Origin of the sequence: Methylorubrum salsuginis (genome assembly GCF_900114375.1) — a bacterium.
Taxonomy (GTDB): domain Bacteria; phylum Pseudomonadota; class Alphaproteobacteria; order Rhizobiales; family Beijerinckiaceae; genus Methylobacterium; species Methylobacterium salsuginis.
The window spans coordinates 23,679-79,952 of the sequence record NZ_FOSV01000006.1 but is presented as its reverse complement, the minus strand read 5'-3'; the positions used below and the strand labels follow the sequence as shown (position 1 = coordinate 79,952).

49 protein-coding genes, 1 tRNA gene and 1 pseudogene (1 of these 51 cut by a window edge) are annotated in these 56,274 nt (G+C 69.7%); 26 read left to right on the top strand and 25 right to left on the bottom strand.

The features are described from left to right. From BM140_RS09635 to BM140_RS09600, 8 genes are all read left to right on the top strand, one after another. A protein-coding gene (locus BM140_RS09635) for an aminotransferase class V-fold PLP-dependent enzyme (RefSeq protein ID WP_091944724.1) crosses the window boundary here: on the top strand, window positions 1-31 show its end. The gene continues 1,178 nt to the left of window position 1, outside the view; the window shows 31 of its 1,209 coding nt (coding positions 1,179-1,209); the start codon falls outside the window, past its left edge; it ends in the stop codon at window positions 29-31. 120 nt (window positions 32-151) lie between these two features. Further along, window positions 152-1,096, top strand: a complete 945-nt coding sequence (locus tag BM140_RS09630) for a D-2-hydroxyacid dehydrogenase (protein ID WP_091944721.1) — start codon at window positions 152-154, stop codon at window positions 1,094-1,096. 143 nt (window positions 1,097-1,239) lie between these two features. Next, entirely contained in the window at window positions 1,240-2,106 is an 867-nt protein-coding gene (locus tag BM140_RS09625) for an NADP-dependent methylenetetrahydromethanopterin/methylenetetrahydrofolate dehydrogenase (protein WP_091944718.1), read from the top strand. A gap of 3 nt (window positions 2,107-2,109) precedes the next feature. After that, entirely contained in the window at window positions 2,110-2,736 is a 627-nt protein-coding gene (gene fchA / locus BM140_RS09620; RefSeq protein ID WP_091944715.1) for a methenyltetrahydrofolate cyclohydrolase, read from the top strand. A 352-nt stretch (window positions 2,737-3,088) separates the two neighbouring features. Next, window positions 3,089-4,261, top strand: a complete 1,173-nt coding sequence (locus BM140_RS09615; protein WP_091944712.1) for a malate--CoA ligase subunit beta — start codon at window positions 3,089-3,091, stop codon at window positions 4,259-4,261. Window positions 4,262-4,281: 20 nt separating this feature from the next. After that, entirely contained in the window at window positions 4,282-5,172 is an 891-nt protein-coding gene (gene sucD / locus BM140_RS09610; RefSeq protein ID WP_091944709.1) for a succinate--CoA ligase subunit alpha, read from the top strand. A 190-nt stretch (window positions 5,173-5,362) separates the two neighbouring features. After that, window positions 5,363-8,134, top strand: coding sequence for a phosphoenolpyruvate carboxylase (locus tag BM140_RS09605; RefSeq protein ID WP_091944705.1), 2,772 nt, complete (start codon window positions 5,363-5,365; stop codon window positions 8,132-8,134). 216 nt (window positions 8,135-8,350) lie between these two features. Next, a complete protein-coding gene (locus BM140_RS09600) occupies window positions 8,351-9,322 on the top strand; it encodes an HpcH/HpaI aldolase/citrate lyase family protein (protein WP_091944702.1) in 972 nt (323 codons plus the stop codon). An 82-nt stretch (window positions 9,323-9,404) separates the two neighbouring features. Here BM140_RS09600 and BM140_RS09595 read toward each other — a convergent pair whose 3' ends face one another. Then, window positions 9,405-10,403, bottom strand: a complete 999-nt coding sequence (locus BM140_RS09595) for an AraC family transcriptional regulator (RefSeq protein ID WP_091944698.1) — start codon at window positions 10,401-10,403, stop codon at window positions 9,405-9,407. A gap of 132 nt (window positions 10,404-10,535) precedes the next feature. On the opposite strand from BM140_RS09595, the gene BM140_RS09590 reads away from it, so the two are divergent. Both BM140_RS09590 and BM140_RS09585 read left to right on the top strand, forming a co-directional pair. Beyond that, window positions 10,536-10,979 carry a cupin domain-containing protein gene (locus tag BM140_RS09590; RefSeq protein WP_091944696.1) on the top strand — a complete coding sequence of 148 codons (444 nt, stop codon included), beginning with the start codon at window positions 10,536-10,538 and terminating at the stop codon, window positions 10,977-10,979. Between the two features lie 137 nt (window positions 10,980-11,116). Continuing rightward, a complete protein-coding gene (locus BM140_RS09585) occupies window positions 11,117-11,551 on the top strand; it encodes a DUF2380 domain-containing protein (RefSeq protein WP_244535368.1) in 435 nt (144 codons plus the stop codon). 90 nt (window positions 11,552-11,641) lie between these two features. Here BM140_RS09585 and BM140_RS09580 read toward each other — a convergent pair whose 3' ends face one another. Both BM140_RS09580 and BM140_RS09575 read right to left on the bottom strand, forming a co-directional pair. Continuing rightward, entirely contained in the window at window positions 11,642-13,798 is a 2,157-nt protein-coding gene (locus BM140_RS09580; protein ID WP_091944690.1) for a methyl-accepting chemotaxis protein, read from the bottom strand. A gap of 525 nt (window positions 13,799-14,323) precedes the next feature. Then, the gene (locus BM140_RS09575; protein ID WP_091944687.1) at window positions 14,324-14,701 is read right to left on the bottom strand and encodes a 4a-hydroxytetrahydrobiopterin dehydratase; all 378 of its coding nucleotides are present in this window, start codon (window positions 14,699-14,701) and stop codon (window positions 14,324-14,326) included. 197 nt (window positions 14,702-14,898) lie between these two features. On the opposite strand from BM140_RS09575, the gene BM140_RS09570 reads away from it, so the two are divergent. From BM140_RS09570 to xoxJ, 7 genes are all read left to right on the top strand, one after another. After that, on the top strand, window positions 14,899-15,879 hold the full coding sequence (locus BM140_RS09570) for an ABC transporter substrate-binding protein (protein ID WP_091945152.1): 981 nt from the start codon (window positions 14,899-14,901) through the stop codon (window positions 15,877-15,879). Between the two features lie 35 nt (window positions 15,880-15,914). Continuing rightward, a complete protein-coding gene (locus BM140_RS09565) occupies window positions 15,915-16,649 on the top strand; it encodes an ABC transporter permease (protein ID WP_091944684.1) in 735 nt (244 codons plus the stop codon). Further along, a complete protein-coding gene (locus BM140_RS09560) occupies window positions 16,630-17,415 on the top strand; it encodes an ABC transporter ATP-binding protein (protein ID WP_091944681.1) in 786 nt (261 codons plus the stop codon). Before BM140_RS09565 ends, BM140_RS09560 begins: the two co-directional genes overlap by 20 nt. Before the next feature lie 188 nt (window positions 17,416-17,603). Further along, on the top strand, window positions 17,604-17,882 hold the full coding sequence (locus tag BM140_RS25365; RefSeq protein ID WP_131803778.1) for a hypothetical protein: 279 nt from the start codon (window positions 17,604-17,606) through the stop codon (window positions 17,880-17,882). Between the two features lie 183 nt (window positions 17,883-18,065). Further along, on the top strand, window positions 18,066-19,871 hold the full coding sequence (xoxF1, locus tag BM140_RS09555; protein ID WP_091944678.1) for a lanthanide-dependent methanol dehydrogenase XoxF1: 1,806 nt from the start codon (window positions 18,066-18,068) through the stop codon (window positions 19,869-19,871). Between the two features lie 231 nt (window positions 19,872-20,102). After that, complete coding sequence (gene xoxG / locus BM140_RS09550) at window positions 20,103-20,693, top strand: methanol metabolism c-type cytochrome XoxG (RefSeq protein WP_091944675.1); 591 nt, start codon at window positions 20,103-20,105, stop codon at window positions 20,691-20,693. Beyond that, on the top strand, window positions 20,693-21,556 hold the full coding sequence (gene xoxJ / locus BM140_RS09545) for a rare earth element methanol dehydrogenase accessory protein XoxJ (protein WP_091944673.1): 864 nt from the start codon (window positions 20,693-20,695) through the stop codon (window positions 21,554-21,556). Before xoxG ends, xoxJ begins: the two co-directional genes overlap by 1 nt. A gap of 61 nt (window positions 21,557-21,617) precedes the next feature. Here the strand turns inward: xoxJ and folK are convergent, their stop codons facing one another. From folK to BM140_RS09480, 13 genes are all read right to left on the bottom strand, one after another. Next, window positions 21,618-22,094, bottom strand: coding sequence for a 2-amino-4-hydroxy-6-hydroxymethyldihydropteridine diphosphokinase (gene folK, locus BM140_RS09540; RefSeq protein WP_091944670.1), 477 nt, complete (start codon window positions 22,092-22,094; stop codon window positions 21,618-21,620). Next, window positions 22,091-22,459 carry a dihydroneopterin aldolase gene (gene folB, locus BM140_RS09535; RefSeq protein ID WP_091944667.1) on the bottom strand — a complete coding sequence of 123 codons (369 nt, stop codon included), beginning with the start codon at window positions 22,457-22,459 and terminating at the stop codon, window positions 22,091-22,093. The genes folK and folB overlap by 4 nt, the downstream gene beginning before the upstream one ends. Further along, complete coding sequence (gene folP, locus BM140_RS09530) at window positions 22,452-23,303, bottom strand: dihydropteroate synthase (protein ID WP_091944665.1); 852 nt, start codon at window positions 23,301-23,303, stop codon at window positions 22,452-22,454. The genes folB and folP overlap by 8 nt, the downstream gene beginning before the upstream one ends. Window positions 23,304-23,389: 86 nt before the next feature. Continuing rightward, complete coding sequence (locus BM140_RS09525) at window positions 23,390-23,752, bottom strand: hypothetical protein (RefSeq protein WP_091944662.1); 363 nt, start codon at window positions 23,750-23,752, stop codon at window positions 23,390-23,392. Beyond that, the gene (locus tag BM140_RS09520; protein ID WP_091944659.1) at window positions 23,733-24,467 is read right to left on the bottom strand and encodes a hypothetical protein; all 735 of its coding nucleotides are present in this window, start codon (window positions 24,465-24,467) and stop codon (window positions 23,733-23,735) included. Before BM140_RS09520 ends, BM140_RS09525 begins: the two co-directional genes overlap by 20 nt. Further along, a complete protein-coding gene (gene pqqE, locus BM140_RS09515; RefSeq protein WP_091944657.1) occupies window positions 24,464-25,618 on the bottom strand; it encodes a pyrroloquinoline quinone biosynthesis protein PqqE in 1,155 nt (384 codons plus the stop codon). Before pqqE ends, BM140_RS09520 begins: the two co-directional genes overlap by 4 nt. Next, entirely contained in the window at window positions 25,615-26,691 is a 1,077-nt protein-coding gene (pqqC, locus tag BM140_RS09510) for a pyrroloquinoline-quinone synthase PqqC (RefSeq protein ID WP_091944654.1), read from the bottom strand. Before pqqC ends, pqqE begins: the two co-directional genes overlap by 4 nt. Window positions 26,692-26,871: 180 nt before the next feature. Then, window positions 26,872-27,771 (bottom strand): pyrroloquinoline quinone biosynthesis protein PqqB, encoded by a 900-nt coding sequence (pqqB, locus tag BM140_RS09505; RefSeq protein WP_091945148.1) that lies wholly within the window; start codon window positions 27,769-27,771, stop codon window positions 26,872-26,874. A 48-nt stretch (window positions 27,772-27,819) separates the two neighbouring features. Beyond that, window positions 27,820-27,909, bottom strand: coding sequence for a pyrroloquinoline quinone precursor peptide PqqA (gene pqqA / locus BM140_RS09500; protein ID WP_012317526.1), 90 nt, complete (start codon window positions 27,907-27,909; stop codon window positions 27,820-27,822). A 603-nt stretch (window positions 27,910-28,512) separates the two neighbouring features. Then, a complete protein-coding gene (locus tag BM140_RS09495; RefSeq protein ID WP_091944651.1) occupies window positions 28,513-30,078 on the bottom strand; it encodes a cation:proton antiporter in 1,566 nt (521 codons plus the stop codon). Window positions 30,079-30,283: 205 nt separating this feature from the next. Beyond that, window positions 30,284-31,036, bottom strand: a complete 753-nt coding sequence (locus BM140_RS09490) for an N-acetylmuramoyl-L-alanine amidase (protein ID WP_091944648.1) — start codon at window positions 31,034-31,036, stop codon at window positions 30,284-30,286. Continuing rightward, on the bottom strand, window positions 31,033-31,758 hold the full coding sequence (locus tag BM140_RS09485) for a J domain-containing protein (RefSeq protein ID WP_091944645.1): 726 nt from the start codon (window positions 31,756-31,758) through the stop codon (window positions 31,033-31,035). The genes BM140_RS09490 and BM140_RS09485 overlap by 4 nt, the downstream gene beginning before the upstream one ends. Before the next feature lie 204 nt (window positions 31,759-31,962). Next, on the bottom strand, window positions 31,963-32,232 hold the full coding sequence (locus BM140_RS09480; protein WP_091944642.1) for a hypothetical protein: 270 nt from the start codon (window positions 32,230-32,232) through the stop codon (window positions 31,963-31,965). A 209-nt stretch (window positions 32,233-32,441) separates the two neighbouring features. Here BM140_RS09480 and BM140_RS09475 point away from each other — a divergent pair, with 209 nt between their 5' ends. Both BM140_RS09475 and dusA read left to right on the top strand, forming a co-directional pair. Next, complete coding sequence (locus tag BM140_RS09475; RefSeq protein ID WP_091944640.1) at window positions 32,442-33,059, top strand: urease accessory protein UreE; 618 nt, start codon at window positions 32,442-32,444, stop codon at window positions 33,057-33,059. Window positions 33,060-33,066: 7 nt separating this feature from the next. Beyond that, window positions 33,067-34,065 (top strand): tRNA dihydrouridine(20/20a) synthase DusA, encoded by a 999-nt coding sequence (gene dusA, locus BM140_RS09470; RefSeq protein WP_091945145.1) that lies wholly within the window; start codon window positions 33,067-33,069, stop codon window positions 34,063-34,065. Window positions 34,066-34,222: 157 nt separating this feature from the next. Here dusA and BM140_RS09465 read toward each other — a convergent pair whose 3' ends face one another. Next, on the bottom strand, window positions 34,223-36,619 hold the full coding sequence (locus tag BM140_RS09465) for a putative bifunctional diguanylate cyclase/phosphodiesterase (RefSeq protein WP_244535367.1): 2,397 nt from the start codon (window positions 36,617-36,619) through the stop codon (window positions 34,223-34,225). A gap of 350 nt (window positions 36,620-36,969) precedes the next feature. On the opposite strand from BM140_RS09465, the gene BM140_RS09460 reads away from it, so the two are divergent. Further along, window positions 36,970-37,239: a DUF1127 domain-containing protein gene (locus tag BM140_RS09460; protein WP_091944635.1), complete on the top strand. Its 270-nt coding sequence runs from the start codon at window positions 36,970-36,972 to the stop codon at window positions 37,237-37,239. Between the two features lie 111 nt (window positions 37,240-37,350). On the opposite strand, the gene BM140_RS09455 is transcribed toward BM140_RS09460, so the two are convergent. From BM140_RS09455 to BM140_RS09425, 7 genes are all read right to left on the bottom strand, one after another. Then, a complete protein-coding gene (locus BM140_RS09455; protein ID WP_091944632.1) occupies window positions 37,351-37,875 on the bottom strand; it encodes a prolyl-tRNA synthetase associated domain-containing protein in 525 nt (174 codons plus the stop codon). An 11-nt stretch (window positions 37,876-37,886) separates the two neighbouring features. Then, a complete protein-coding gene (locus BM140_RS09450; protein ID WP_091944629.1) occupies window positions 37,887-38,669 on the bottom strand; it encodes an adenine nucleotide alpha hydrolase family protein in 783 nt (260 codons plus the stop codon). Continuing rightward, window positions 38,666-39,889, bottom strand: a complete 1,224-nt coding sequence (locus BM140_RS09445) for an electron transfer flavoprotein subunit alpha/FixB family protein (protein WP_091944626.1) — start codon at window positions 39,887-39,889, stop codon at window positions 38,666-38,668. Before BM140_RS09445 ends, BM140_RS09450 begins: the two co-directional genes overlap by 4 nt. Continuing rightward, the gene (locus BM140_RS09440) at window positions 39,886-41,784 is read right to left on the bottom strand and encodes a (Fe-S)-binding protein (protein ID WP_091944622.1); all 1,899 of its coding nucleotides are present in this window, start codon (window positions 41,782-41,784) and stop codon (window positions 39,886-39,888) included. Before BM140_RS09440 ends, BM140_RS09445 begins: the two co-directional genes overlap by 4 nt. Before the next feature lie 276 nt (window positions 41,785-42,060). Beyond that, window positions 42,061-44,103: an NADH:flavin oxidoreductase gene (locus tag BM140_RS09435; RefSeq protein WP_091944620.1), complete on the bottom strand. Its 2,043-nt coding sequence runs from the start codon at window positions 44,101-44,103 to the stop codon at window positions 42,061-42,063. Between the two features lie 61 nt (window positions 44,104-44,164). Next, window positions 44,165-45,289, bottom strand: a complete 1,125-nt coding sequence (locus BM140_RS09430) for an FAD-binding oxidoreductase (RefSeq protein ID WP_091944617.1) — start codon at window positions 45,287-45,289, stop codon at window positions 44,165-44,167. A 3-nt stretch (window positions 45,290-45,292) separates the two neighbouring features. Beyond that, window positions 45,293-46,552: an aromatic ring-hydroxylating oxygenase subunit alpha gene (locus BM140_RS09425; RefSeq protein ID WP_091944614.1), complete on the bottom strand. Its 1,260-nt coding sequence runs from the start codon at window positions 46,550-46,552 to the stop codon at window positions 45,293-45,295. Window positions 46,553-47,001: 449 nt separating this feature from the next. Between BM140_RS09425 and BM140_RS09420 the strand changes: the two genes are divergently transcribed. Continuing rightward, a complete protein-coding gene (locus BM140_RS09420) occupies window positions 47,002-48,423 on the top strand; it encodes a methyl-accepting chemotaxis protein (RefSeq protein ID WP_425287055.1) in 1,422 nt (473 codons plus the stop codon). A gap of 154 nt (window positions 48,424-48,577) precedes the next feature. On the opposite strand, the gene tsaD is transcribed toward BM140_RS09420, so the two are convergent. Further along, entirely contained in the window at window positions 48,578-49,612 is a 1,035-nt protein-coding gene (tsaD, locus tag BM140_RS09415; RefSeq protein ID WP_091944607.1) for a tRNA (adenosine(37)-N6)-threonylcarbamoyltransferase complex transferase subunit TsaD, read from the bottom strand. A 157-nt stretch (window positions 49,613-49,769) separates the two neighbouring features. On the opposite strand from tsaD, the gene BM140_RS09410 reads away from it, so the two are divergent. The 5 genes and pseudogenes from BM140_RS09410 to BM140_RS09385 form a co-directional block, all read left to right on the top strand. Next, complete coding sequence (locus BM140_RS09410; protein ID WP_091944604.1) at window positions 49,770-50,495, top strand: uroporphyrinogen-III synthase; 726 nt, start codon at window positions 49,770-49,772, stop codon at window positions 50,493-50,495. 120 nt (window positions 50,496-50,615) lie between these two features. Then, window positions 50,616-52,907 carry a COG4223 family protein gene (locus tag BM140_RS09400; protein ID WP_342030027.1) on the top strand — a complete coding sequence of 764 codons (2,292 nt, stop codon included), beginning with the start codon at window positions 50,616-50,618 and terminating at the stop codon, window positions 52,905-52,907. A 122-nt stretch (window positions 52,908-53,029) separates the two neighbouring features. Further along, window positions 53,030-54,580: a heme biosynthesis protein HemY gene (locus BM140_RS09395; protein ID WP_091944597.1), complete on the top strand. Its 1,551-nt coding sequence runs from the start codon at window positions 53,030-53,032 to the stop codon at window positions 54,578-54,580. A 166-nt stretch (window positions 54,581-54,746) separates the two neighbouring features. Continuing rightward, window positions 54,747-54,836, top strand: a tRNA-Ser gene (locus BM140_RS09390). Between the two features lie 643 nt (window positions 54,837-55,479). Continuing rightward, a pseudogene (locus tag BM140_RS09385) lies at window positions 55,480-56,274 on the top strand (IS3 family transposase); the annotation flags it as partial.

The following is a 56,274-nucleotide window of genomic DNA, read 5'->3' as shown; positions in this document are numbered from 1 at the left end:
CCTGCGCGAGAACCCGCTCAACAAGGGCTGATCGTCGGCCTCGAAGGAAGAAGCGGCGCCGGTTCCGACGGCGCCGCTTCCACGATTGAAAAACAGGTGAGGAATCGCAGGTCGGCGGACGCCAGCGCCGGTCGGCCGGAAGGGGTCCAGAATGACGAAGAAAGTCGTGTTCCTTGATCGCGAGTCGCTCGATGCGACGGTTCGCGAATTCAACTTCCCGCACGAGTACAAGGAATACGAGTCGACCTGGACGCCGGAGGAGATCGTCGAGCGGCTCCAGGGCGCCGAGATCGCCCTCATCAACAAGGTGCCGATGCGCGCCGACACGCTGAAGCAGCTTCCCGACCTGAAGCTGATCGCGGTGGCCGCCACCGGTACGGACGTGGTCGACAAGGCCGCGGCGAAGGCGCAAGGCATCACCGTCGTCAACATCCGCAACTACGCCTTCAACACCGTCCCCGAGCACGTGGTCGGCCTGATGTTCGCGCTGCGCCGCGCCATCGTGCCCTATGCCAATTCCGTGCGCCGCGGCGACTGGAACAAGTCGAAGCAGTTCTGCTACTTCGATTACCCGATCTACGACATCGCCGGCTCGACGCTGGGCATCATCGGCTACGGGGCGCTCGGCAAGTCAATCGCCAAGCGCGCCGAGGCGCTCGGCATGAAGGTGCTGGCCTTCGACGTGTTCCCGCAGGACGGGCTCGTCGATCTCGAGACGATCCTGACCCAGTCGGACGTCATCACGCTCCACGTGCCGCTCACCCCCGACACCCGCAACATGATCGGGGCCGAGCAGCTCAAGAAGATGAAGAAGTCGGCGATCCTCATCAACACCGCCCGCGGCGGGCTGGTGGACGAGGCGGCCCTGCTTCAGGCGCTCAAGGACGGCACCATCGGCGGCGCCGGCTTCGACGTGGTGGCCCAGGAGCCGCCCAAGGACGGCAACATCCTGTGCGATGCCGACCTGCCGAACCTGATCGTCACCCCGCACGTCGCCTGGGCGAGCAAGGAGGCGATGCAGATCCTCGCCGATCAGCTCGTGGACAACGTCGAGGCCTTCGTCGCGGGCAAGCCGCAGAACGTCGTCGAAGCGTGATGTGCAGGCCCCAAAGGGGCGGCGCTGCGAAAAGAATCTCAGGGGCGAGGACGACCGGGGCCGGACGGCCCCGGGCTCATCCTCAACGCAGACGCGCCGCGTGATCCGTCATCGCGGCCCATGACCAACCGGCCAGAGGAATCATGTCCAAGAAGCTGCTCTTCCAGTTCGACACCGATGCCACGCCGAGCGTGTTCGACGTCGTCGTCGGCTATGACGGCGGTGCCGACCACATCACCGGCTACGGCAACGTCACCCCCGACAATGTCGGCGCCTATGTCGACGGCACGATCTACACCCGCGGCGGCAAGGAGAAGCAGTCGACGGCGATCTTCGTCGGCGGCGGCGACATGGCCGCCGGCGAGCGCGTGTTCGAGGCGGTGAAGAAGCGCTTCTTCGGCCCGTTCCGCGTCTCCTGCATGCTGGATTCGAACGGCTCCAACACCACCGCCGCGGCGGGCGTGGCTCTCGTCGTCAAGGCGGCGGGCGGCTCGGTGAAGGGCAAGAAGGCCGTGGTGCTCGCCGGCACCGGCCCGGTCGGCATGCGCTCCGCGGCGCTGCTCGCGGGCGAGGGCGCCGAGGTCGTGCTGTGCGGGCGCAAGCTCGACAAGGCGCAGGCCGCCGCCGACTCGGTCAACAAGCGTTTCAAGGTGAACGTCACCGCCGCCGAGACCCCGGACGACGCCTCGCGCTCCGAGGTTGTGAAGGGCGCCCATCTGGTCTTCGCCGCCGGCGCGATCGGCCTCGAGCTGCTGCCGCAGGCTTCCTGGCAGAACGAGTCGTCGATCGAGATCGTGGCCGACTACAACGCCCAGCCGCCGCTCGGCATCGGCGGGATCGACGCCACCGACAAGGGCAAGGAATACGGCGGCAAGCGCGCCTTCGGTGCGTTGGGCATCGGCGGCCTGAAGCTCAAGCTGCACCGCGCCTGCATCGCCAAGCTGTTCGAGTCAAGCGAGGGCGTGTTCGACGCCGAGGAGATCTACAAGCTCGCCAAGGAAATGGCCTGAGCCATGGCTGCGACCGAGAGCATCGAAACATTCCTCGACGGGCTGGCGAGTTCGGCCCCGACCCCCGGCGGCGGCGGTGCCGCCGCCATCTCCGGCGCCATGGGCGCGGCCCTGGTGTCGATGGTGTGTAACCTCACCATCGGCAAGAAGAAGTACGTCGAGGTCGAGGCCGAGCTGAAGGCGGTTCTCGAAAAGTCCGAGGCCCTGCGCAAGACGCTCACCGGCATGATCGCCGACGACGTCGCGGCCTTCGACGCGGTGATGGGCGCCTACGGGCTCCCGAAGACCACCGACGAGGAGAAGGCCGCGCGTGCGGCCAAGATCCAGGAGGCGCTGAAGACCGCGACCGACGTGCCGCTGGCCTGCTGCCGCGCCTGCCGCGAGGTCATCGACCTTGCCGAGATCACCGCCGACAAGGGCAACCTCAACGTCATCTCGGATGCCGGCGTCGCGGTGCTGTCCGCCTTCGCCGGCCTGCGTTCGGCGGCCCTCAACGTCTACGTCAACGCCAAGGGCCTGGACGACCGTGCCTTCGCCGAGGCGCGGCTCAAGGAACTCGAGACGATCCTGGGCGAGGCCGCCGCACTCAACGAGCGGGTCTACGAGGTCGTCAAGGGCAAGGTGAACTGAGGAACGAGAGAGGGCCACGGCCCTCTCTCTCCTCTCTCGACCGTCGTCCCGAGGGGCCGGGCTTCTCTCGGTCTCGAAGCGGGGTTCGCGGTCCAGGGATCGAGCGAGACGTCCCGAGCCCTCCCTCGAGGTGCCGGTCCGCTCCGCACCGCAAGATCAGAGCGTGCGTGGGATGCGTGTTCCGACCGCTCCACGGCTCGGCCGATACTTTAGAAGCCTGCTAAGTCTCTGTCGGACAGGCAAACTAAAGCACAACAAAAGAAAAAATTGAGAGCAGACCCGCTTCCCGAAAAGTAATTTTTCCGCGAAGGTCGCTCCAACGAAACGCGAAGGAAACGCGAAGGAGGTCTCGATGGACGTTCACGAGTACCAAGCAAAAGAGCTGCTCGCGAGCTTCGGGGTCGCCGTCCCCAAGGGCGCCGTGGCCTTCAGCCCCGATCAGGCGGTCTACGCCGCGACCGAACTCGGCGGCTCGTTCTGGGCGGTCAAGGCCCAGATCCATGCCGGCGCCCGCGGCAAGGCCGGCGGCATCAAGCTCTGCCGCACCTACAACGAGGTGCGCGACGCCGCCCGCGACCTGCTCGGCAAGCGTCTCGTCACGCTTCAGACCGGCCCCGACGGCAAGCCGGTGCAGCGCGTCTACGTCGAGACCGCCGACCCGTTCGAGCGTGAGCTCTATCTCGGCTACGTGCTGGACCGGAAGGCCGAGCGCGTGCGCGTCATCGCCTCCCAGCGCGGCGGCATGGACATCGAGGAGATCGCCGCCAAGGAGCCCGAGGCCCTGATCCAGGTGGTCGTGGAGCCCGCGGTCGGCCTGCAGCAGTTCCAGGCCCGCGAGATCGCGTTCCAGCTCGGCCTCAACATCAAGCAGGTCTCGGCCGCGGTGAAGACCATCATGAACGCCTACCGGGCGTTCCGTGATTGCGACGGCACCATGCTGGAGATCAACCCGCTCGTCGTCACCAAGGACGACCGCGTGCTGGCGCTCGACGCCAAGATGTCCTTCGACGACAACGCCCTGTTCCGCCGCCGCAACATCGCGGACATGCACGACCCGTCCCAGGGCGATCCGCGCGAGGCCCAGGCCGCCGAGCACAACCTCAGCTATATCGGCCTCGACGGCGAGATCGGCTGCATCGTCAACGGCGCGGGTCTGGCCATGGCCACCATGGACATGATCAAGCACGCGGGCGGTGAGCCGGCAAACTTCCTCGATGTCGGCGGCGGTGCCTCGCCTGAGCGCGTCGCGACCGCCTTCCGGCTCGTCCTGTCGGACCGCAACGTGAAGGCGATCCTCGTCAACATCTTCGCCGGCATCAACCGCTGCGACTGGGTCGCTGAGGGCGTGGTGAAGGCGGCCAAGGAAGTGAAGATCGACGTGCCGCTGGTGGTGCGTCTGGCCGGCACCAACGTGGAAGCCGGCAAGAAGATCATCGCGGAGAGCGGGCTCGACCTCATCACCGCCGACACTCTGACGGATGCCGCCAAGAAGGCCGTCGAGGCCTGCAACGGCGCCAAGCGCTAAAGAACGGGGAGGATCACGCCATGAGCATTCTCATCGACGAGAAGACCCCGATCATCGTCCAGGGCATCACGGGCGACAAGGGCACCTTCCACGCCAAGGAAATGATCGCCTACGGCTCGAACGTCGTCGGCGGCGTCACCCCGGGCAAGGGCGGCAAGACCCATTGCGGCGTGCCGGTGTTCAACACCGTCAAGGAGGCGGTGGAGGCCACCGGTGCCACGACTTCGATCACCTTCGTCGCCCCGCCGTTCGCCGCGGACGCGATCATGGAGGCGGCCGATGCCGGCCTGCAGCTCGTCTGCTCGATCACCGACGGCATCCCGGCCCAGGACATGATGCGGGTGAAGCGCTACCTGCGCCGCTACCCCAAGGACAAGCGCACCATGGTGGTGGGCCCGAACTGTGCCGGCATCATCTCGCCCGGCAAGTCGATGCTCGGCATCATGCCCGGCCACATCTACCTGCCGGGCAAGGTCGGCGTCATCTCGCGCTCCGGCACCCTCGGCTACGAGGCCGCCGCGCAGATGAAGGAGCTCGGCATCGGCATCTCGACCTCGGTCGGCATCGGCGGCGACCCGATCAACGGCTCGTCCTTCCTCGATCACCTCGCCCTGTTCGAGCAGGACCCGGAGACCGAGGCCGTGCTGATGATCGGCGAGATCGGCGGCCCGCAGGAGGCCGAGGCCTCGGCCTGGATCAAGGAGAACTTCTCCAAGCCGGTCATCGGCTTCGTCGCGGGTCTCACCGCCCCGAAGGGCCGCCGCATGGGCCATGCCGGCGCGATCATCTCGGCGACCGGCGACAGCGCCGCCGAGAAGGCCGAGATCATGAAGTCGTACGGGCTGACGGTGGCGCCCGATCCGGGCTCCTTCGGCCAGACCGTGGCCGACGTCCTCGCCCGCGCGGCGTAAACCGCGCTCGCCCCTCCCCGACCCGGGAGGGGCGGGGGCACACGGCGGCGGCGACCGTCATCCGGCACGACCCCACCGCCTGCCTCCTCCCTGAAACAGGGAGGAGCGTGCCCCGTGGACGGAGGCGACCCGCCCTCCCGCAGATTGCGGCCTGATGACTTCCGAAAAAACCTCGCCAGGGGGGATTCCCATGACCAAGACGCTGCACGCCCGGCCGTCAGCCGCGACCGACACGACCTTCGCGCCGCCGGTCATCACCGGCACGGCCACCGAGGACGCCCTCGACATCCTGTTCCACGCCCTCCTCGACGTGGCCCGCCGCCACGATCCCGAACTGGAGGACGTGCTGCACGGGCGCGCCGACATCTCATCCTACACCCCCGAGATGCTGGCCCGCGCGCTCCAGGTGCAGGGCATCTGGTTCCAGCTCGTCTCCATCGCCGAGCAGAACGCGGCCATGCGCCGCCGCCGCCACGTCGAGCGCGACCAAGGCCGCGAGGCCCTGAGCGGCTCCTTCGCCAAGGTGCTGGCGGATGCCTCCGCCAAGGGCATCGGCGCGCCGCAGATCCACGCGCTGCTGAAGGATCTGCGCATCCGCCCGACCATCACGGCGCACCCGACCGAGGGCAAGCGCGTCACCGTGCTGGAGAAGCTGCGCCGCATCTACCTCGTCCTGCGCGAGCTGGAGCTGCCGCGCTGGACCGAGCGCGAGCGCAACGGCCTGATGAACGAGTTGCGCGACCAGATCGAGCTGATCTGGATGACGGGCGAATTGCATCTGGAGAAGGCGACCGTCGAGCGCGAGGTCGCCTGGGGCCTGCACTTCTTCGACGAGACCCTGTTCGAGATGCTGCCCGAGATGCTGCTCTCCCTGGAGGAGAGCCTCGCGCAGTACTACCCGGACGAGACCTTCGAGGTGCCGCCGTTCTTCCAGTTCGGCAGCTGGATCGGCGGCGACCGCGACGGCAACCCCTACGTCACCGCGAGCGTCACCCGCGAGACGCTGCAGCGCAACGCGCTCGCCTCGTTGCGGCGCTACCGCGACGGCATCACCCATCTCGGCCGCGTCCTGTCGATCACCGAGCGCTCCCTGCCGGTGCCGGAGACGTTCCGGGCGGAACTCGCGAGCCTGCTCGCCGAATCGGGCGATGCCCGCGCCATCGCCAACCGCAATCCCGGCGAGGCGTATCGCCAGTTCCTGTCCTGCGTGCTGCGCAAGCTCGAAGCGACGATCGCCCGCAACAAGGGCGTCCGCTCGGTCGGGCCCGATTACCCGAGCGCCGACGGGCTGATCAACGATCTGCGGACCCTGGAGAAGGGGCTCGCCGACGCCAAATGCGGCTCGCTCGCCACCGACATCGTCCGCCCCGTGCGCCGGATGGTCGAGATCTTCCGCTTCTCGACCGTCCGGTTGGATCTGCGTGAGAATTCCACGCGCACCACCAAGACGCTCCATGCCCTGTGGGGCTTGCGAAACGGCGACCGCGAGCCGCCGGCCCTCGATGCGCCGGCCTGGAAGGATTGGCTGCTCGCCGAACTCGCCCGGCCGCGCACCCCGGAGACCTCGTTCGAGGATTATGCCGACCGGCTGCCCGACGACGCCCGCGAGACGCTGGCGACCTTCGCGCTGGTGGGCGAGATGCGCGAGCAGCTCGATCGCGAGGCCTTCGGCGCCTTCATCCTGTCGATGACGCGCTCCACCGTGGACGTGCTCGGCGCCTACCTGCTGGCCAAGGAGGCCGGCCTCTTCCTCGACGCCGCCGGCACCGAGATCTGCCCGCTGCCGATCGTGCCGCTGTTCGAGACCATCGACGACCTGCGCGCCGCGCCCGCGATCATGAAGGAGCTGCTCGGCATCCCCGTGGTGCGCCGCGCCACCCGCTGGCAGGGCGGCGTGCAGGAGGTGATGATCGGCTACTCGGATTCGAACAAGGACGGCGGTTTCGTCGCCTCGAACTGGGAGCTGTACAAGGCGCAGACCAAGCTGACCGATCTCGGCAAGCAGGCCGGCGTGCCGATCGCCTTCTTTCACGGGCGCGGCGGCTCGGTCAGCCGCGGCGGCGTGCCGACCCATCGCGGCATCGCGGCCCAGCCGCCGGGCTCGATCAACGGGCGCTTCCGCATCACCGAGCAGGGCGAGGTCGTCTCGTTCAAATACGCCAACCGCGGCACTGCCGCCTACCAGATGGAGCTGCTGGCGGCCTCGGTCCTCGAGCACGCGCTGCATTCGGAGAAGAACGGCCTCAACGGCTCGCGCTCCGAGTTCGACGACGCGCTGGAGGCGCTCTCCGGTGCTTCGCGGGCGGCATACGTCAACTTCATCCAGGCCGAGGGGCTGGTGGATTACTTCCAGGCGGCGAGCCCGCTGGACGAGATCGCGCTGCTCAACATCGGCTCGCGGCCGGCCCGCCGCTTCGGCGCCAAGTCGCTGTCGGATCTGCGCGCGATCCCGTGGGTGTTCGCGTGGTCGCAGAACCGCCATGTCATCACCGGCTGGTACGGCGTCGGCTCGGGGCTGAAGAGCTTCATCGATGTGCGCGGCGCGCAGGGCGAGGCCCAGCTGAAGCGCCTGTTCGAGCATTCGCGCCCCTTCCGCCTCGTCCTCGACGAGGTCGAGAAGACGCTGCTGATGGTCGATCTGGAGATCGCCCGCGATTACGCTGGCCTCGTCGAGAACGCGGGGGTTCGCGAGCGCATCTTCGGTATGATCGAGCGGGAATACGCGCTGACCAAGGAGATGGTGCTGCGCATCAGCGGCGACACCGAGCTGGCCCAGCGCTTCCCACAATTCCGCGAGCGTCTGCACGGGCGCCTGCCGACCATCAACCAGGTCAGCCGCGAGCAGGTCGAATTGCTGCGCCGCTTCCGCAGCGAGACCGACGAGGACAAGCGCGAGGCGGTGAAGTCCGCCCTGCTCCTGTCGATCAACTGCATCGCGGTCGGCTTCGGCGCGACGGGCTGAGCATCGGCCCGAAAGGTGGGAACCGGCTTTCGGACAAGCCGATGCGGCACGAGAACCCAGAGCATCGGCCCGAGGGGACGATGCGCTGAGGCGAACGATCAGGCTCACGTGTCGCTGGGCTCGGCTGGACGGCCGGGCCCCGCGCGCGAGATAGACGGCACGACGCGCGAGAACGCGGGTGCCGAGGCAAACGGTCTCAAGAACGGAGGAATCACGATGAGCTTCACCCTGATCCAGCAGGCGACCCCCCGCCTGCACCGCTCGGAACTCGCGGTTCCCGGCTCCAACCCGACCTTCATGGAGAAGTCGGCCTCGTCGGCGGCCGACGTGATCTTCCTCGACCTCGAGGACGCGGTGGCGCCCGACGACAAGGAGCAGGCCCGCAAGAACATCATCCAGGCCCTGAACGAGATCGATTGGGGCAACAAGACCATGATGATCCGCATCAACGGTCTCGACACCCACTACATGTACCGTGACGTCGTCGACATCGTGGAGGCCTGCCCGCGCCTCGACATGATCCTGATCCCCAAGGTCGGCGTGCCGCAGGACGTCTACGCCATCGACGTGCTGGTGACCCAGATCGAGCAGGCCAAGAAGCGCGAGAAGAAGCTCGGCTTCGAGGTGCTGATCGAGACCGCGCTGGGCATGGCCAATGTCGAGGCGATCGCGACCTCCTCCAAGCGCCTCGAGGCGATGTCCTTCGGCGTGGCCGACTACGCCGCCTCCTGCCGCACCCGCTCGACCGTGATCGGCGGCGTCAACGAGGATTACTCGGTGCTCACCGACAAGGACGAGGCCGGCAACCGCCAGACGCATTGGCAGGATCCGTGGCTGTTCGCCCAGCAGCGCATGCTGGTCGCCTGCCGCGCCTACGGCCTGCGCCCGATCGACGGCCCGTTCGGCGACTTCTCGGACCAGGACGGCTACATCTCGGCCGCCCGCCGCTGCGCCGCCGCCGGCTACGAGGGCAAGTGGGCGATCCACCCCTCGCAGATCGAGCTCGCCAACGACGTGTTCACGCCCTCCGAGAAGGAGGTCGAGAAGGCCCGCCGCATCCTCCAGGCCATGGAAGAGGCCGCCAAGGCCGGCCGCGGCGCCGTGGCTCTCGACGGCCGCCTCATCGACATCGCCTCGATCCGCATGGCCGAGGCGCTGATCCAGAAGGCCGACGCGATGAAGAAGTGATGTCTTCACGATCGCATCGTCCTGCGGGAACGATGTCGGGTCGGTGACGGAGAAGGCCGGGCATGCCCGGCCTTTTTCGTTGTCAGGCCTCCGGCCCGCCGCGCCGGCTGTCACGCCACCGGCGTGGCGTCAGGCCGGTCCATGCGAGGAAGGCGCGGCTGAAATGGGCCGCGTCCGCATAGCCGAGTTCGAGCCCGATGCGGCCGATGGGAAGCCGGTCGGCCGCGAGCAGCGTTTCGGCACGGCGGATCAGCACACGGCGCTGGATCTCGGCATAGCCCATCCCCTCGGCTTCCAGCCGTCGCTGGAGCGTCCGCCGCGACAGCCCGAGACGGCCGGCGATCCCGTCGATGGACGGGCGCGCCTCGTCGAGAGCGAGTTCGATCAGGTGCGCGACGCAAGTCCCGAGACCGCTGCCGATCGGCGCGTCCGCGCTCGCGCCGCACGCTCCGGTGCGGCTCGGGTTCGCGGCATCGAGGCGATGCGCGGGAAAGACGAGGCCGGCCCGCGGCCCGAGCACGACGGTGCAGCCCAACAGCGTCTCGATCTCGCTGCGGGCCGCCAAGTGCGCGCCCGTCACCACGGCCCGCTCCGGCTGCCACGCGGCGCCGAGGAAGTGGCGGACGGTGCCGAGCAGGTATCCGAGCGCCAGCACCTCGTTCGCCTGCCGCCCCGCCTCGATCCGCTCGGTGACGGCGTACCCGTAGAAGGCCTCCGTGCCGCGTCGGCGCAGGCCGGTCCAAGTCGCCGTCTGGAGAAGCTGCGGCGTCACGGTTTCGACCCGCCGCAACGCTGCACCCAGACTGTCCGACGAGCGGACCTGCGTGCCGATGGGCCCGAGCCCGGCGATGCCGGTGGCTGTCGAGAGGCGGGCCGGCAGGGCCGGATCGCCGATCTCGCGGATCGCGGCCTCGACCAGCGCGAGCTGATCGCGCAGCAGGATCAGCCGGTCGGGCGTGTCGAGGAGGCTCAGCGGCATCCCGGCCCGGCCGAACACCCGCGCGAGCGATCCGCCCGCCATCCGGACGGCCTCGGCGATGGGGCCCATCGTCCGGGCTCGGGTCAGGCCGTGATCCGGCATGTGCGCCTCCCGCGCCCAGCGTTGGCCGGCTGGCACCGAATGGCAAGAGCGACGAGCGAAACCGGTCTTCCATCCGGCTCGGCCGAGGCAGCGCGGGCCTCCCGCCCGCGCGCGGCCTATCGGGAGGACACCATGCCGACGCTTCCCTTCGACGACCGCGCCATCGCGTGGCAGACCATCGAGGGCTTCGACCACGCCGCCTATCATATCCTGAGCGTCGATGAGGAGGCGCGGATCGTCGACCTGCTCTTCAAGTTCACGGCCAACCAGCGGATCGCCCTGCATCGGCATGGGGCCGATTACCGAACGCTCGTTCTCCAGGGCGAGTTGCGCCTCTACCGGCCGGACGGCAGCCTGAAGGAGATCAGACCCGTCGGCAGCTACGTCGCCGGCCGGGCCGGGGGCGAGCCCCACACGGAGGGCGGCGGCGATCAGGACGTGATCGTCTACTTCACGAACCGCGGCATCGATGGCCCGGTCTACGAAATCCTCGATGAGGGCCACGCCGTCGTCGCGGCCTTCGGCATCCCGGAATTCAAGGCGCTCCACGCCGCGCAGGCCGCGAGGTCGGCCTGATGTCCACCTCTCCCTCCGCCCGGCGACAATCCGGCGAGCGACCCGTCAGGAGGGCGAGGCACAAACGCTTCGCGCGGATCCAGCACGTTGCTCTCGTCATGGGTGCGCTCGCCGCCACACCCGCGAGGGCGGACGACTTGCGTCCGCCCTCGCTCGCGGTGCTGCCGATCAAGCTCCTCGACACCTCCGGCGAACCGACCGATCAGTCCGCCCAGCATGCCGAGCGGCTGGCGCGCCTCGGCGAACACCTCGCCGCCGACCTCACGCGTCTCGGTCTCGCCCGTGCGACGCTCCTTCCGATCGATGGTCCCCTGCGGACCTGTCCCTCCGGGGATGCCGCCTGCCTCCTGCGCGTCGCCCGGGACGAAGGGGCCGAATGGGTCTTCGTCGGCGTCGTCCACAAGAGCAGCACGCTGATCCTTCAGCTTTGGGCGCGGCTGGTAGAGGTCCGCACGGGGCGGGACATCCTCTCCCGCGACCTCAACTTCCGGGGCGACACGGACGAGGCGTGGCAACGCGCGGAACGGTTCCTCGCCGAACAGATCCGCGACGGGCTCCCGCCGCGCCGCTGACGCGCCGCGACACACGCTTTGCCCGGATGCCCGGCGGGGTCAGCCGCCGGGTCCCGCGTCTTCGCGGCGGGGATCCCGCCGCGCCGAGCCTCAGGCGGCCCGGATATCGGTGAGGAACTGCTCGACCTCGGTGCGCAGAAGCTGGGATTGATGCGCCAGATCGTCCGAGGCCTGGAGGACGGAGCCGGCGGCGAGGCCGGCCTCGTCGGCGACACGGGCCACCTCGCCGATGTCGCTCGTCACGGCGCCGGTTCCGGCCGAAGCCTGGTTCATGCTCCGAACGATCTCCTGCGTGGTGACGCCCTGCTCCTCCACGGAGGCGGCGATGTTCGTCGTGACGGCATTCATCGTCCGGATCCGTGCGGTGATGCCCTGGATCGCCTGCATCGCCCCGTTCGTCGCCGCCTGGATCGCGGCGACCTGCTGGCCGATCTCCGCGGTGGCCCGCGTGGTCTGGCCGGCCAGCTCCTTCACCTCGACGGCCACGACCGCGAAGCCGCGACCGGCCTCGCCCGCCCGGGCCGCCTCGATCGTCGCGTTGAGCGCCAGGAGGTTGGTCTGGCCGGCGATGCTCGAGACCAGGTTGACCACGTCGTCGATGCGGGAGGCCGCGGCGGCCAGGGTCACCATCATCTCCTCGGTGCGGATCGCCTCCTGGACGGCGTCCGAGGACACGCCCGTCGCCTGCTCGACCAGCCGGCCGATCTCCTCGACCGTGGCGCCGAGTTCTTCCGCGGCGGCAGCCACGGCATTGACGCTGGCCGCGGTCTGCTCGGCCGCGGCGGCGACGCTGCCGGAGCGCTGCGACGTATCCTCCACCGCCCGCTTCATGCTGTCCGAGGAGCCGTGAAGCGCATCGACCGCCGTCGAGACGCGGGTGACGATGCCGCCGACGGAGTTCTCGAACCGGCCGGCGAGGTCACGCAGGAGCGAGCGGCGCGCCTGCTCCTCGCGCAGGCGGGCCGCCTCGGTCGTCTCGAGCTGCTGGGCGGCCTCCTCCAGCGAGATGTCGCGGATCGTCACGACGGCCTGTGCGATGTCGCCGATCTCGTCCCGGCGGGCGCTCCCCGGAACTTCGGTCAGCGGCTCGCGGGCGGCGAGCGCATTCAGGGCGCGGGTCAGGGCATCGAGGGGGCGGACGATCGACCGCGCCATGCCGAGGCCGAGCAGGGCGGTCATGGCCAGCACGCCGAGCCCGATCAGGGCGAGCGTGCGCGAGAGGCTCTGCACCGCGCCGATGGCCTCGGCCTCGCTCTGGACGGCGACGACCTTCCAGGGGGTGCCGAGCACCTCCACTCCGGCGACGGCACCCATCTGACGACCCCGGTCGTCGGTGAACGCGAAGGTCTCGCGATCGGTGAGCGATTTCGGATCGAGTTCGGCAGACGTGACGGAATGACCTGCCTTCACCTGGGTCGTCAGGGCCGGGTTGCTGCGCAGCAGCCCGTCCCCACCGAGGGCGAAGGCCTGGCCCGTCTCTCCCAGGCCGTTGCGCTTCGACAGGGTCCGGTCGAACAGCTTCGAATCGACGCGCAGCACCACGAAGCCGGCCCGCTCCTCGACGTTGTCGGTGCCCATCGCGATGCTCGCGGGCTTGGTCAGGACGCGGCCGATGAAGGCCGAGGGCCCTTCGCCGACCGGGTAGGGCGCGAAATCCTCGAACAGGACGGTCTGGTCGTCGCCGAAGCGCAGGCGGTCGTAGAGCCGCGCGATGCCGGTCCGGTTCAGCGAGGGGTCCATCACGGACTTGGCGAAGTCCTCACCCTTCGTCGTCGTGTAGACGACGCGGCCCGCCTCATCGATCACCATCAGGTCGGCATAGCCCGGCTGTCCGACGAGCTTGCGGGCGACGTCCTGCACCTTGGCATGGCGGCGCCCGTACAGCGTGTTGGTGGACAGGCCGTCGAAGGCGATGCGGGCCTCGACCGTGGCGGGCGCCCTGAACGCCTTCACCATCGCGGCCGTATCCTCCCTGGACGTGTCGAGCATCTCGATCAGGTCCGGCGCGTTCGCCGCGAGCAGGGGATGGGAGGCGACGGCCAGGAAGTCCGCCTGGAGGCGCTCGGCGATCAGGACGATGCTGTTGCGCTCGGCCGCAGCCGTAAGCTGGAGGCGGTGACGGGCTTCCTCGATCAGGCTGGTGCGGGCGGAGTTCCAGCTGAACCCTCCCATCGCCGCGGCACTGATGAGGGCAAGCCCGATCGTCATGGCGGGCAACCGTATCGTCAACCGACCGAAGTTCAACATTGTCGTCACTGTCCACGCCGTCATCTGGAGCATGTCGTTGTTGGCATGGATTCATTAATAAAACAGTCGAGTGTCGGCACGAATGATATTTCGAATTATAAGATCATAAGAACAAAGAGATGTCGGGATTGGCGTGTTGATTTGTCCCGATGCTTGCGCAATGCTCCTGGTGTCTGATGTCATAGGTCCTTGTATGCTCCGGCTCGCAGGGCCGAAGGCCGGCTGCAGCCGCGCCGGTGCAGGCATCCAGGCGATTGTCCGGCAAAAGAATGCCACTCGGCGCCCGTCTGACCCCGACAGCGCGACCCCGGGGCATGAGGCTCGCGCGGCGGTCCTAGGGAGCAGGAGGGAGGAGCCGCCGCCCGATCGTCCGGCACGTGTGCCGAAGGATCGAGGCGGCGGCACGGCTCATACCGAGCGGCACGGAACCGGACCGGTGGTCCTGTTCCGTGCGTCCGGTGGACGCCCGCCGCCCCGCCATCGCGAGGGCCATCGGCGATGAGGCAGGATCATCGCCGATGGGTCTTACTTCTCGTACTTGATGTAGGCGAAGCGCGGGTCGCCCGGCGTGCCCTCCAGCGCGCCGCCCTCCGCGCCCGGCTGCCAAGCCACCACCTCCTCGATCTTCTTCGCCAGCAAAAAGTCCTTCTCGGTGATGCCCTTGGCGGCATGGTTCATCAGCCGCACCTCGACCCAGGCATAGGACGCGGTGAGGTCGGGATGGTGCCACGCGGCTTCCGCCAGATGGCCGACCGTGTTGATCACCATCAGCGTGCCCTTCCACGAGGCGGTCTTGTAGGTGCGGCGGATCCAGCCGTCCTCCAGCCGCCAGTGCGGCAGCTCTTCCTTGAGCCGCCGCTCGACCGTGGCCTCGTCGAACACCGCTTCGCGCGCCTGTGACATCGTTCGCCTCCCGTTTTCGTCGCCCGGGAAGGTGCGATGGGGCGGACGGGCGCGCAAGCCGGGCGAGCCGATCACGGCTGCGTGTCGCACGGGAAAGGCCGGGGGTGGCGGTGGACGCCGCCGGGGGCAGCGCTTATGAGATTCTTCAACAGGATGGCGGCCCGAGGCGGTCGCCGGAACAGCGGGAGGTGACGCCGATGCTGTCACGGCGCGGAGTGCTCGCGGCCGGAGCGGCGGCGCTGGCCGGATTCGGCTCGGCGCGTGCGGCGGCGGACACGTTCCGTCTCGGCGTCCTGCCGTTCGGCACGGCCTCCTGGGAGGCCGCCGTAATCAAGGAGCGGCGCCTCGACGAGGCGAACGGCTTCACCCTCGAAACCGTCAAGCTCGCGGGCAACGATGCCGCCCGCATCGCCTTCCTGGGCGACCAGGTCGATGCCATCGTCGGCGATCTGATCTGGGCGGCGCGTCTCGGCAACGAGGGCCGCGGCGTGCGCTTTGCGCCCTATTCCACCACCGAGGGCGCCCTGATGGTGCCCGAGGGCAGCCCGATCACCGATCTCAAGGGCCTCGCGGGCAAGCGCCTCGGCGTCGCGGGCGGCGCGCTGGACAAGAACTGGATCCTTCTGAAGGCGCAGGGACGCGAGACCGCCGGGCTCGATCTCGATTCCGCCGCGCAGATCGCCTACGGCGCCCCCCCGCTGCTGGCGCAGAAGCTGGAGAGCGGCGAACTCGATGCCGCGCTTCTCTACTGGCAGTATTGCGCCCGGCTCCAGGCCAAGGGCTTCAAGCGCCTGATTTCCGCCGACGACGTGATGCGTGCTTTCGGCGCGCAAGGCCCGGTGGCGCTGATCGGCTACCTGTTCGAGGGGCGCACCGTCACGGAGCGTCCCGAGGTCGTGAAGGGCTTCGCCCGCGCTTCCACCGCGGCCAAGGACGCGCTGGCGAGCGACCCCGCCCTGTGGGCGACCGTGCGCCCGCTGATGGCGGCGGACGACGACGCCACTTTCGAGGCGCTCAAGCGCGAATTCCTCTCCGGCATCCCCCGCCGCACCGTCGGGGCCGAGCGGGCGGACGGCGAGCGCATCTACGCGACGCTGGCACGGCTGGCGGGCCCGCAGCTCCTCGGCTCCGGCAAGACCCTGCCCCCGGACCTCTACCTCGACGCGTCCAAAGCGTGAGGTCGATGCCCGCTCCGGCCGCCTGACCCGACCGCATGGCTCTCGTCGCGCGCCTCGTCTCCCTCGCCGTCCTGCTCGCCCTGTGGCAGGGCGTCTCGGTCTATGCCGACGTCAGGACGCTTCCCGCGCCGAGCGCGGTCTTCGCCTTCATCCTGCGCGAGGCGCAGAGCGGCAACCTGCTGTTCAATGTCGGGGTCACGCTCGCCCGCGTCGGCGTGTCCTTCGTCATCGCCATGAGCCTGGGCGTGCTGCTCGGCATCGCGCTCGGGCGCTCGAAGCTCGCCGACCGCCTCCTCGACACGCCGCTCCTCGTGGTGCTGAACACGCCGGCCCTCGTCGTGACGGTGCTGGCCTATGTCTGGCTCGGGCTGACCGAGACCGCGGCGATCGTGGCGGTGGCCATCAACAAGCTGCCCAACGTCGCCGTCATCATGCGCGAGGGTGCGCGCGGCCTCGATCCCGGCCTGGAGGAGATGGCCCGCACCTACCGGTTCGACCGCCGCACCTGGATCGCCCACGTGCTGCTGCCGCAGCTCCAGCCCTTCATGGTGGCGGCGGCCCGCTCGGGCATCTCGCTCGCCTGGAAGATCGTGCTCGTCGTCGAGCTGCTCGGGCGCCCGAACGGGGTGGGCTTTGCCATCAACTACTACTTCACCCTCTTCGACGTGACCGCCGTGATCGGCTACAGCGTCGTCTTCATGAGCGTGATGCTCGCCATCGACGCCCTGATCCTCCAGCCCCTCGACGCCCATGTCCGCCGCTGGCGCTGAGTTCGAACCCGCCGCAGGCGCTGAACTGAATGCGGCCGCCGCGCCGCTGCTGACCGTCCGGATCGACCGCAAGGTCTATCGCCGCGCCCGCACCGAGCCGGTCGAGGCGGTGCGGGACCTCGCTTTCTCGCTGCGACCGGCCGAGATCACCTGCCTCATCGGCCCCTCGGGGGCGGGCAAGACCACGACCCTGCGCATCCTCCTCGGGCTCGACCCGGATTTCGAGGGCGCGGTGACGCCGGACCCGAACGCGGTCGGCATCGCGATGGTGTTCCAGGATCCGCGCCTGCTGCCGTGGCGGACCATCGAGCAGAACGTGCGCCTCGGCCTGCCGCGGGAGCGGCGCGGGCGCGATCTCGACGGGGTGTTCGAAACCCTCGGGTTGACCCCCTGGCGCGGGCGCTTTCCCGGCGCCCTGTCGCTCGGGATGCAGCGGCGGGTGGCGCTCGCCCGGGCGCTCGCGCTGGAGCCGCGCGTCCTCGTCCTCGACGAGCCGTTCGTCTCCCTCGACGACAACGCCGCCGCGGGCCTGCGCGCCCTCGTGGTCGAGACCGTGGCCCAGCGGAGAACCAGCATCCTCATGGTCACCCACAATGTGGGGGAGGCCCTGGAGATCGCCGACCGGCTGCTGCTGGTCTCGGCCCGGCCCGCGCACCTGCTCGCCGCCGTGCCCCTCGACCGTCCCAGGGGGCAGCGCGACCGCAGCTTCCTCGAGGCGACCCGCGCCGACCTCGCCGGGCGCTTCCCCGGCGTCATCGCGCAGTAATTCTCGAATCGCCGATTCGCGGTTCGCGCACACCCGGTGCCGTTTGCGACCGGGAGGATGCGGCAAGGCAACGCACGAAACGCCGCCTTTCCACTGCGGCGTCGCCGACCAGACGGCCTAAGCCCGATCCACGAACGATCCGAAGCGCTTGGACTCCGCCGTGCGCGGACGACGGTCTCGCGCGAGCGATGCCTCGGGCGGCGCTGCAATCCACGCATGGCGTCGGATCAATTGCCGAATTTGCCCGAAACCGCATTCCGAAGATGCATGGTGAAGAGCGCGATGTCCCGATTCTTTCCAAGTTGAACCATGGACTTTTGCGCCGCGTACAATTTGTTGCAGCGCAAAAAGGCGGCGGCGACAAGAAAATTTATCCGACTGTGCCTGCCCACCTGCGACATTCGACCAGAGAAAGCGTGTTGACGCCGCCCGAAATTTTCTTAGAGTTCGTTCAAGCTTCGGACTGAGGGGGCCGCTAGGGATGCGGCTCCGACCGGGTAAGCCGTTGATGGATCGGGATAATCCCGTGCCGTCGGCGTCTTTTCGCGAGTTGCCGGAGCTCAACTGATCCCTGTCGCAAACAACAGGTCAGTCTTCAGCGGCAAGACTTTGTGCTGTCTGCTGAAGATCAAGATCTGTCGGAGGAATCCATGAGAGCGGTACACCTTCTCGCCCTCGGCGCTGGCATCGCTGCGGCGACCCCGGCCCTGGCCAACGAGAGCGTTCTGAAGTCCATCGCCAACCCGGCGGAGCAGGCGCTTCAGACGGTCGATTACGCCAACACCCGCTATTCCAAGCTCGACCAGATCAACGCCAGCAACGTCAAGAACCTCCAGGTCGCCTGGACCTTCTCGACCGGCGTGCTGCGCGGCCACGAGGGCGCCCCGCTCGTCGTCGGCAACATGATGTACGTCCACACCCCCTTCCCGAACATCGTCTACGCCCTCGACCTCGACCAGGGCGCCAAGATCGTGTGGAAGTACGAGCCGAAGCAGGACCCGTCGGTCATCCCGGTGATGTGCTGCGACACCGTCAACCGCGGTCTGGCCTACGCTGACGGCACGATCATCCTGCACCAGGCCGACACCACCGTCGTCTCCCTCGACGCCAAGACCGGCAAGGTGAACTGGTCGGTCAAGAACGGCGACCCGTCCAAGGGTGAGACCAACACCGCCACCGTACTCCCGGTGAAGGACAAGGTCATCGTCGGCATCTCCGGCGGCGAGTTCGGCGTGCAGTGCCACGTCACCGCCTACTCGCTCAAGGACGGCAAGAAGATCTGGCGCGGCTACTCGATGGGCCCGGACGATCAGACCCTGATCGAAGCCGGCAAGACCACCGAGCTCGGCAAGCCGGTCGAGAAGGACGCTTCGCTGAAGACCTGGGAAGGCGATCAGTGGAAGCAGGGCGGCGGCTGCACCTGGGGCTGGTTCTCCTACGATCCCAAGCTCGACCTTTTCTACTACGGCTCGGGCAACCCCTCGACCTGGAACCCGAAGCAGCGTCCGGGCGACAACAAGTGGTCGATGACGGTGTGGGCGCGTAACCCCGATACCGGCAAGGCCAAGTGGGTCTACCAGATGACCCCCCACGACGAGTGGGATTACGACGGCATCAACGAGATGATCCTCACGGATCAGAAGATCGACGGCAAGGAGCAGCCGCTCCTGACCCACTTCGACCGTAACGGCTTCGGCTACACGCTGAACCGCGACACCGGCGCCCTGCTGGTCGCCGAGAAGTACGATCCGGTGGTGAACTGGGCCACCAAGGTCGACATGGACAAGGGTTCGAAGACCTACGGCCGTCCGCTGGTCGTGTCGAAGTACTCGACCGAGCAGAACGGTGAGGACGTGAACTCCAAGGGCATCTGCCCGGCGGCGCTCGGTTCGAAGGACCAGCAGCCGGCGGCCTACTCGCCCAAGACCCAGCTGTTCTACGTTCCGACCAACCACGTCTGCATGGACTACGAGCCCTTCAAGGTGACCTACACCCCGGGCCAGCCCTATGTCGGCGCGACCCTGTCGATGTACCCGGCCCCCGGCTCGCACGGCGGCATGGGCAACTTCATCGCCTGGGACGGCGTGAACGGGAAGATCAAGTGGTCGAACCCCGAGCAGTTCTCGGTTTGGTGCGGTGCGCTGGCGACGGCGGGCGACGTGGTGTTCTACGGCACCCTCGAGGGCTACCTGAAGGCGGTCGACTCGAAGACGGGTAAGGAGCTGTACAAGTTCAAGACCCCGTCGGGCATCATCGGCAACGTGATGACCTACGAGCACAAGGGCAAGCAGTACGTGGGCGTCCTGTCGGGCGTCGGCGGCTGGGCCGGCATCGGCCTCGCGGCCGGTCTGACCGACCCGAACGCCGGCCTCGGCGCGGTGGGTGGCTACGCCGCCCTGTCGAGCTACACCAACCTCGGCGGTCAGCTCACCGTCTTCTCCCTGCCGAACAACTAAGTCTCCCGACCATCTCCCGCCGGCTTCCGGGCCGGCGGGGGAGCCCCCGGTCCGCCCAGGGGCACGTCAGAGACGCTCGGTCGCATGGTCCAGCCATGCAAAGAGATGCCGGCGCGGTTTCCGTGCCGGCATCTTTATGTTTTTATAATGAGCATGTAAGAAAGCCGCCGTAACCGCACGCCTATGTTGCGGTGCAACATCACGGTCTCGGGAGAAACGTCGTTGTCCTCAATGAAAACCCTTGCTCTGCTTGGTCTCGTCGGCGCCGCCGTTCTCGGCACGGTCCCCACGGCCACCCTCGTCTTCGCGCAGGACGCCAAGACCGACTTTGCCAACAAGCTCGATCCCAATGCCAAGGAGATCGACGAGCCGGTCCTGAAGGCTGCGACCGCCGTGAAGGATGAGGACGGCAAGTATCTCGACAAGGACGGTCACCCGACCTTCCGCATCACCAATGACGGCAAGAAGGTCGACTGGTACACCTACGCGGGCTACCGCCGCTATCACGCGGAGTGCCACGTCTGCCACGGTCCGGACGGCATGGGCTCCACCTACGCGCCCGCTCTCAAGGATTCGCTGAAGCGCCTCTCCTACGAAGAGTTCTACGGCATCCTCGCCGGCGGCAAGCAGGACGTGAACAACACCGCCAATCAGGTGATGCCCGCCTTCGGCGACAACAAGAACGTGATGTGCTACGCCAACGACCTCTACGTGTACCTGCGCGCCCGCGCCGCCGGTGCCTGGGGCCGTGCCCGTCCGGCCGAGAAGGAAGACAAGCCCGAGACCTACAAGAAGGCGGAGACGGAGTGCCTGGGCGGCTGATGCCCCGGAGCCATTCCTTCGTCGTCGTCGTCGCGCTCCTGCTGGTTTCGGCAGGGGCGCGCGACGCTCGGGCCCAGCACCTGCCCGATCTCGTCACGACCGATGTCCTGCGGGTCTGCTCGGACCCCGGCAACATGCCGTTCTCCCAGCGCAAGGGAGACGGTTTCGAGAACAAGATCGCGGCCATCGTCGCCGACGAGCTGAAGGTCAAACTGCGCTATTACTGGTTGACCCAGGGGCCGGGCTTCGTCCGCAACACCCTCGGCAGCGGGTTGTGCGACCTGATCATCGGCACCTCCGGCGGTGAGGTGGTTCAGCCGACGAACCCCTATTACCGGTCCTCCTACGCCGTCGTGACCCGTAAGGGCGAGATCGAGGGGCTCAAGGGGCTCGACGATCCGCGGCTCAAGGACAAGAAGATCGGCATCATCGCCGGTACGCCCCCGGTCGCCCGCCTCGGCGAACTCGGACTCGCGGGCGAGCGGATGACGCCCTACGCGCCCTATGCCTTCGGGGACGACCGCAAGCACCAGACGGTCGCCGCCGCGGTCATCGCCGACCTCGCCGAGAAGAAGATCGACGCGGCGATCCTGTGGGGCGCCGCCGCCGGCTGGCTGGCCAAGCAGAGCGGCGTGCCGATGGAGGTCGTGCCCCTGCTCAACGAGCCGGGCCGCCCCGCGCTGACCTTCCGCGTCTCGATGGGCGTGCGGCAGGGCGAGGACGACTGGAAGCGCAAGATCAACACCGTCCTGCGCAAGCGCAAGGACGACATCGAGAAGGTGCTGCGGGACTACGACGTGCCGTTGCTCGCCGAGGAAGAGAACAAACTCCTCGAACCGGGCCCGGATACGAAGACGCCCTGAAGCGGATTTTCGGTCTTCGATAGGACAAAGAGCCCGGATGCGCGAAGCATCCGGGCTCTTTTCAGGCGTGGCGCTCGATTCCGGTCGCGTCGAGCTTTGCGAGGGCATCCCGCACCGTTTCGCCGCCGATGACGAGATCGGGGGCGATCTCGGCCAGCGGCACCAGCACGAAGGCGCGCTCGCGGACGTAGCGGTGCGGCAGCACCAGCCGTTCGTCCGAAACCTCGGCGCCCTCGTAGGAGAGGACGTCGATGTCGATCACCCGTGGGCCCCAGCGGCGCTCGCGCACGCGGCCGAGGGCCGCCTCGATCGCGAGGCAGGCCTCCAGCAGAGCGTGCGGCGTCAGTTCGGTCTCGACCGCGACCGCCGCGTTGAGGAACCAGTCCTGATCGGTGTCGCCCCAGGGGGGCGTGCGGTAATCGGCCGAGCGGGCGACGAGGCGGATGCCGGGCCAAGCGGCCAGCCGCTCGACGGCTTGCGCGAGCATCGCGGCCTTGTCGCCGATATTGCTGCCGAGGCCGAGAGTGGCGCGGGTCATGGCCGGCGCTCCCGCTCGATCTCGATGGCCGCGTAATCGAGCACGGTCGGGATCGGCGCGCTCGGCTTGTCGATCCGGACCCGAATGCGCTCGATCCGGGAAAACCGAGAGAGGCAGGTCTGCGCGATCGCTTCGGCCAGGGCCTCGATCAGAGCGAAGCGACGCTCGGTGGCGGTCGCGACGGCGATCTGCGCGAGGTCGGCGTAGCTCACGGTGTGGGCCACGTCGTCGCTGCGGCCCGCCTCCGCGAGGTCGAGCCGGCAATCCAGCGAGATGTAGAAGCGCTGACCGAGCCGCTCCTCTTCGGGCAGCACGCCGTGGCGGGCGAAGACCGCGATGCGGTGGACGAGGATGCGGTCAGCCACGGGCGGTTTCCGGTCTCATCACGGCGTCGAGCACGCGCAGGGCCTCGATATGCTGGGCGACGTCGTGCACGCGGACGATGTCGGCGCCCAGCGTCCCGGCCAGCACATGGGCGGCAATCGAGCCGACGAGGCGGTCGCGTGGCGCGGTCTCGCGGTCGTGCAGCCGCCCGAGCAGGCTCTTGCGCGAGACGCCGACGAGGAGGGGGAAGCCGAGCGCGCGGATCTCGGGCAGGCGCCGCAGGGCTTCGAGATGCTGGTCCCAGCTCTTGCCGAAGCCGATGCCCGGATCGAGGACGATGTCGGCATCCCGGATGCCGGCCTTGCGGGCGATGGTCAGCGAGCGCTCGAAGAAGCACTGCATGTCGGCGACGATGTCGAGGTCCGGATCGATCGTCTCGCGGTTATGCATGACGATGACCGGCGCGCCGTGGTCGGCGGCGACGCGGGCGATGTCGGGCTCGCGCTGCAGGCCCCAGACGTCGTTGACGAGGGTCGCGCCGGCCTTAAGGGCCACGGCGGCGGTTGAGGCCTTGTAGGTGTCGATGGAGATCGGGACGGACAGGCCGGGGGTAAGCGCCTCGATCACCGGCAGGACGCGGGCCTGTTCCTCCGCGGCCGGGACCGGCGCGTGGCCCGGCCGGGTCGATTCCCCGCCGATATCGAGGATATGCGCGCCCTCCGTGATGAGGGCGGCGGCTTGCGCGCGGGCGGCCTCGACGCCCTCGAACCGGCCTCCGTCCGAGAACGAATCCGGCGTGACGTTGAGGATGCCCATCACCAGCGTGCGCCGCCCGAGATCGGGCAGCAGCGCCTGGAGGCGGCTCGGGGGAGGAGAGGCAGCCATCGGATCTTTTTTTCGCGCGTGAAAAGCCGAATCCGCCTAGCCGCTCAGGCGCCGGGAGGCCAGCCCCCCGGCATCCGTCAAAAAAATCAGCTGGCGCCGCGGTAGCAGCGGATTTCCGCTTCGGCCTGGGCGCGGCGGAGGTCGGCGACGCGGTCGTCGAACATCTTGGTCGCCTTGAACGCCGTGGTGCGCTGGCCGATGCCCTGGCGCATCGACAGGATGGTCGAGGCCTGCACGTACTTGTCGTAGGGCAGGATCGCGGCCATCGCGTCGAGCGAGCAGGAGCACTTCTCCAGCGCCTCGCGGGTCTGTCCGTTGGCGGCCATGCAGCCGAACACGTAATCGGCGCGGGCATCCGTCGGGTAGTCGTTTTCTTCCGCTTGGGCGGGAGACATCAGGATCGCGGCGACGAGCCCCGCGGCCGCAATCTCAAGAGTCCTTCTGATCATAGTCGAGCCTCTCTTCGAGGAGTTCGCCGCCATCCGGCTTGGTCGCGCTGGCGCGGATCGAGACGATCTCGCCCGGGACCTCCGGCGAGGTGACGAACGTGTAGGTGAGATTGTCGAAGCCGCGCATGCGGTCGGTCAGCGGGTCGCCGAGGAAGGGCTGCATCTCGACGCGCCAGCCCTCGACCTTGCGGCCCTTGTACTCGACCTCCGTCGGGGTGACCTTGGCCTTCTCGCGCATGCCCTTGCGGATCGCGTTCTTGAGGTAGCGCGGATTGGCCTCCAGCAGGCCGGCCAGACCCTTGAGATGGTTCTCGAGGAACAGGCTCAGGACGGGGTTGCCCGGCATGTCGATGAAGGGGCCGGCCGGGACGCGGTTGGCGCCGGAGAACATCTGCACCCGCACATCGCGGCTCTCGGCGCTCTTGCCCGGCTCGATCGTGAACTTGATCTCGTCGTTGAGCGGCGGGCCGTAGGGACCGCGGACGATGCCGCTGCGGCGCAGGTAATCGTAGGTGATCGTGCTGCCCGGCGCGGTGTTCTTGAGTTGCGGACGCTCGAACAGCAGGTCGCCGGCATCCGGTGCGCCCTTGCCGGCGTCGGTCGCGACCGGCGTCGGAGCGGGCGTGTCGGGGGCCGCCTGCACGGCGGTCACGGCCAGGGAGACGGTGGTGAGAGAGGCCGCGGCGAGCGCGGCCAACAGAAGCTTGCGGTTCAAAGGGGTGCCTTCTCGGTCAAAGGACTTTGCACATTCGTCCCGATGGTGCGGTATATATAGTCCGGCGGGTTCTCGGCAGCCTCTTCCGCGGCGAGATCGCGCATCTTCCCGTGCAGCGGCGAGAGCGAGCAGGCCGGATCGGTGTTGGCGGCGTCGCCCGTGAGCGCCAGCGCCTGGCAGCGGCAGCCGCCCCAATCCTTCTCCCGGCGGTCGCAGGAGCGGCAGGGCTCCTTCATCCACGACGTGCCGCGATAGGCCGCGAACGCCGGGGACTTCGCCCAGATGTCGCCGAGCGAGTGATCGTTCACGTACCAGAATTCGAGGCCGGGGATGGTCTCGGCGGCGTGGCAGGGCAGCACCTTGCCCTGGGGCGTCACGTTCATGAGCTTGCGGCCCCAGCCGCCCGCGCAGGCCTTCGGGTACTTGGCGTAGTAGTCCGGCACCACGAGGTCGATGACGAGCTGACCTTTCAGCCGCTCGCGCGCCGCCTCGACGATGCGGATCGACTCGTCGACTTGGCGTTTGTCCGGCATCAGCGCCGCGCGGTTGACGTAGGCCCAGCCGTAATACTGCGTATGGGCCACTTCCAGCCGCTTGGCCCCGAGCTTGACCGCCAGATCGATGAAGCCCGGCACCTCATGGATGTTGCCGCGGTGGATCACCGAGTTGAGCGTCAGCGGCAGGCCGAGTTCGGTGACGCGGGCCGCGAACTGCATCTTCTGCGGCTGCGCGTTCTTCAGGCCGCCGATCTTCTCGGCGTTGGCGGCATCGACGCCCTGCACCGAGAGCTGCACGTGGTCGAGGCCGGCGTCGTAGAGGGCGTCGAGCTTGGCGAGCGCCCCGCCGACCCCGGAGGTGATCAGGTTCGAGTAGAGACCGAGTTCGGCGCATTTGGCCGTGATCTCGACGATGTCGGGCCGCGCCGTCGGCTCGCCGCCCGAAAGGTGGACGTGAAGCACCCCCAGCGCCGACGCCTCGCTCAGCACCCGCAGCCACGTCGCCGTGTCGAGCTCGGCCGAGCGCCGGTCGAGTTCGAGCGGGTTCGAGCAATAGGGGCAGCGCAGGGGGCAGCGGTGGGTCAGCTCGGCGAGCAGACCCACGGGGGCCGGGATCACCTCGGTGGGGGAGGGGGCGGGCGCGGGTGCGTTCATCGCTCCAAGACCCTTTTCTGCGCGAGGTCGGCCAGCATCACGACGATGTCGGCCTCGATGACGGCGGGGTCGGCGTCGTAGGTCTCGCCCAGGGTGCGGGCGATCTGCGACACGCTGCTGTTCCCGTCGACGAGCTTGAGGACTGCGACGGCGTTGTCGTCGAGATCGAAGGTGCGCTCGGGGGCGAGCAGCACGTGCTTGCCCCGCACATCGTCGAAACGCAGGCGCACGCCACGGGGCAGGCGCGGCACGTCGCCGCCCGAGAACGCGCCGGACTTCGCGGCCGGCGAACCCTCGGCGACGAGGCCCTCGCCCGGCTGCCACGCATCCGGCGGGATCATGCCCGGCGCGACGTAGGAGAAGTACAGCGCGTCGAGCTGGGTCCAGAGCACGTTGCACTTGAAGGTCAGCGCGGCCATGGCGGCGCGCTGCTGCTCCGGCGTCTTGGCGTGCTGCTTGACGTAGTCGAGGGCGAAGTCGGCGTCGCGCGGGGCCTGGGTCAGGCGCTTGTCGAAATAGGCCAGCGTGTCCTTGGTGATGAAGTCGTAGTTCTTCAGCATCCCGGCGACGCGCTCGGAGATGATGGTCGGCGAGAACATCTCGGTCAGCGAGGAGGCGATGGCCTCGAGCAGGCTGCGCTCGGAGACGAAGTGGACATAGGCATCGACCGAGAAGCGGGTCGCCGAGAGGATGCCCTTGGTGGAGAGGATGTAGTCGCGCTCAAACCCGACGCCTTCGGCGAGCTTCAGCCAGCGCTCGATGCCGCCGTCACCCTCGTGGTCGCCGTCGTGATCGACGATGCGCTGGCGCCAGATCCGGCGCAGCTGCGCGTCCGGCAGGCGGGCGAGCACGGCGGCATCCTTCACCGGGATCATCGCCTGATAATAGTAGCGGTTGAGCGCCCAGGCCCGGACCTGATCCTTCGAGAGCTTGCCGTCATGCAGCAGGCGGTGGAACGGGTGCAGGTTGTGGTAGCGGCGGGCGCCGATGTCGCGGAGCGCCGCCTCCAACTCCTCGTGGCTCAGGAGCCGGTCGCCGGCATCGGGGACGGGGGGCGGAAATTGGGCGGTCATGGCGTTGGGCTCTCCCCGTCTCTCTGGCGTTTTTTGGGACTCTCGGGGGCGCGTCCTGAGAGCGACTCTAAGATGGGCCGCCGTCGCCGTGAAGGACAGGGCGCCCATCGCGCGATTGTATCGCGCAAAATATATTCGGTCGGGCCGGAGGTTTCCAGGCCGCGCATTCTTAGTTCGAGCTTAGAGGTCGAGCGTCAGCCCGTCATGGGCCACGGTCCAGCCCCGCTGCTCGACGCCGGCGCGTTCGGGGGACCCCTCGACCAGCACCGGATTGGTGTTGTTGATATGGACGAACACGCGCCGGCCGATCTCGACATCGGCGAAGGACGCGACCGAACCGGTCTCGCCGTTCATCTGGATATGGCCCATGCGCCAGCCGGTCTTGGTGCCGACGCCCGCGCGGATCATGTCGTCGTCCTCCAGCACCGTGCCGTCGAACAGCAGGGCATCGACCCCCGAGACGCGGGCCTTGAGGTCGTCGGTGACGCGGGCGCAGCCGGGGATGTAGGCGAGGCGCTTGCCCCCGGCCTCGATCATGGTGCCGACCGTGGTCTCGGTCTCGGCGCCGATCTGCATGGAGGAATCCTCCAGCCAGAGCGGCACCTTGCCGGGCACGGAGAACAGGGTGACCTGCAAGCCGGGCACCGGCTCGAAGGTCTCGTTCAAGGCGATCGTCTGCCGCTTCACCACGTCGGCCGCCATCACGTCGAAGACGCGGTTGTCGGTGACCGAACCGAGGATGCCGGGCGTGGCGTAGAGGGTGAAGGGCTGGCCCTCGCGCAGGGTGAGAAGGCCCGCGACGTGATCGACGTCGCCGTTCGTCAGCAGCACCGCGTGGATCGGCGAGTGACGCAGGCCCTCCCGCGGATGCATCTGCGGATTGGCCTGGATCTGCTGGCGGATGTCGGGGGAGGCGTTCAGCAGGAGCCAGCGTTCTCCATCGGGAGAGACCGCGATGCTCGACTGCGTGCGGGGCTTGACCCTGGCGTCACCCGCCCAGGCCAGGGAGCAGATGGAGCAGCGGCAGTTCCACTGAGGAACGCCGCCGCCCGCCGCCGAGCCCAGGATCACGACATGCATGGTGTGTACCCGCTCGTCCGCGATCGCCCAGGCCCGGCTCAAACCTTCTTAGTTGAAGGTGTCGATCTCGGCCGACTCGTAGCTCGTGACTTCCATGCCGACGCAGATCTCGGAAACGATGGGGGCGGCCCACTTCATGGTGTTTCTCCTGCAACATTATCGGACGCCAGAACCGCGCGATCGTCACTCTAAGAAGATCGTAAGATACTGACGGCGCACTGATTTTTCAGCGCCCGAGGTGTATCGCCCAGACCGGCCCGGCCCGCAAGACCCAAATTGCCGCTTTTTCCCAGTTCACCGTGCGGGATGTTGCCGAATCCGTTAACGGGTAAGGGAGCGCGTTCACCGTGATCGGGGCGCAGGCGACTGCAGGGCCCTGGCAAGCATCGCGTTTTTCGGGGCGCCCGCGACCGCCCGCCGCAGGGTCGGCGCAAGGCACTCGGATTCGGGAGTGCACCGCTTTATAGAATGTCGCAGTCCGGGGTCGGCCGCACATTCGTTGCGGAACGAAACCGGCACCGGGGGGGCAGCCTCTCCGGGCTCCGTGAGCGTTGGGCTCCTTCGGCTCGACTTGGCAAGGAGCGTGTGGACCGGCCGCTGCGTCGGTGAGCCGTCGGACTTCAGAGTTCGGATGCGCAAGTCTCGATGGATCGAGAAAGATCCTTTCGAGTTAAGCCTCCCGCTCCTCGCGCATTGTAGCAGGGAGGAAGCACCCGAGCCGGCGGCCCCGGCAAAAACCCCTCACGCCTCGGCCCGCGGCGTGGCGTTGAGTTCGGCCCAATCCAGCTCCTCCTCCAGCACGAAGAAGGCATCGTCACCGATGCGGCCGGTGCGGCGCAGCGCCAGGATGCGGTCGCGGGCGGCGCGCACGGCGCGGCGGCGGGGCTCGTCGGTGGGCAGGCCCTCGGGGGCGAGGCCCTCCTCGTGGGCCTCGGCCTCGGCAAGGACGGCGTGGAACTCCCGGCGCAGGGCGTCTGCGGCTTCGGAGGTGTCACCCTTCAGGGTCTCCATCGCGGCGCCGTAGGCCTCGGCCCGGGCGCGGCCGACCTCGCGCCCGACCGGGTCGGCGTCCTCCAGGCCGAGCCGCGCCAGCAGCGGGCGCAAGCTCAGCCCCTGGATCACCAGAGTGCCGATGACGACGCAGAAGGCGGTCAGCACGATCAGGTCGCGATAGGGGAAGCCGCCGCCGCCGGGCCCGCCCTCCGGCAGGGCGAGGGCGGCCGCGACCGTGACGAGACCGCGCATCCCGGCCCAGGACACGGCGAAGCCCGCGCCGAGCCCGAGATCGGCCCGTGGTCCGCTCTCGCCGCGCTCGCCGAAGCGCATCCGGCGGAGGCCGCTGGCCGGCAGCACCCAGGCGATGCGCACCGCGATGACGGTGGCGACGATCGCCCCGGCCACGAAGGCGTAGGAGAGTTCCTGCGCCGCGGTGAGCCGCGCCAGGATCGGCCCGATCTGGTTGCCGATCAGCACGAAGGCCAGAACGTTGAGGACGAAGATCACCGTCTCCCACACCGCGTTCGAGATCACCCGCTGGCGTGGCGCGGTCTGGCCCGGTGCGTAGCGGGCCACGGTGATGGCGAAGCTGACGACGGTCAGCACGCCCGACAGCTCGACCGCCTCGGCGGCGATCCACAGGCCGAAGGTGACGACGAACTGGAGCACGATGGCGATCGACACGTCGGTGAAGCGGCGCAGCACCCGCAGGTAGACGAAGGCCGCCAGCGGCCCGGCGATCAGGGCGCCGACGACGCCGAACAGGAAGGCCGGCGCCACTTCCAGGGGTGAGAAGTGCCCCGTCACCGCCGCCGCGACGCCCAGGCGGTAGATCAGCAGCGAGGCGGCATCGTTGAGCAGGCTCTCGCCGCGCAGGATCGTGGCCAAGCGATGCGGCAGCGGCACGTGGGCGAGCACGGTGAGCGCCGCGACCGCATCCGGCGGGGCGACGATGGCGCCGAGCACGATGGCGGCCGAGAGCGGCATGTCGGGCACGAGCCAGATCGCCACCGCCGCGACCGCTGCGGTGGTGGCCAGAACCGCGCCGATGGCGAGCCCGGCGATGGGGCGCCAGTTGCGGGCCATGTCGCGCAGCGAGATGTCGTAGCCCGCATCCATCAGCACGGGGGCGAGGAACAGGGCGAGCGCGAGCTCGGGATCGAGGCTCAGGTTCGGCACGCCGGGCAGGAAGGCGAGCCCGGCCCCGCCGAGCGCGAGCAGCGCCGGATAGGGCGCGCCGATCCGCCGGGCCAGCGCCGCGAGCAACACCGCCCCGAACAGGACGCCGACGATCCAGTAGAACACGAACATGGGGGCGGGCAGATAGGGCAGGCGCGGGCCGGCCCGCGCGGTGGCGACGAAACGCCGCCCGACGCCGGTTCTTTCCAGAACGTGTCACGCGACGCTGCCCGGAACGATGGTGCGGTCGCGTGCATCAGGGGACGGCCGCCGCCCCACCGTCGCGCGGGCCATCGGCGATGCGTCGCGAGCATCGCCGATAGGTATCCGCTGAGTATCAGCCGGGCAGGGCGGCGATGAGGTCGCGCAGGGTCGTAATCGTCGAGGAATCGGCCACGCCATCGACGCGGGCTTGGCGGAAATGGCGCTGGAAGGCGGTGACGACGGCCTGCATGTCCTCGTCGAACCGGCCCGTCACCGGCTGGTCGTAGCCGTAGAGGGCGAACATGGCTTGCAGCGCGGCGATCGGCTCGCCCGCCTCGCCCCTGGCGAAGAAGCGCCCGTCGCGGATCGGCGCGGGCGCGACCCAGTGGCCGATGCCCGCCGCCGCGAGACGGTCCCACGGAAAGTTCTCGCCGGGATCCTCCTTGCGGGCGGGCGCCACGTCGGAATGGGCGAGCACCCGCGCAGCCGGAATCCGCGTGCGGGCGAGGATGTCGGCGCACAGCAGGATGACCGACTCGATCTGCGCCGTCGGATAGGGCGGCAGGCCGCCGTCATGGCCCGGATGGACGATCTCGATGCCGATCGAGCGGGAATTGATGTCGGTGAGGCCGGCCCAGAAGCCGCGCCCGGCATGCCACGCCCGCTCGGCCTCCGGCACGAGCTGCGCCACGCGCCCGTCCTCGAACACGAGGTAATGGGCCGAGACTTCCGCCGCCGGGTCGCGCAGGCGTGCCAGCGCGCCGTCCGCCGTCGGCATGCCGGTGTAGTGCAGGATGAGCATATCGGCCGGCCCGCTGATCCGTTCGCCGCGATTCTCCGAGGGCAGCACCGCGGTCGCGACCGGGCTGTCGGGGGAAAACGTCACCGCAGGCCCCGCTCGGCGGCGATCCGGTCCCAGGCGGCGTTGATCGCGGCCAACCGGTGCGTGGCGATCGCGACGGCTTCCGGCGGCAGACCGCGGGCCAGCGCCCGGTCCGGATGGGTCTCGGCCACGAGGCGCCGGTAGGCCGCCTTCAGCGCGGCGTCGTCGGTGGAGCGCTCCAGCCCGAGCACGAGGTAGGGATCGTCGGCAAGCCGGACGTGGCGGGCGGCGATGCGGCGGAATCCGTCCTCGTCGAAGCCGAAGATGCCGGCGACCGCGCGCAGGTAGCGCTCTTCCTTCTCGTGGATCGCCCCGTCGGCCTTGGCGATGTGGAACAGGCCGTCGAGCACGTCCTCCAGGAGCGCGGGTTCCTCTCCGAAGGTCGAGGCGAGCTGGCCGGCATAGGCCTCGAACCCGTCGGTCGTCGCCTTGGCGAGATCGAACAGGCGCTGGACCCCGGCCCGTGCCTCGGGCGCGACCTGCACCACCTGCCCGAAGGCCTGAACCTCGGAATCGGTCACGACACCGTCGGACTTGGCCATCTTGGCCGCGAGCGCGACGAGGCCCGTCGTGAACACCACGTCCCGCGGCGTCGGCCCGAACGGCGCGCCCTCGCGATCGACGAGGAAGTGGCCGGCCACGCCCCCGACCAGCGCACCGAGCGGCCCGCCGATCAGCCCACCGAGCCCGGCCCCGCCGATCTTGCCCCAGAGGCCGCCGCTCACAGGCCGGCTCCGTTCAGGGCGACGTGAAACAGATCGGGACGGGGCACGGGCGCTCGGGGCTTCTTTCGGGGAATCGGTCGCCTGAGTGTAACGCCGCAAAGCGGGGCGCGGTGCAAGTCCGTCGTCAACCGAGGCCGAGCCGAACGAGAAAGGGCCGGGGCTCGTTCGTGAGCTCCGGCCCTTCCCGACGTGCCGTCGTCGCGATCAGCGGCAGTAGACGTTGCCGAATTCGTCGCGATACGTGCCGTAGGGGCAGCGCGGAGCCGTGGCGGCGCCCGCGATGGCACCGCCCGCGCCGCCGATCGCGGCACCGGCGAGCGCGCCGCCGGCCCGGCCGGTGGCGAGGCCGCCTACCGCGGCGCCGAGGCCCGCGCCGAGCGCGGCGCCGCCGAGGGCGCGGTCCTGAGGCGTGTTGCAGGCGCCGAGCGAGAGCGCGAGGCTGCCGGCGAGCGCGGCGGCGATCAGGGTCTTCATGGTCGTGCAACTCCCTTGTGCAACGGCGCTCCGGCCTCGTCGCGAGAGGATCCCGCCGGGCGCCGCTGGTCTTTGAGCACCGGCACACGAAACGGCCAAGATTGCGACGGGTTCGCGCCGGGGCATGACTTTTGGGCCCGCGCCTGCCATCTGATGCGCACCTGTTGCAAAAACGTCGGCCTTTCGGCCCCGCCCTGTCCGAGGATGCCATGCCCATAGCCCGTCAGATCGTCCGCAAGGCCGCCGTCCGGCCCGATCAGGTCGTCGACACGGTGACCCTCGACCACGCGGCCCGCGCGAAGGCGCATGCCCACTTCCACACGGCGGGTGGATTGTGCCTCGATCTCGCCCTGGAGCGGGCCTCCGGTCTGGAGGACGGCGACGCCCTGCGCCTGGAGGACGGTCGCCTCGTCGGCGTCAAGGCGGCCGAGGAGGCTCTGCTCGAAGTGCGCGCCGGCAGCCCGGCCCGGCTCCTGCGCCTCGCCTGGCAGCTCGGCGGCAGCCATGTTCCGGCCGAGGTCGGGGCCGACGTGCTCTACGTGCCGGCGAGCGCGGCGGAGCTGGTGCGCGGCTCGGGCTGCGCCGCCGAGCCGGTCTCCCGCGCCTTCCGCCCGGAAAAGGCCGCCCACGACCACAGCACCTGCGGCCACGATCATTCGCACGATCATCACGGTCACGACCACGGGCACGATCACGACCACCATCATCACGCCGAAAAGCACGATCACGGGCATTCGCACGGGCATTCGCACGACCACGCCCACACGCACGAACATTCCCACGAACACGACCACAAGCACGGCCATGACCACGACCACCGGCACTGAGCCGCGGATGATCGCCCGCGACCTGCGCTTCTCCGTCGCCCCGATGATGGACTGGACCGACCGGCATTGCCGGGCGTTCCACCGCGTCCTGTCGCGCCGGGCCCGCCTCTACACCGAGATGGTGACCACGGGGGCGGTGCTGCACGGCGACCGGCAGCGCCTGCTCGGGTTCGATGCGGCGGAGCAGCCGGTGGCGGTGCAGCTCGGCGGCTCCGATCCGGGCGATCTGGCGCGCGCGGCGCGGATCGCGGAGGCGTTCGGCTATGCCGAGATCAACCTCAATGTCGGCTGCCCGTCCGACCGGGTGCAGGAGGGCCGGTTCGGCGCCTGCCTGATGCGCGAGCCGACGCTGGTGGCCGAGTGCGTGGCGGCGATGAAGGCCGCCGTCTCCGTGCCGGTGACGGTGAAGTGCCGCCTCGGCGTCGATGACCAGGACACGGAAGAAGCCCTCGACGCCATGGCCCAGGCGGTGGCGGCGGCGGGTGTCGACGGGTTGATCGTGCATGCCCGCAAGGCGTGGCTGAAGGGCCTGTCGCCGCGGGAGAACCGCGACGTGCCGCCCCTCGATTACGGCCGCGTCGCCCGCCTCAAGGCGGCCCGGCCCGATCTGCCGATCGCGATCAACGGCGGCATCGCCACGATCGAGGCCGCCAAGGAACGGCTGGCGGAGGTCGATGGCGTGATGGTGGGGCGTGCCGCCTATACCGAGCCGGCGATCCTGCTCGGCGTCGATCCCGAACTCTTCGGCGAGCCCGCCCCGGTCGCGGATGCCTTCGCGGCGGTCGAGGCGCTGGCGCCGACGATCCACGACGCGTTGGCCGCCGGCACGCGGCTCCATTCCTTCACCCGGCACATGCTCGGCCTGTTCAATGGGCGGCCCGGGGCGCGGGCGTTCCGACGCCATCTCGCCACCGCCGGCATGGCGCCGGACGCCGACCTCGCCACCCTGCGCGCGGCGGTGGCGAAGGTGTCGCGGGAGCGCCCGCCGGCGCGGGAGGCCGCGTAAGACCAATCGGCGAGGATGCCGCCTCATCGCCGATGGCCCCCGCGACGGCGGGGCGGCGGGCGTCTGCCGGACGCACGGAACGGGACCATCGGTCCGGTTCCGTGCCGCTTCGCATGAGACCGAACGGCGATAGGCCGTTCGGGACATCGAGAAGGGCTCAAGCCGCCCGGCGGCCGCCGTCGTTCCAGGCCTTCAGGAGGGCGGGCAGTTCGGAGGCCGGCACCGGCGGGCTGAACAGATAGCCCTGGACCTCGTTGCAGCCCTCCTCGCGCAGGCGCCGGAGTTGCTCGGGTGTCTCGACCCCTTCCGCCGTCGTGGTCATGCCGAGGCTGGAGGCGAGGCTGATCACCGCCCGCACGATGAAGCCCGAGCCCTGCTCGACGGTGAGGTCGCGGATGAAGCAGCGATCGATCTTCATCTTGTCGAAGGGGAAGCTGCGCAGGTAGCTGAGGCTGGAATATCCCGTGCCGAAATCGTCCATGGCGATGCGGCTGCCCAGGCCCCGCAGGCCGTGCAGGATCGCGACCGTGGCGTTGCCGTTGACCAGCAGCACGCTCTCGGTGATCTCCAGTTCGAGCCGGCGGGCGGGCAGGTGACTCTCGGCCAGCGCGTCGCGCACCGTGGCGATGAGGCCGGACGACGTGAACTGCGCCGCCGAGACGTTGACCGCGACCTTGAGGTCGTCGGGCCAGCCCGCCGCCTCGCGGCAGGCCGCGCGCAGCACCCATTCGCCGAGCGGCACGATCAGGCCGATTTCCTCCGCCAGCGGCACGAACTCGGCGGGCGAGACAGGGCCGCGCTCCGGATGGGTCCAGCGCAGCAGCGCCTCGAAGCCGCAGATGCGCTCGGCCGCGATGTCGTAGATCGGCTGGTAATAGAGTTCGAACGCCTTCGCCTCGAAGGCGGCGCGAAGATCCAGCTCGAGGGCGCGCCGGGCCTGGAGGCGGGCATCCATCTCGGCCTCGAAGAAGCAATAGGCGCCGCGTCCGTCCGCCTTGGCGCGGTAGAGCGCGACATCGGCGCATTGCATCAGGCGGTCCGGCTCCAGCCCGTCGGCGGGCGCGAGCGCGATGCCGATGCTGACGCCGACCGTCACCGAATGGTGCGTCAGGGTGTAGGGCGCGCTCACGACTTCGCGGATGCGGCGCGCCAGCGTGCCGGCATCCTCCGGCCCCTCGACGCCGGCCTGGATCACCGCGAACTCGTCGCCGCCGAGCCGCGCCACGGTATCGACCTCGCGCAGGCAGGCCCGCAGGCGGTGGGCCACCGCCCGCAGCAATTCGTCGCCGACGCCGTGGCCGAGGGTGTCGTTGACCTGCTTGAAGTTGTCGAGGTCGAGGCAGAGCACGGCGAAGCCGGTCTCCCGGCGCGCCAGCGTCACCGCGCCCTCGATGCGCTCGCGCAGGAGCAGGCGGTTGGGCAGGTCGGTCAGGGCGTCGTGCCGCGCCATGTGGGCGATGCGGGCCTCTGCCTGCCAGCGCTCGGTCACGTCCTCGTAGATCGCCGCGAAGCCGCCGCGCGCGCGCGGATGGATCGCCACCGAGACGACGCGCCCGTCGGCGAGCCGCTGGATCTGCATGGTGGAATCGGAGCGGAGCAGGGCATCGACCTCGAGCAGCGCGTCCGCGAGGCTGGCCTCCGGATGGCTCCCCGCATCCACGTTGAGGTGCAGCACCTCGGCGGCGGTCATGCCGACGGCGATGCGGCCGGGCGGCAGACGGAAGATCTCGTGATAGCGCCGGTTGACCGCCAGCAGCCGATGGTCGGCGTCGTAGAGCAGAAAGCCCTGGGCCATGGTGTCCAGCGCCGTCTCGAGCCGGGACAGGCGCTCGCCGAGCGCGTCCTCCCGCGCCCGAAACGCGGTGACGTCGAACAGCAGCGTCAGGTCGGACCCGTCGGGCAGGGCGGCCCGGGCGGACCGGAACCGGCGCCCGTCGGCCAGGACGGCTTCGTCGCCGTCCGCCCGGCTCGTCTCGCGTCCGGTCGCCTCCGCGGCGGGGCTGGCCAGCGCCACGCGTCCGTCGGCGTCCGTCAGCCGGACGGCGACCGCCTCGCCGGCGAGGCCCGCGGCGAGCGCCGTGCCGATCCGGGTCTCGGGCGAGAGGCGGGCGGCGGCGAGTTGCCCGGCCAGATCGTCCCGCGCGGCGCGCAAGGTTCCCAGGCGCCCGAGCAGGCGGTCGAACTCCAGAAGGCCGGTCCGTCGCGACGCCTCGGCGGGATGGCCCGCCGCGATGGCCTCGGCGATCTGCCCCGCCCGCTCCGCGCCGCCGACGAGGTCGCGGGCGAGCCGCGCCAGGGTCAGGGCGACGAGCAGCAACGCCGTGCCCACCGCGCCCGCGACGACCCCGCCGCCCGCTCCGGGATCGAGGCCGAGCTGTGCGCAGAGCGCGGTCATCCCGAGGGCGAGGACGATCAGGCCGAGCCACAGGCCGGCTTGCAGGACGCGCTCGCGGATCGTCTCGGATGAGCCCCCGGCGTCGAGCGGCGTACCGTCCCGCTCGTCCGAGCGGAGCGGTGCGCGCGTCTCGGCGCGATGTTCGGCGGGCGATCGCATGGTGTCCGGGGCGGCTCCTTCGTTCGGTGAAGATACACGGAACGAGGTTAAGAGCGCCTCACGAAATGCCCGCTACGGTCGTTTTGGAGCCCGGATCCGCCGCGCGGTTCCGGTCTCGGGCACGCCATGCCTGCCGAGGCGCGCCCGAGAGCGCCCTCAGGCCTGTGTCGCACCGCACCATGAGGCTCCGAGGCAGGGCTCCACAGCCTTCCACCGCTCGCGGCGCCCTGCATAAAAGGGCGGCATGGTGCTCCGATCGGTTACTTTCTGCACAATGCATGCGCGCAGGGCGGGGCTGATCTTCAGAACCGGCGCTCCTCCCGCACCGCAACAAACGCCATATTCGCAACATGCCGGCCGCCGAAATCAAGTGCAGCGGCCAGGAGTTCGAGGTTAAGGCAATGTTCATCAAGCTGACGGAAGGTCTTCTCTCCTATCTCCGCGCCAAGGAAGTAGAGGTCGCGCTCGCCGACCTGAGCGATGCCGCCCTTGATGATATCGGTCTGACCCGCGCCGAACTCGGCCGTCGGCCGGTGCAGCCGGAGGTCGCCTTCCCGGCCATCAGCCTGACCGGATCGCTGTTCGCGCTGCCGTGCCCGCCGATGGCGCAGGCCGCGTAAACAAAACCGGCGATGATCGGGGATCATCGCCGGCTGCCCTTCCGGGAAGGGCACTGACAGTTTTCGAAGGCCCGGAGCAGGACCAGCGGTCGTGTTCCGGGCCTTTTTCGTTCAGGCTGCGGACGACGCCTCGGCGCCCGGGTCCGGAAGGGCGAAGGCGGTGACCTCGTGGCCCTCGGCGCGCAGCGCCTGCACCAGGTCGGCCGGCACGAGGTTGAGCGTGCGGGTGCTGACCAACGGATGGACGTTGACCCGCGTCTCCTCCAGCAGGCTGTCTTGAACGAAGACCTTCACGCTGCCCGGCGCCGCGTTGAGGGCGGCAAGTGGCGAGACGGCGCCGCTCTCGACGCCGAGCTGTTCGCGCAGCGCATCGGCACTGGCGAACGACAGCCCACCGCGGGCGCCGAGCACCGCCCGGAACGCCTTGAGATCGACCGCGGCGTCGTGATGGAGCGTGACGAGGAAGTAGGTCTTCTTCCCGTCGCGCAGGAACAGGTTCTTGGTGTGGGCGCCCGCGATGTCGCCGCACACCGCCATCATCGCCTCGACGGTCAGCACCGGCGGATGCTCGAACAGCTTGTAGGCGATGCCCTGCTCGCGCAGGCGGGTCAGGAGGTCGTCGGGGCTCAGGGCCATGGCTGAAACTCTCAACTGTTCGATTTTGTCGGTCCGGCGAGCACGCCGATCTGGCGCAGATGGGCCAGGATTTCGCGTGCGGCCTCTTCGGGGTCGGGCTCGACGAGGAGCCGGCCCTTCGCGGCCGAACCGCCTTCGCCGGTCGCGGCCTTCAGGCGCTCGGCGGCCGAGCCACCGGTCGGCGCGCCCTTCACCAGCTTCGGCCGACGGCGATAGGGCCGCTCCTCGACGATGGCCTGGGGCACGTCCACGCCGGTGGCGGCGGCACCCACGAGTTCGACCGCGCCGCGCCTCGCCTTGCCGAAGGCGTACGCGTGCGGAGCGGCAGCGTCGGGATGCACCGTGGCGAGGACCGGCCCGCGCACGGACACCCGCCGCAGGGCGCCGCGGCCGAGGCTCTGGTCGAGGGTGAGCGTATCGGCGCCGCCCGAGACCGCGACGACGTCGGGGATCAGCAGCAGATCGAGGGCCTCCGCCAGCGCGTAGGGGACGACGCCGCTCTCGGCGCCGCCCTGACTGCGCCGCCCGGCCAGCACGAGATCGGGCGCCAGGGCGGCGAGCCGGGCGCTGAGCGCCGGCACCGGATCGAGCCCCTCCGGCAGGGCGATGTGTTCGATCCGTGTGAGGCCGAGGCCGAGCGCTTCCCGCACCGCCTCCGCGTCCGGGCCGGCATGGAGGCCGACCGCCTCGCCGAGGGACGCCGCGATGCGGATCGCCTGCGCCTCCATTCGCGGCAGGACCGGCGCGCCCGAGACCGGATGGCGCCCGGCCGAGAGGAGGACCACGATGGTCATGCGGTCTCGTCTCCTGTCCCTTGCGCTTCCTGTACCAGCAGCTTGAGCAGGGCCGGCATCACGGCTTGCGCGTCCTGCACGATGGCGAGGCCCGCGCGCTCGATCATCGCGGCGTGCAGGTCGGTGTTGACCGCGACCACGTGCTCGCAGCCGGCCACGCCCTGAAGGTGTTGCGGCGCGCCGGAGATGCCCAGCGCGAAATAGCAGGTGGCGGCCAGCACCGTGCCGGAGGCGCCGACCTGGGTGTGACGCGGCATCAAGCCGGCATCGCACAGGACGCGGCTGGCACCGGGCGTCGCCCGCAGGGCCGCGACCACTTGGCGAAACGTGTCGAGATCGGTGATGCCGTTGCCGGCGGACGCCACGAACTCGGCGAGCGCCAGCGGCACGGTGGCCGGGTCGGCCGGGACGCGGGCGGCCGACACGATTCTTTTGGAACCTTGCGTCGGCGCCTCGGCCTCGACCGGAAGGGGGCGGGCCTCGCGGGGTGGGCCGCCATACTCGGCGACGGCGTCCGGCGCGACGGTGGAGAGCAGCCCCGGCGCGATCCGTTGCTCGACGCGGCGCCCCTTGGCCGGGCGCACGAGGCCGTTGGCGGCGACCACCTCGGCATTGGTGAAGAGCGGTTCGCCCATCCGCACCGCGACCCGGCGGGCGAGGTCGCCGCCGTCGAGGGATTCCGGGAACAGGATGTGGCGTGGCGCCAAAGCCGTCAGCGCCGCCGCGACGCGGGCGGCCTGGGTCGCGGGGTCGTAGCCCTCCACCGCATCGAGCGGGAGCCAGCGGTCGGCCCCGGCCGGGCCGACGCCCTCGCATGCTCCGAGGGTGAGGATCGCCACGCCGCCCTCGCGGCCGGCGAGCGCGCGCGCGGCGCCGAGCACCTGCCGGTCGTGCGACGAGAGCCGCCCGCCGGGGGCGTCCGGTACCACCGCGACGAGGAAGGCGGGATCGTCGAGGACGAGGATCTTTGGGGAGGCGGCTGCCGCGGCCTTGGGCTGGGCCTCGGTGATCACGGCTGCGTCGAAGCGGACCGTCTGGCTGAGGTCGTAGCGCGGGCGCGCCTCCGCAGCGACGCGCTGGCCGGCACGCTCCGCCCGCGGATCGCGGCGGGGACGGCCGCTGCCCGTGCGGCGGGCGGTGCGGTCGAAGCGTGGGCGCGCCTCACCCGCGACCTGGATGGAGGCCCGCTCGGCGCGGGGATCGCGGCGGGGGCGGGTCATCGGCCGGCCTCCACCGCCTGGAGCAGCAATTCGGCGATGTCGCGGATTTCCGACGTCCGGCCGGTCACGCCCTCCAGCATCGCCGTGCAGGACGGGCAGGCCACCGCGACGATGCCGGCACCGGTCTCGGCCGCCTGGGCCATGCGGATGTCGGGGATGCGCCGCTCGCCGGGGATGTCGCTGACCGGCGCGCCGCCGCCGCCGCCGCAGCACATGGCGCGCTTGCCCGAGCGGGCCATCTCGGAGCGCGAGACCCCGATGGCGTCGAGCACGGCGCGCGGCGCCTCGGTCTCCCCGTTGTAGCGGGCGAGGTAGCAGGGGTCGTGATAGGTGACCGACAGGTCCGGCAGTCGGACCGGGTTCAGCTTGCCGGCGCGGATCAGCTCCAGCAGGAAGGCGGTGTGGTGGATGACCGTGTAGCGGCCGCCCATCGCCGGGTACTCGTTGCGCAGGGCATGGAGCGCGTGCGGGTCGGCCGTGACGATCCGCTCGAAGCGGTAGTTCTGAAGCGTCGCGATGTTCTCCCGCGCCAGCGCCTGGAAGGTCGCCTCGTCGCCGAGGCGGCGGGCGAGGTCGCCGGTGTCGCGCTCTTCCGCGCCGAGTACCGCGAAATCGACGCCCGCCTCGCGCAGCAGGCGGATCAGGGCGCGTAAGCTCCGGCCGTAGCGCAGGTCGTAGGCGCCTTCGCCGAGCCAGAGCAGGACCTCGGCCTGCTGGCGATCCGCCATCACCGGCAGATCGACGCCGGCGGCGAAGTCGGTGCGGGCCGAGAGCGGGCGCCCGCCGGGATCGCCGGACTGGCGCAACTCCGTCACCGGGCCGACGGCCTTCTCAGGGAGAGCGCCGCGCTCGAGCGTCTGGTGGCGGCGCAAGGACACCACGGCATCGACGTGCTCGATCATCATCGGGCATTCCTCGACGCAGGCGCGGCAGGTGGTGCAGGACCACAGCGTGTCCGGATGAATGCGCGCGTCCGGCCCGATCAGCCCGGCCAGCGCCCCGCGCTCGCCCTGGGCCGGGCGTCCGCCCGGATAGGGATTGCCGGCATAAGCGGGCTCGGCCGGGGAGAGACCGGCGACGAGATCCTGGATCAGTCGCTTCGGATTCAGCGGCTGGCCGGCGGCGAAGGCCGGGCAGGCGATCTCGCAGCGCCCGCAGCTGACGCAGGCGTCGTAGGAGAGCAGCCGGTTCCACGTGAAGTCGGCGGGCATCTCCGAACCGAGCCGGGGCGCGTCGAGATCGAGCGGCTGAAGCGCGGTGTCGGGCCGCCCTTCGAACCGGCCGGGCCGGGGATGGGCGACGAGATGGAGCGCGCCGGCCGCCGCGTGGCGCATCGGCCCGTGCCGCACCTCGAAGGCGAGGCCGAGCCCCCCGGCCGCCGCGAGCGCCAGCGCCAGCGGGGCGAACACGCCGCCGATTCCGAAAGCGAGCAGCAGGGCGGTCGCCGTTCCGCCGACCGCGTAGGCGACGAGCAGGAAGGGCAGGATCTGGAAGCGGCCGGCTGAGAGGCGCTTCTGCTTGGCCGGATAGCGCCGGGCGCCCACCAGCAGCGAGCCGACCGCCGTCACGCCGAAGGCGAGCGCCACGACGAACCAGTAGGGGCGAAACCCCGCGATCGGCGGCAGGATCGCGAGCGCGGTGAGGATCGAGGCCGCGAGCAGGCCGCCGGCCACGACCGCGTGCATGCGGGAGGCGTAAGGATCACGCGCGACGACGTGGTGGACATCGACGAGGTAGCGCTTGGGCAGCTTCACGAGCCCGTCGAGCCACGCCACGGGCGCCGCCGCCCCGACCCGCCAGAGCGCGGCGCGGCGCAGGCCCTGGACGAGGGCGAGCGCCGCCATCAGCCAGACGAGGCCGGGAAACACCGTGGTCAGGGGCATGAGGCTGGTCATGACGGTGGGCCTGGTTCATCGCCACGAAAGACCCTCCCCCCTCTGCGGGGGAGGGTGCCTGCGGAGCAGGCGGGAGAGGGGAGCGACGGTTCCGGAGTGTTCGCGTCGAATGCGGCCAAGCGGCAGCGTCGCTCCCCTCACCCGACCCCCTTCGGGGGCCACCCTCCCCCACCCAAGTCAGGCCTGCCTGACTTGGGCTTCCATCTGCGAATCTCGGGCAAGCCCGAGATTCGTTGGGGGGAGGGACGATGCGGCGCGCTTAGCGCCCCACCCGGATCAGATGTCCTTGCACAGCCGCAGCGCGTCGTAGATCGCCGCGTGGATGTTGCGGCCGGCCACCGCGTCGCCGATGCGGTAGAGGGCGTAGCCCTTCGACAGGTCGTAGGGCTGCGGCTCGCCGCGGATCATCGCCTCGGCGTCGGTCTGGCCGCGGTTGATCGAGGCATCCTTCAGCGCCTGGTAGAGGCCCTCGACCGGCAGGGTGCCGTGATCGACCACGAGGCGGTCGATGACGCGTTCTTCTTCCGCATCCGTCATGGTGTTGCGCAGAGCCGCCACCAGCCGGTTGCCCTCGGGGTAGACCTCGATCAGCTCCAGGTTCGGGCTCATCACCACGCCGAGCTTGTAGAGTTCGCGCAGGTGGATCGGCTGGTTCGTGGTGCCGACTTCCTCCGCGATCATGCGGTCGTGGGTGGCGATCTCGACGAGGCAGCCGCGCTTGGCCAGAAGCTCGGCGACGGACGACGCGTTGTGCTGGCCCATCTCGTCGTAGAGCAGCACCGAGCCGGTCGGCTCGACCGTGCCGGCCAGCACCTCGGCGGTGGTCACCGCGTGCTCGGCAGCGCCCTTGGCATGGCCGCGGAACGGCGTGCCGCCGGTGGCGACGATCACCACGTCGGGCTTTTCGGCGAGGACGGCTTCCTGCGTCGCCTCGGTGTTGAGCCGGAGATCGACGCCGAGCTTCTGCACCTGGGCGACGAGCCAGCGGGTGATGCCCGACATCGCCTCGCGCCAGCCGGCCCTCGAAGCCAGGCCGATCTGGCCGCCGGCCTGGCCGCTCTTCTCGAACAGCACGACCGCATGGCCGCGCTCGGCGCAGACGCGGGCGGCTTCCAGGCCGCCGGGGCCGGCGCCGATCACCACGACCCGGCGGCGGACATCCGCCTTGCGGATCTCGTGCGGCATGGTGGCTTCGCGGCCGGTGGCGGCGTTCTGGATGCAGAGCGCGTCGCCGCCGACATAGATCCGGTCGATGCAGTAGCCCGCGCCGACGCATTGGCGGATGTCGTCGGCCCGGCCCTCGGAGAGTTTCTTCACCAGATGCGGGTCGGCGATGTGGGCGCGGGTCATCGCCACCATGTCGACATGGCCTTCCGCGACGGCACGCGCCGCGGTGGCGAGGTCGGTGACGCGCTGCGCGTGGAACACCGGCACGTCGACCTCGCGCTTGATCGCGCTCGGCAGGAACAGGAACGGGGCCACGGGAAACGACATGTTCGGCAGCGAGATCGCGTGGGCGATGTGGTCGCGCGCCTGACCGCCCAGGATGTTGAGGAAGTCGACGAGGCCGCGCTTGGCGTACTCGCTCGCGATCGTCACGCAGTCTTCTTGGCTGAGGCCGTCGGCGATCATCTCGTCGCCGGACATGCGGATGCCGATGACGTAGTCGTCGCCCGCTTCCGCCCGCATCGCCTCCAGCACCTCGATGCCGAAGCGCATGCGGTTCTCCAGGCTGCCGCCGTACTTGTCGGTGCGCTGGTTGACGGAGGGCGACCAGAATTGATCGATCAGGTGGCCGTGGGCGGCCGAGACTTCGCAGCCATCGAGGCCACCCTCGCGGCAGCGGCGGGCGGCCTGGGCGAAGCTCTTCACGATGCGGGCGATGTCCTCGGCCTCCATCTCCTTCGGGATGGTGCGGGAGGCGGGCTCACGCCGGGGCGAGGGTGAGACGGTGGGGAGCCAATGCTCCGTGTCCCACTTGGTGCGCCGGCCCATATGGGTGAGCTGGATCATCAGCTTACCGCCGTGCTCGTGCACCCGGTCGGCGAACTGGCGGAAATACGGGATCACCGAATCGTCGGCGACCGAGATCTGGTTCCAGGGCGCGGCCGGGCTGTCGACGGCGACCGAGGAGGAGCCGCCGAACATGGTGAGCCCGATGCCGCCCTTGGCCTTCTCGGCGTGGTAGAGCTGGTAGCGCTCCTGCGGCTTGCCGTCCTTGCCGTAGCCGGGGGCGTGGCTCGTGGACATCACCCGGTTGCGGATGGTGAGGCCCTTGATGGTCAGGGGCTTCAGAAGCGCGTCGGCATTGGCGATCACGGGACGACTCCCGAAGGTTTTTTGGAGCGATGTCTGGGGGTTTGGAGCGTCGTCGGCGCGTCTAGCGCTCGACGACGAGGTCGCTCGTCGGCTTGGAGCAGCAGAGCAGCGCCATGCCGGCATCGATCTCGCGCTGGCGGATGCCGCCCGCGTGGGTCATCGCGACGGTGCCCTTGGTGAGCTTCGACTTGCAGGTGCCGCACAGGCCTTTGGCGCAGGACGAGGGCAGGCGGATGCCGGCCTTGCGGGCGGCGTCGAGCACGGTCTCGTTCTCGGGGCATTCGAGCACACGCCGGGTCTTGGCGAACTCGACCCGGAAGGTGCGCACCCCGCCCGCGGGGGCGGCGTTGAGATCCTTCTCGGCTTCCGCGGCGGCCGCCTGCTCGCCCTCGGACAGCTCGCCGAAGTCGAAGCTCTCCTGATGGTGCCGGGCCATGTCGAAGCCGGCACCTTGAAGCATCGCCTTGACGGCGTCCATGTAGGGCTTGGGGCCGCAGACGAAGACTTCGCGGTCCATGAAGTCCGGCACGGCGTCGCGCAGGATGTCGAGGGAGAGCCGGCCCTTCGGCCCGGCCCAGGTCTCGTCGAGGGCATCGGCCTCGCAGACCGCGTGGAAGCGGAAACCTGCGTCGAGCCGCGCCATCGTCTCCAACTCAGAGCGAAAAACGATGTCGGCGGGCGTGCGGGCCGAGTGGACGAAGGCGACGTCGCGGGGCTCGGCCAGATCGTGGAAGGTGCGCGCCATCGACATCATCGGCGTGATGCCGCTGCCGCCCGACAGCAGCAGATACTTTTGGGCCGGATGCTGGAAGCAGGTGAACTCGCCCATCGGCCCCAGCGCCCGGACGGTGTCGCCGGGCTTGAGGTTGTCGTGCAGCCAGTTCGAGACCGGGCCGCCGGGCACGCGCTTGACCGTGAACGACACGGCGTGCGGCCGGGTCGGCGTCGAGGAGATGGTGTAGCAGCGGTGGATCGTCTCAGCCCCGATCTCGAACGAGAACGTCAGGAACTGGCCCGGCGCGTAGGCGAACAGCCGCGGCTCACGAGGGCTAAGCACGAAAGTCTTCACGTCGTGGGTCTCGTCGCGCACCGCGAGACAGACCAGGGCGTCGTCGGCCTCCGCATCCCAGGGCGCGGAGGCCGCCAGCCGCGCGGCGGCCGGTTCGGAGGAGGAGACCGACGCCATGATTCAGCGACCCAGATGCGCGGTCATGCGACCGACGTACCAGTTGCAGAACTTCTCCACGAGCATCTCGGTGTTCGGCGAGTAGGGGCCGGGCTCGTAGGCGGGCGAGCGGGCGCCCTGCTGGCAGATGCCGACGAGTTCGCTGTCCTGATCGTTGGTGGCTTCCCAGACGCTGATCAGGTTGGCGAGATCGTAATCGACGCCCTCGACCGCATCCTTGTGGACCAGCCACTTGGTGCGCAGCAGCGAGCGCTCGGCATCGAGCGGCAGCACCGAGAAGGTGACGATGTGGTCGCCCAGGAAGTGGTGCCAGGAATTCGGCTGGGTCCAGACCGAGAGGCCGCCGAGCTTGGCGTTGGTGAGGTTGCCGAGCAGCTTCTTGCAGGCCGCCTTGGTGTCGATGGTGTGGGACTCGCCGTCACCGTCGAGCGGAAGGCGCTCGGTGCGGAAGGCGGTGACCATGGTGTCGAGCTCGTCGATCTCCTTCGACGGCAGGCCTTCGGCTTCCCACTCGGTATGCCGGGTCTTGAGCAGGCAGCCGTAGCGCTCGGCGTTCACCCGGTCGTGCTCGTCCATCTCCTCGGGGGCGAAGCCGAAGCCGTAGGCGAAGAGCGGCACGGTCAGCTCGGGATGGTTGGCGCCGCAGTGATAGCACTCGCGGTTGTTCTCCATCGTGAGCTTCCAGTTGCCCGGCTCGATGATGTCCTTCTGGAAGGCGACCTTGGTCTCGCGCACGTTGTGGGGGGCGATGTACGGCCCGAGGCGGGCGGCCATCTCCTCGAAGTCGGCGGGCGCCTCCTCGGCGAGGCAGATGAACAGCAGGCCTTCGAGCGAGCGGACATGGACCGGCTTCAGGCCGTGGCAGCCCTTCTTGAAGTCCGGGCCCATATGCTCGGCATGGATCAGATTGCCGGTCAGGTCGTAGGTCCAGGAATGGTAGCGGCAGACGAGGTTGCCGACGGTCGACTTCTCGTCGTGGACGAGGCGCGCGCCGCGGTGGCGGCAGACGTTGTGGAAGGCGCGGATCTCGTTGTCGTCGTCGCGCACGATGGCGACCGAGGTCTTGCCGATATCGACGACCATGACGTCGCCGGCCTCCGGCACGTCGGGCTCGACGCCGACATAGATCCAGTGCCGGCCGAAGATGACCTCCATGTCGGCCTCGAAGATCTCGGGGCTGAGATAGAAGGGGGCCGGAAGGCTGTAGCCGCGGCGGCGCTCACGCAGGAGTCGCTGCAGAGGAGTCGGCGTCACGTCGAGCATGGTGGCCTCGCAAAGCCATAATCAGGCTCAGCGACTATCGCGGTTGCGACCCCGGCCCGCTGCCACGGCAGCGACATTCCCTTGGCTCGCCGCGACGTGCGGAGGCTGCACTTTGGTGCATGCGGTCGCGGCAGGACCGGCTCCGATCGGCCGACCGGCCGGGGCGGCGTATTTTGAATCCGCGGCGGCTGGGCCTAGTCCGATCTGCCTAGACAGTCTTGGTGGATCGTATTTTTGAAACAAATGATGTCACGTCCCGTGATACGGTTTCGTGATCTATGATGGATTTTCGCGGCGTCTGTCGAAATCGGTCTTCGCCCGTGGAATTAAGGAACCGCAAAGAATTGTGTGCAACATATATCCGGCGCCGGCCAGGGCGCCGGGAGTTTCGCGCCGTGTCGTTGTTCCGTTCCGATTCCGGCTCGCTGCTCGCCGCCATCGACCGGTCGATGGGACGCATCGAGTTCGCCCTCGACGGCACGATCACCGACGCCAACGCGAGCTTCCTGTCGCTGGTCGGCTACGGCCTCGACGAACTGCGCGGGCGCAAGCACGCCTTGCTGATGCCGGAATCCGAGCGCGAGGGCACGGCCTACCGGGCGTTCTGGGACGCCTTGCGCGCGGGCGAGTTCCGCGCGGGCGAGTTCCGTCGCATCGCCAAGGACGGGCGGCCGGTCTGGATTCAGGCCTCCTACAACCCGGTGCTCGACCGGCGCGGGCGCCCGTTCAAGGTAGTGAAGTTCGCCGTCGACATCACCGCCGAGCGGCAGCGCAACGCCTCCTACGAGGGGCAGATCGCCGCCATCAACCGCTCGCAGGCGGTGATCCATTTCGCGCTGGACGGCACCATCACCGACGCCAACGACAAGTTTTTGGCCGCGATGGGCTATGCGCTGGACGAGATCCGCGGGCGCCATCACAGCCTGTTCGTCGATCCCCAGGAGGTCGGCGGGGCCGACTACGCCGCGTTCTGGCGCTCGCTCGGGGCCGGGCAGTACCGGGCGGGCGAGTTCCGGCGGCTGGCCAAGGGCGGGCGCGAGGTCTGGATCTACGGTTCCTACAACCCGGTGCTCGACAGCGACGGGCGCCCCTGCGCCGTGGTGAAGTTCGCCAGCGACGTCACCGCGCAGATGGCCGAGCGCAACCGCCGCGCCGACGGGCAGCGCGCGATCAAGCGGGACTTAAGCGACATCAACCTCGCCATGTCCGACGTGACCCGGCAGGCGAAGGAGACCGCGCAGGCCGTCACGATCACCTCCGGCAACGTCCAGGCGGTCGCCGCGGGCTCGGAGGAGTTCGCCGCCTCGATCTCCGAGATCAGCCGGCACGCGGCGCAGGCCAAGGGCGCCTCCGACGAGGCCGTGGCCCGGGCCGAGGAGGCGAGCGGCATCGTCGCCGGCCTCACCTCGGCGGCCGAGCGGATCGGCGAGGTGGTCTCGGTGATCCGCTCCATCGCCGACCAGACCAACCTCTTGGCCCTCAACGCCACCATCGAGGCGGCGCGCGCCGGTCAAGCGGGCCGGGGCTTCGCGGTCGTGGCCACCGAGGTGAAGGCGCTGGCGAGCCAGTCCTCGCGGGCGACTGAGGATATCGGCCACCAGATCGCGGCGGTGCAGGATTCGACGAGCCGCGCCGTCGAGGCGATCCGGGCGATCACCGCCACCATCGGCAACCTGTCGGAAATCTCGCTCAGCGTCTCCTCGGCGGTGACCGAGCAGGCCGCGGTCACCCACGAAATCTCGAACAATATGCAGGTCGCCGCGCGCAACGTCGATGCGGTGCGCCGCAACACCGAGGGCATCGCCACCGCCGCGGGCGAGATCGACACCTCCGTGCAGAAGGTGACGGCGGCGGCCCGCGCCATCGGCTGAGCCGAAGCATCCTCCCATCCAACCCCCTCATTCTGAGGTGCCGCGAAGCGGCCTCGAAGGAGGGCTCCAGCGGATCGCGCGACTTCTGGAGCCCTCCTTCGAGGCTCCGCTACGCTGCGCACCTCAGGATGAGGGGGATGGGTTGGACAAGCCCTTATGACGCCTTGGCGAACGGCCAGCGCGCCCGGGCCGGAGCGGTGAGATCGTCGACCAGCCCGAGGCGCAGCCGCTCCAGCCCGGCCCAGGCGATCATCGCGCCGTTGTCGCCGCACAGCGGCAGCGGCGGGGCGACGAAGCTCAGGCCCACCTCGCCGGCCTGGGCGGCGAGCGCCCGGCGGATCGCGCCGTTGGCGGCGACGCCGCCTGCCGCGACCAGCGCCGTCGGATGGCCGGCGACCGCACCGAACCCGCGGAGCGCCACCCGGACGCGGTCCACCACCACATCGACGACGGCGGCCTGGAAGCTCGCGCAGAGGTCGGCCACGTCGCGGCTCGCGAGCGGCGCGAGGCGCTCGGCTTCGATGCGCAAAGCCGTCTTGAGGCCCGACAGCGAAAAGTCGGCCTCGCGCCGGCCCAGCATCGGCCGGGGCAGGGCGAAGCGCTCGGGATCGCCGCCTTCCGCCAGCCGCTCGACTTCGGGCCCGCCCGGATAGGCCAGGCCCAAGAGCTTGGCGACCTTGTCGAAGGCCTCGCCGATGGCGTCGTCGATGGTGGTGCCGAGGCGGACATAGTCGCCCACGCCCTTCACGGCGACGAGTTGGGTGTGGCCGCCCGAGGCCAGCAGCAGCAGGTAGGGGAAGGCGAGCCCGTCGGTGAGGCGGGGCGTCAGGGCGTGCGCCTCCAGATGGTTGACGGCCAGGAGCGGCTTGCGCGTCACCAGCGCCAGGGTCTTGGCGGTGACGAGCCCGACCAGCACGCCGCCGATCAGGCCGGGCCCGGCGGCGACCGCGATGCCGTCGAGGCTCGCCAGATCGGTGCCGGCCCGCTCCAGGGCGCGGGCGATCAGCCGGTCGAGCACCTCGACATGGGCCCGCGCCGCGATCTCGGGCACCACGCCGCCATAGGCCGCGTGCTCGGCGATCTGGCTCAGCACCTCGTTGGCCAGGATGAGCCCGCGCTCGCCCTCATCGAGGGCGACGACGGCTGCCGCGGTCTCGTCGCAGGTCGTCTCGATGCCGAGAATCTTCATCGGGTCTTCAACGGGCTCTCAAACGGACGAGACGCCGTTGCACGCCGGAACCCCGCGCGCCACCTTCATCGCCTCGCGAGCGAGGTTTACGCAAAAACCGCGGCTTCCGACAGGGAAGGCGTTGCGCTTTCCGTGGGAAGGGGAGGGGGCGACACGAATGCGGATCTGGGTGTCACGGCCCGAGCCCGGCGCCGCGCGCACGGCCCGGCGCCTCGAAGGGCTCGGCCATGCCGTCCTCCTGGCGCCGGTGCTGCGGATCGTCCCGACCGGGGCGCCGGTGCCGGAGGGCGCGTTCGACGGGCTGATCCTGACGAGCGGCAACGCCGTGCCGGCCACCGGGGGGCTGCCCCGCGCGCTCCCGGTCTTCGCCGTCGGCGGCCGCACCGCCGAGCGCGCCCGCCGGGCCGGCTTTTCGCAGGTTCACGCCGCCGGGGGCGATGCGGGCGACCTCGCGGCGCAGATCGCGGACCGGTTGCCACCGGGAAGCCGCCTGCTCCACGCCGCCGGTGAGGACCGCAAGGCCGAGCCCGCGGCAAGCCTCGCGGCGGCGGGGTTTCGGGCCGCGATCTGGATCGCCTATGGGGCGCGGGCGGACGACGCCCTGCCGGAGGCCGCGGCGCGGGCGCTCCGGGCCGCCGATGGGACGGGTCCGGAGGTCGTGCTGCACTTCTCCCGCCGCAGCGCCCGCGTGGCCGGCGAATTGTGCCGGGAGGCGGGCTTGGCCGGAGCGTTTCGGGCTCTGATGCATTACTGCCTGTCGCCGGATGTCGAAGCGGGACTGGCCGAGTTCGGGGTCGCGGCCCATTTTGTGGCGATGCGGCCGAGCGAGGACGCCCTCCTTGCCGGCCTTCCGGCCCCGGACCGACCGGTTTCTCCCGCTTGAGGGAGAAGCGTGACGGTCCGAGGACGGTTGTAAGCGAAACGATGACGGGATGGATGGCGCCGCCCGACCGCTCTATGGGAGCGCGGTGCCTCTCAAAGGTGGCGAAGGGAGCGAACGCCGGTGACTTCACCCAAGGATGGTCCGAAGCCTGCGGACAAGGGCGCCCCCCCCGCCTCTTCCCCCAACTCCAATTCCAAGCCCGGCATGCCGGGCGCCGTGGCCAAGCCCGAGGCCACCAAGCCCGAGGCGGCCAAGAACGAACCGGCCAAGAACGAACCGGCCAAGCCCGGCGCCACCGGCAGCAGCGGCGTGCCGCCGATCGGGGCCAAGCCCTCCGAGCCCGTCAAGCCGTCCGATCCGATCAAGCCCGCCGGGGCCACGCCGTCCGTCTCGTCCACCGGATCGACCGCCGGTTCCCCGTCGAGCGCCTCGGCCGCGCCGCAAAAGCCCGGAATGGCGGGAAGCCCCGTGCCGCCGGTCGGCTCCGGCCCCAAACCGTCCGAACCCGCCAAGCCCGTGGAACCCGCCAAGCCCGCGGGCGCCGCGTCGTCGCCGTCGGGCGCCCCCTCGAACCTCTCCGGCGGCGCGGCGCCGCTGAAGCCCGGCTCCACCGGCAGCAGCGCGGTGCCGCCCGCCGCCACCGCGAGGCCGGGTGAGCTGAAGGCCGACAGCCCGGCCAAGCCCGGCCCGACCGGCAGCAGCGCGATCAAGCCCGATGTGCCGCCGGCCGGCGCCAAACCGTCCGATGCCAAACCGTCCGATGCCAAGCCGGCGGATGGAAAGCCCTCGGGCACCACCACCGGCAGCCCGTCCGCTGCGGGGCCGACCCGCGTGACCGAGCCGACCTCGCTCACCGACGGGCCGATCCTCGACATGAAAGCCAAGCGCGTCCCCGATCCGGCCGAGGCCGCCAAGGCCGGTGCGAGCAGGGACGCTGCGAGGGACGCGGCCAAGGACGCCGCGAAGGGCCAGACCCGGCCCGACGCCAAATCCGCGGACACGGCGGCCAAAGCCCGGGCGGGCCTCGGCGCGGTGGCGGCCTCCGGGCTGCTGGGCGGCCTGATCGGCGCCGGCCTCCTCTACGGCGTGACGACCTATCACCGCGCCAGCGACCCGCGCCTGGACAACCTCGACAAGGCGGTGGCGGGGCTCGCCACCAAGGATGCCGTGGCCGCGCTCGACAAGCGCATCGCCGCTGAGGAGCAGGCGTTGAAGCCGCTGCCCGAGGCGATCAAGCGCGCCGAGGCCGCCGCCAAGACGGCCGGCGACAAGGCGCAGGAAGCGCTGCAGAAGGCCGGCTCCGCATCCGCCGCCCCGACGGGGGACGGCGCCGCCCCGGCCCCGGCCGTGCCCGCCGACATCGCGGCCCGCCTCGATGCCCTCGACCAGCGCGTCTCGGCGCTTCAGGAGGAGCCCGGACGCGACGGCAACGCCGAGGCCAAGGCGGTGCAGGCGCAACCTCAGGCCCAACCGAGCGACGGCACGGCGCTCGCCGCCCTCGACGAGCGGATCAAGACGCTCGAAGCGGCTGGCAAGGACTCGGGCGCCGCTCAAGACGTCACCCAGAAACTCGCCGCACTTCAGGGCGAGATCGAGAGCCGCACCAAGGCCAACGAGACCGCCGATGCCGGCCTCGCCAAGCGCCTCGACGAGGTGCAGAAGTCGCTGGACGCGAAGATCGGCGCAGCGACGCAGGCGGTGCAGGAGGCAAGCCAAGCCGGCAAACAGGCCGCGGAAGCCTCCCAGGCCCGCGCCGAGGAAAGCGTGAAGGGCATCGACCGCCGGCTTCAGGAGCAGGCCGACAAGCTCGCCACCCTCGACAAGGCGCTGGACCAGACCGCCAAGGCGGCGACCGTGCAGTCGGCCCTGCGGATCGTCGCCGCCGACCGCATCGCCACCGCGCTCGATGCCGGCCAGCCCTATCCCGAGGCGCTGGCCAGCCTGCGGGGCCAGGAGCCGGCGGATTCCAAGCGCGTCGCGGCGCTCAGCCCCTTCGCCGACAAGGGCGCGCCGACTCCGGCCAAGCTTTCCGCTGAGTTCCGCACCATCTCGGCCAAGATCGCGGAGGCCAAGCGCGCCGCCCAGGCCAAGGCGGTGGCCGAGAGCGGCAGCGTCGGCGACCGGCTGATGAACATGGCGAGTTCGCTGGTGCAGGTGAAGCGCGCCGACGCCCCCGCCCAAGGCCAGGGCGCCGCGGCGGGCGGCGGCGCCGACGGCTCGACCGCGCAGGTCCAGGCCGCCCTCGACAACGGCGACCTGTCGGCTGCGGCGACCGCCTTCGCGGCCCTGCCCGAGGAGGCGAAGGCGCAGGCCGGCGATTTCGGTGCCCGGCTGAATGCCCGCGCCGAGGCCGGCAAGGCGGCGCAGTCGCTGCTCGCCGACGCCTTCACCGGCCTCCCTCCGGCGCGCTAGGACCCGCGCGGCCGATGACGGTGTTTCCGACGATGGGCCCGCGTTCCGCGCGCCCTCATTCCCTTCCTGCTTGTCCGGGCCGCGAGCGCCCGCTCGCCGTGCTTCCAAGGAGGCCCTGACCCATGTGGCGCGCCCTCGTTTTCCTGGCCCTCCTGGCCCTCGCGGCCTACGGGGCCGTGTGGATCGCCGATCATCCGGGCACCGTGAACGTCAACTGGGGCGGTTACGACGTCCAGATGAGCCTCGCCATCGCGCTGACCGGCGTGCTGGTGGCCGCGATCGTGATCGCCCTGATCTGGGCGATCGTCACCGGCGTCATCGGCCTGCCAGCGAGCATCAGCCGCTCCACCCGTGAGCGCCGCCGCAACAAGGGCCTCGCCTCGCTCTCCCGCGGCATGATCGCGGTGGGCTCGGGCGATCCGCTCGCCGCGCGCCGCCACGCCAGCGACGCCGAGCGGCTGCTCGGCTCCCAGCCGCTGACGTTGCTGCTCAAGGCGCAGGCCGCCCAGATCTCGGGCGACCGCGACGCCGCCGAGCGCGCCTTCCGCAGCATGGCCGACGATCCCGAAACGCGGGTGCTCGGCCTGCGCGGCCTGTTCGTCGAGGCCCGCCGCCGCGAGGACGAGACCACCGCCCGCGCCTACGCCGTGGAGGCCGCGCGCCTGGCGCCGAGCGTCACCTGGGCCAACGAGGCGGTGATGGAGGCCCATTGCGCCGATGGCGACTGGTCGGCCGCGACCGAAACGGTGGAGCGCCGGGCTTCGCTCGGCTTGATGGACAAGCACGCGGCGCGGCGCCAGCGCGCGGTGCTGCTCACGGCGGCCGCCCAGAGCAACGAGGCCGGCGCCCCCGACACCGCCACCGATCAGGCGCTGAAGGCCGTCAAGCTCGCCCCCGACCTCGTGCCCGCCGCCGTCATCGCCGGGCGCCTGCTGGCGCGCCGCAACGACCTGCGCAAGGCCGCCAAGATCGTCGAGGCCGCGTGGAAATCCACGCCGCATCCCGAACTCGGGCGTGTCTATCTCAACCTGCGCACGGGCGATTCCGCCCGCGACCGCGTCGCCCGCGCCGAGACGCTGGCCAAGCTCTCGTCCTGGGACCCGGAGGCCCGGCTGGTGCTGGCCCAGGCCGCGGCCGAGGCCAAGGAGTTCGGCCGCGCCCGCGAGACCCTGGCCCCGCTCCTCGACGACCGCCCCACCGTCCGGGTCTGCCGGATGATGGCGCGGATCGAGGCCGCCGAGCACGGCGCCGAGACCGGCCGCTCCCGCGAATGGCTCGCCCGCGCGGCCCGGGCCCCGCGCGATCCCGCCTGGGTCGCCGACGGCGTCATCTCGGAGCGCTGGGCTCCGATTTCGCCGACGACCGGCCGCCTCGACGCCTTCGTCTGGAAGACCCCGCCGGAAATCCTGGCCGCTCCCGAGGACGAGGACGCCTCCATGGCCGTGGACACCGATGCGCCCCGCATCGGGGCGACCCAGACGGTGCCTTCGACGCCTTCGCCTTCGATGCCCGTGCCGACTTCCGCCGGGGCCGCGCCCGCCTCGAAGCCCGGCTTCCTCGAGACCGGCGCCGGCTCGTCCGCGCCCGCGACGACGACGCCCGCCGCTCCGGCGATCCCCCGCGCCCCGGTTCCGCCGGGCACCCCGGTGGAGCGGCCCCGCCACATCGCCTGAGGCCCGGGGCGCCGGCTTTCGGCCAGCGGATCGGACGCCCGCGCGGCGATCGATCGAGAGCATCACGCTCCCGCTTGCCAGAAGCCGGCGCCCCGGTTACAGCACGGCTCCCGCTGCGCGGGACCGCAGCGAGCCTCAGGGCTCAGGCGGTTCCCGGTGGGACTCCGGAGGGGTGGCCGAGTGGTTGAAGGCGCACGCCTGGAAAGTGTGTATACCGGAAACGGTATCGCGGGTTCGAATCCCGCTCCCTCCGCCACCTACTTGTTGCTAAAATTAGTGTAATTAATTCAGTTGCTTAGAGGGCGTCTGGATGGCGGTCTCCCTCAAATTGCCCACCAAGGTGTCCCCCAGGGGGGCGACACTATGACCGCAACGTTCAGCGACATATATTTTCGTCCTTCAGCGTTGCAGAGCGACTCCAAGCGGATGCGGGTCCAGCTTGCTGCGACTTATGTAAATCTTGTGCCGCGGGACTCTCTGTTTCTGGATAAGTAGTCATCAAGTAACATCGCGGGGTTATGCTGCGGTATGCCTCGGGTGCGTCATCGTTTAACGTCCATTTCATTCAGGGAAAAATAAGATAAATCCTTGAATAGATTGCATAAATTGCGGAATATATTTTTTAATCAGGTCGTAATTCGCATAGGGAGAGATGGCTCCCTGAATTTCAGAGCATCTTTGATCAGCAGCATGTTAAGTATGCGGTTAATTCGCAGGGAGCTATTCGGCTTCGTGTGGATGCTGCTTTCGAGGTGGAACGAGAGGCTGCGCTAGCTGGCCTTCAGTCCAGCCGTTACGGAGGCGTGCAGGCCGAGTTCGAGGGCGCCTCGCCTACACTGGCCTGCTGCCTGTTTCACGGACACCCGGTTTAGGTTTGATGGTGAAGCTGGAGGTGCTCCATGCAGCGTCGCAAGTTCGGACGTGAGTTCAAGATCGAGGCGGTTCGACTGGTTCGGGAACGTGGTGTCAGTGTCGCGCAGGCCGCGCGCGACCTCGACGTTCACGAGACGATGCTGCACCGGTAGGTGAAGCAGGCGGCGGCCGATCCGCACCATGCCTTCCCTGGTCAGGGCCAGATGAAGCCCGAGCAGATCGAGATCGACCGGCTGCGCAAGGAGGTCGCTCGTCTGAAGGCGGAGCGTGAGCCGAAGGTCAGCGAAGCAACATCCTAAAAAAGGCCGCCGCCTACTTTGCGAGGGACGCGATATGAAGTTCGCGTTCATCGCAAAGCATCGCGCTGTCTAGCCGGTCGCGTGGATGTGCGCGGCGCTGGACGTCTCGCGCTCGGGCTTCCACGCGTGGCTTACCCGGCAGCCCAGCCAACATGCGCGGGACGACGAGGCCATCCTGAGCAAGGCGCGCGCGAGCTTCGTAGCCAGCGATCGTACCTATGGCGCAAGGTGGGTCTGGCGCGCTGTGCTGGCCGAGAGCGTCGCGTGCGGGCTGCACCGCATCGAGCGGATCATGCGCGAGAGCGCCCTGCGGGCACGGCCGCGCCGACGTGGCCTGCCGAAGGACGAGGGGGAGCGGGCCGCCGCGTCGCCGAATCTCTTGGAGCGGCGGTTCGCGGCCGATGCCCCGAACCGAAAGTGGATCGCTGACTTCACCTACATCTGGACGGCCGAGGGCTGGCTCACCGTTGCCGCCGTCATCGACCTGTTCTCGCGCCGTGTCGTAGGCTGGTCGATGCAGAC

What these genes read in the sequence shown, in the direction of transcription:
- dusA (WP_091945145.1), top strand. Translation starts at nt 33,067, where the DNA reads ATGATCGCCCGCGACCTGCGCTTCTCCGTCGCCCCGATGATGGACTGG.
- pqqA (WP_012317526.1), bottom strand. Translation starts at nt 27,909, where the DNA reads ATGAAGTGGGCCGCCCCCATCGTTTCCGAGATCTGCGTCGGCATGGAA.
- BM140_RS25365 (WP_131803778.1), top strand. Translation starts at nt 17,604, where the DNA reads ATGCCTCGGGCGGCGCTGCAATCCACGCATGGCGTCGGATCAATTGCC.
- folP (WP_091944665.1), bottom strand. Translation starts at nt 23,303, where the DNA reads ATGGCTGCCTCTCCTCCCCCGAGCCGCCTCCAGGCGCTGCTGCCCGAT.
- BM140_RS09455 (WP_091944632.1), bottom strand. Translation starts at nt 37,875, where the DNA reads ATGGCCCTGAGCCCCGACGACCTCCTGACCCGCCTGCGCGAGCAGGGC.
- BM140_RS09450 (WP_091944629.1), bottom strand. Translation starts at nt 38,669, where the DNA reads ATGACCATCGTGGTCCTCCTCTCGGCCGGGCGCCATCCGGTCTCGGGC.
- sucD (WP_091944709.1), top strand. Translation starts at nt 4,282, where the DNA reads ATGAGCATTCTCATCGACGAGAAGACCCCGATCATCGTCCAGGGCATC.
- xoxJ (WP_091944673.1), top strand. Translation starts at nt 20,693, where the DNA reads ATGCCCCGGAGCCATTCCTTCGTCGTCGTCGTCGCGCTCCTGCTGGTT.
- BM140_RS09630 (WP_091944721.1), top strand. Translation starts at nt 152, where the DNA reads ATGACGAAGAAAGTCGTGTTCCTTGATCGCGAGTCGCTCGATGCGACG.
- BM140_RS09425 (WP_091944614.1), bottom strand. Translation starts at nt 46,552, where the DNA reads ATGCTCGACGTGACGCCGACTCCTCTGCAGCGACTCCTGCGTGAGCGC.
- BM140_RS09570 (WP_091945152.1), top strand. Translation starts at nt 14,899, where the DNA reads ATGCTGTCACGGCGCGGAGTGCTCGCGGCCGGAGCGGCGGCGCTGGCC.
- BM140_RS09460 (WP_091944635.1), top strand. Translation starts at nt 36,970, where the DNA reads ATGCCGGCCGCCGAAATCAAGTGCAGCGGCCAGGAGTTCGAGGTTAAG.
- BM140_RS09600 (WP_091944702.1), top strand. Translation starts at nt 8,351, where the DNA reads ATGAGCTTCACCCTGATCCAGCAGGCGACCCCCCGCCTGCACCGCTCG.
- BM140_RS09410 (WP_091944604.1), top strand. Translation starts at nt 49,770, where the DNA reads ATGCGGATCTGGGTGTCACGGCCCGAGCCCGGCGCCGCGCGCACGGCC.
- fchA (WP_091944715.1), top strand. Translation starts at nt 2,110, where the DNA reads ATGGCTGCGACCGAGAGCATCGAAACATTCCTCGACGGGCTGGCGAGT.
- BM140_RS09445 (WP_091944626.1), bottom strand. Translation starts at nt 39,889, where the DNA reads ATGACCCGCCCCCGCCGCGATCCCCGCGCCGAGCGGGCCTCCATCCAG.
- BM140_RS09625 (WP_091944718.1), top strand. Translation starts at nt 1,240, where the DNA reads ATGTCCAAGAAGCTGCTCTTCCAGTTCGACACCGATGCCACGCCGAGC.
- xoxF1 (WP_091944678.1), top strand. Translation starts at nt 18,066, where the DNA reads ATGAGAGCGGTACACCTTCTCGCCCTCGGCGCTGGCATCGCTGCGGCG.
- BM140_RS09590 (WP_091944696.1), top strand. Translation starts at nt 10,536, where the DNA reads ATGCCGACGCTTCCCTTCGACGACCGCGCCATCGCGTGGCAGACCATC.
- BM140_RS09595 (WP_091944698.1), bottom strand. Translation starts at nt 10,403, where the DNA reads ATGCCGGATCACGGCCTGACCCGAGCCCGGACGATGGGCCCCATCGCC.
- BM140_RS09525 (WP_091944662.1), bottom strand. Translation starts at nt 23,752, where the DNA reads ATGATCAGAAGGACTCTTGAGATTGCGGCCGCGGGGCTCGTCGCCGCG.
- pqqE (WP_091944657.1), bottom strand. Translation starts at nt 25,618, where the DNA reads ATGAACGCACCCGCGCCCGCCCCCTCCCCCACCGAGGTGATCCCGGCC.
- pqqB (WP_091945148.1), bottom strand. Translation starts at nt 27,771, where the DNA reads ATGCATGTCGTGATCCTGGGCTCGGCGGCGGGCGGCGGCGTTCCTCAG.
- BM140_RS09465 (WP_244535367.1), bottom strand. Translation starts at nt 36,619, where the DNA reads ATGCGATCGCCCGCCGAACATCGCGCCGAGACGCGCGCACCGCTCCGC.
- pqqC (WP_091944654.1), bottom strand. Translation starts at nt 26,691, where the DNA reads ATGACCGCCCAATTTCCGCCCCCCGTCCCCGATGCCGGCGACCGGCTC.
- xoxG (WP_091944675.1), top strand. Translation starts at nt 20,103, where the DNA reads ATGAAAACCCTTGCTCTGCTTGGTCTCGTCGGCGCCGCCGTTCTCGGC.
- BM140_RS09605 (WP_091944705.1), top strand. Translation starts at nt 5,363, where the DNA reads ATGACCAAGACGCTGCACGCCCGGCCGTCAGCCGCGACCGACACGACC.
- BM140_RS09395 (WP_091944597.1), top strand. Translation starts at nt 53,030, where the DNA reads ATGTGGCGCGCCCTCGTTTTCCTGGCCCTCCTGGCCCTCGCGGCCTAC.
- BM140_RS09440 (WP_091944622.1), bottom strand. Translation starts at nt 41,784, where the DNA reads ATGACCAGCCTCATGCCCCTGACCACGGTGTTTCCCGGCCTCGTCTGG.
- BM140_RS09495 (WP_091944651.1), bottom strand. Translation starts at nt 30,078, where the DNA reads ATGTTCGTGTTCTACTGGATCGTCGGCGTCCTGTTCGGGGCGGTGTTG.
- BM140_RS09420 (WP_425287055.1), top strand. Translation starts at nt 47,002, where the DNA reads ATGGGACGCATCGAGTTCGCCCTCGACGGCACGATCACCGACGCCAAC.
- BM140_RS09580 (WP_091944690.1), bottom strand. Translation starts at nt 13,798, where the DNA reads ATGTTGAACTTCGGTCGGTTGACGATACGGTTGCCCGCCATGACGATC.
- BM140_RS09560 (WP_091944681.1), top strand. Translation starts at nt 16,630, where the DNA reads ATGTCCGCCGCTGGCGCTGAGTTCGAACCCGCCGCAGGCGCTGAACTG.
- folK (WP_091944670.1), bottom strand. Translation starts at nt 22,094, where the DNA reads ATGACCCGCGCCACTCTCGGCCTCGGCAGCAATATCGGCGACAAGGCC.
- BM140_RS09575 (WP_091944687.1), bottom strand. Translation starts at nt 14,701, where the DNA reads ATGTCACAGGCGCGCGAAGCGGTGTTCGACGAGGCCACGGTCGAGCGG.
- BM140_RS09615 (WP_091944712.1), top strand. Translation starts at nt 3,089, where the DNA reads ATGGACGTTCACGAGTACCAAGCAAAAGAGCTGCTCGCGAGCTTCGGG.
- BM140_RS09475 (WP_091944640.1), top strand. Translation starts at nt 32,442, where the DNA reads ATGCCCATAGCCCGTCAGATCGTCCGCAAGGCCGCCGTCCGGCCCGAT.
- BM140_RS09565 (WP_091944684.1), top strand. Translation starts at nt 15,915, where the DNA reads ATGGCTCTCGTCGCGCGCCTCGTCTCCCTCGCCGTCCTGCTCGCCCTG.
- BM140_RS09480 (WP_091944642.1), bottom strand. Translation starts at nt 32,232, where the DNA reads ATGAAGACCCTGATCGCCGCCGCGCTCGCCGGCAGCCTCGCGCTCTCG.
- tsaD (WP_091944607.1), bottom strand. Translation starts at nt 49,612, where the DNA reads ATGAAGATTCTCGGCATCGAGACGACCTGCGACGAGACCGCGGCAGCC.
- BM140_RS09430 (WP_091944617.1), bottom strand. Translation starts at nt 45,289, where the DNA reads ATGGCGTCGGTCTCCTCCTCCGAACCGGCCGCCGCGCGGCTGGCGGCC.